The following is a 53,837-nucleotide window of genomic DNA, read 5'->3' as shown; positions in this document are numbered from 1 at the left end:
CTTGGCTGCCTGCCCCGACCCTAGGCCGCCCAGATGGATCACCGAGTTGGCGTACGTTTCGAAGACAGGCCGGCACCGCTCGATCGGTTCGCGTTCGCCGCCCACCATGACGAGCAGCGCCTTGGCCGCCGCCATGTGACCGCCTCCGGAGACGGGGGCGTCGACGAAATGAACGTCGGCGTAGTCCGCCTGCAGACGTATGCACGTGTCGGGATGGACGGTGCTGTGAATCACGACGATCCCGCCCGGCGCCATTCCGGCAAGCGCCCCCTCCTCGCCTCGAAGGATTTCGTCGACATCACCATCGCCGGTTACACAGAGACACAGCACGTCCGATGCAGCCCCGAGCGCGCGGCGATCCGTCGCGTAGGCGGCACCGGTGTCAGCGAAAGGCTCCAGGGACTGAGCTCTTCGCGCCCACAGCGTCGTGGTGAACCCGTCCTCGATGACTCTGCGAGCCATCGGTCCACCTTGGGACCCGAGACCGGCGAATCCAACGCGAAGTCGTGTCATCCTTGCGCTTCGATGCTCGCCTGTATGTAGGCCTCGATATCGCTGGCGCGCTCCAGCAGGCTGTCATTCACCTCGGGTGCGGTGACGACAAGGAATCGCCCGGCCTCGACCGCGTCGGCAGCCAGATTGCCGACGTCTTCGGCAGTCACGATCTGGTGAGCGGGCGCAACGGGCGTCACACCGACTTCACCGTATGCGGTGATGCCTTCGAGAATGTTCGTGATGACCCCAGACGGGCAAAGGCACGTGACGCCAACGCCTTTCGGCCCAAGATAGGTCGCCAGTGCCTCAGACATCCCCACGATCGCGTGCTTGGACGCGACATAGGGGAGACGATCGAAACCATAGCCCAGCAACCCCGATGCGGAAGCGGTGTTGATCACGTGACCGCTGCCCTGCGCGATCAACCCTGGCAGGAACACTCTGTTGCTGCGGGCGACGCTGAAGAGGTTGACGTCGATCGTGCGGGTCCACGCTTCGTCGGGCAGTGTCTCTGGAGCGCCGATCGCCAGCACTCCAACGTTGTTCATCACCAGATCGATTCGACCGAACCGCTCCAGCGCGGCGTCGCGAAGCTTCTCGAGTTCCGCTTCCGTGGTGACGTCGACAGGCAGCCCGATGACCCGACCCCCCAGTGATCCGATCCGCTCGACGACCTCAGTGACACGCTGTTCAGAGAGGTCGCTCACGACGACGGAGGCTCCGCGCTGCGCGAAGGCGAGCGCTGTCGCGCGGCCGATACCGCTGCCCGCGCCGGTGAGAACGGTGACCGCGCCGTTGAGATCGAGTGGCTTACTCATGCGATACCAACCGCTTTCGTGCGCAGGAACTCGAACAGACCTTCCTCCCCTCCTTCGCGGCCGTAGCCCGAGATTCCGACGCCTCCGAAGGCGAGCTCACAGCCGACCACCGGGCTCGCCCCGTTGATGTAGACGCCGCCGGCGTGCAGTGCCGTCACCAGGCGTTGTATCCGGTCGATGTCCTTGGTGTAGACGTACGAGGCCAGCCCGTATTCCGTTGAGTTCGCGATCTCGATTGCCTGCTCTTCGGATTCGAAGCGAATCAGCGAGAGCACAGGGCCGAACACTTCGACCTGGCCGAGCTCGGAAGCCGGGTCGACGTCGCCGAGCACTGTCGGTTCGACGAAGAAGCCGTCCGGAAGGTGGCTGGGAGCGCGACCGCCTGCCAACAGCTTCGCCCCGTCGGCCTGCGCTCGTTCGATCATCGCCAGGATCCTGTCCTGCGCCTGGCGGGTGACGACGGGGCTGATGACGGTCGCCGGATCGAACGGATCTCCACAGCGCATGCCGTCGACCATCGCGACGACGCGCTCCACGACGGCGTCGTAGATGTCGCTGTGAACGAGCATGCGCGACGGGATCGCACACCCCTGCCCTGCGAGTGTGCCAAGCACACTGAAGGCGTTGACGGCGACGGCCATATCCAGGTCCGCGTCGGGAAAAACGATATTGGCCGACTTGCCGCCGAGTTCGAGGACAGCGGGCTTGAGGAATTCCGCACACGTGGCGAGGATTTTGCGCGCGGTTGACGGTCCACCGGTGAAGCTGACTTTCTGGACGAGCGGGTGACGTACGAGTGCGTCTCCGGTCTCGGGGCCGCCCAGCACGAGATTGACGACGCCGTCCGGGATTCCCGCTTCTCGAACCAACCGCATCACGTGTTCGGTGGCGTACGGCGTCAGCTCGGACGGCTTCATGACGACTGTGTTTCCCGCCGCAAGAGCCGGAATCAGTTTCATCCCAACGGATACAACGGGACCGTTCCACGTAAGGATGATCCCGACGACGCCGTACGGCTCCGGCATCGAATAGGCGAGCTCGCGCTGGTTGGCCGGAAACGACGTGACACGTCCTTCGACTTTGTCGGCCCAGCCTGCGTAGTACGCCGTCCAGTGCGCCATGATGCCGACGAGCGGCTGGCTCATGCCTGCCGTCATTCCGTTGTCGAGCACCGACAGTCGTGCGATCTCGTCGGCGTCGCGCTCCATCAGCTCGCCGAGTCGCCGGAGTACTCGCGCCCGCTCCGACGGCCGCCAGGCGCGCCAGGCGGGGTACGCGGCATCGGCGGCGCGCACTGCGGCGTCGACGTCGTCAGGCCCGGCAAGCGGGACGAGGCCCTGGATCTCGCCGGTAGCCGGATAGACGTGATGGTGCACGCCTCCCGAACCGCTCGTACGTGTCTCGCCGCCGATGTGCAAGTGCACGTCGGGAACGGTCAGGTCAACGGTCATCGAGACGTCCTCCGCTTCAATCTGCAGCCGCTAAGCTATTTATCTTATTTGTAAGGCACTTGACTTCATAGGTCAAGTGTGTGCCTAATGCTCGGATGGACGTGAAGGAACTTTTCGACCTCACCGGCAAGGTCGCCGTGGTCACTGGTGGGGCAGGCGGCATTGGCGAGGTGTATGCCGAAGCGCTCTGCGACGTCGGCGCTTGCGTCGTCATCGCCGACGTCAACATCGACGCAGCACAGCACACCGCTGACACGCTCGAGGGCAAGGGATTCCAGGCCGTCGCAGTACATCTCGATGTCACCTCGGCCGACTCGGCGGCACAGATGGCATCGGCGACGACCGAGGCATTCGGCGGGATAGACATTCTCATCAACAACGCAGCAGTGATGACCAACCTGCCTCCGTACGGTTTATCGAACATGCCTGTGCCCGACTGGGACCGGGTTCTCAACGTGAACCTGCGCGGCCCGCTGCTGTGCACCCAGGCTGTCGTCGAATCGATGACGGAGCGCGGCGGCGGCCGAATCGTGAACGGTCTGTCTGCCGGCGGTTTCATGCCGGGCGGAATCTACGGCGTCTCCAAATACGCATTGCACGGATTGACGTGCAACCTCGCCGCCGAGCTTGGAGGTCGGGGCATCAATGTCAACGGAATCGCGCCAGGCCTGGTGGACAACGAGAGCGGCTATGTGAGCCTGCCGAAGGATTCGCCGTTCCGGGAGATCCTCGGCGCACAGATCCCCGGGAAGACTTCGGGGCCGCCCGCGGACTTGATCGGCACCATGCTTCTGCTGTGCTCACCGGCGGGCGAGTGGATCAACGGCCAAACCATCTCGGTCGACGGCGGCTGGATCATGCGGCTGTGAGCAAGCGCCGGCATTCGATGAAAGGAGACCGGGATGTCTGAATGGTCGACGCGCGGCGAGCGCCAAGCGATCGCCAGGGCCGAATACGAGCACATAATGCAGTCTGAAAGCCCGGATCCCTGTGGCGCTTTCATCGAGGCCGGCGTCGTCGGGTTTGTGTTCGGCGAGATGTGGCGCCGCGGGGTCCTCACTCCAAGAGACCGGCGGTGGATCACCCTCACCTGCGTCGGCGCGGCTGGTGCGATCACCCCGATCGAAACCCACGTGTACGCAGCGCTCAAGAGCGGCGACATCTCGTACTCCGAGTTCGACGAATTCGTACTGCATTTCGGCACCCAAGCGGGCTGGCCCAAGGCGTCTGCCATGCAGATGTACGGAATGGTGAGCATGTTCAAAATCGGCGATGAAACGGGTGAGCAGGCGGCGCCCCTCGACTACGAGCTCTGGGCCGAACCCACCGAGGACAGCATCCGGCGGCAACGCGGTATCGCCGCCTATCACGAAATCCACGGCGAGCCACCGCCACCCGCGTCGACACCGTTTCACGGTCGCGCCCGCCTCGACTACCTGTACGGCGAGGTCTGGAGTCGCCAGAAGTACCTCACCCGCCGCGACCGACGAATCATCAGCATCTGCAGCGCCGCCTCGACCGCTGTCGATGAAGAGGTGACCGACCACCTGCGGGCTGCCCTCACACTGGGCGACATGACGCGGGACGAACTCGAGGAACTCGTCGTTCACTTCGCGGTCTACTTGGGCTGGAATCTCGGCCGACGCCTCGATGACCTCTTGAGTGACGTCGTGAGCACGATCGATACCTAGACGAATACGTCAGTGAGTATCGCAGACCACCACAGTTGATCTCACAGCGAGCCGATGCGACCACCGAGGTCGCGTTCGAGGTCACCACGCGTCTGCAGACCCTGCCCGAACAACGTTGCGATGCGCGCTTGAACCACGTCTGAGGCGACAAAATGTCGAAAGCGCTTGGCATCAGCCCGATATGCGTCGGCAGGCGCCAGCGTCAGCTCGTTGACCACTGCTTTGGTGGCACGCACGGCATCCGCGGGGAAGGAGGCGATACGCCTGGCGAGATCTGCGACGAAATCGTCCAATTCGGCGTCAGGCAATGCGCGGTTGATCCAGCCGTAGCGCTCCGCCTCGTCCGCATCGAAATCCGCCGCGCCAAGCAGTGCCTCCATGGCTCGCCCCCGACCGAGCAGGCGTGCGAGATGCTGCACACCGCCTGCGCCCGGTGGCGCACCGAATCCCACCTCCGGCTGGCCCAACACGGCATTCTCGCGGGCGGCGAATCGCATGTCGCACGCCAGGGCGAGTTCACTACCCGCACCGCGTGCCCGCCCGCGCAGCTTCGCGATCGTAACCACCGGCACTTGACTGAGCTTGCGCCACAGCATGCCCAACGACGCGTCCTCCGGCCCTCCGGCCTTCGCCGCTTCTGCGGTGTACTCCGCGACCTTCGTCAGATCGACATGCGGGACAAAATAGTCGGGGTCAGCACTCTCCAGCACTAACACCGCGACCTCGTCGTCGGCTTCCAACGCGTCGAGAAAGCCGACCAGATCGCGGACAAGTGCAGGCCCGATCAGGTTCATCGGCGGCGCGTCGATGGCCGCCGTCATGATGCGCTGATCGTCCTGTCGGATGCGCAACGTTGAGTACTCCTGCATCATGGCACCTCCTGGGTCACAGACAACGCAACTGCCGCAACGCTTCTTCCGACGGGGTCCCGGGTGCGTAAAAGACGATCAGATGCTGCCCACCCGAGTTTGGCACACTCAACCTGTTGCGATGAAGGTGTAACTCGCCGACGACCGGGTGACGCACGTGCATGATCCCTGCGCGGTAACCCACCTCTGCACGCTCCCACAATTCCCCGAACCGGTCACTCGAAGCGGACAATTCGTCGATCAGCTCGCGCATGCGAGGATCGTCCGACGCGCTGCCGGCGACTTCCCTCAAACCGCTCACCGCGATATCCGTCGCCTCGTCCCAATCGACGAAGAAGTCTTTCGCCGCCGGGTCCACCAACCGCCATCGCGGGAAGTTCTGGCCGGGCGCATACGCGGGTGACAGTGCCCGTGCGATCGCGTTGGAGGCGAGCACGTCTTGGTACCTGTTCGCCACGATTGCAGGCATAGGCAGCTGGTCGATCAGCTGCTCCAGGTCGTCGGCTGCAGTCTAGAGGTCAGGCTGCGGGATATCACGGCCGCTGGCCAGTTGATACAGATACTCCATTGCCCTGATATCCAATTGCAGCGCGCGGGCCAGCGCATTGAGAATCTGCGGCGGGTTCTTGTCACGCTCCTGCTTCAGCCGCAGGTAGTACTCGGAGCTGACGCCGGCCACCGTCGCCAGTTCCTCGCGTCGCAAACCTCGGACACGTCGCCGAGCACCCGCCACCAGCCCGACATCTTCTGGCCGGACCTGTCCGCGCCGCGAACGAAGGTAGTCCCCGAGGGCGTTTCCTGCTGCCGCCACCCAATGAGCGTAAGCCTGTCCCTCCCAGCACCATGGTCGATGGGATTTCCCTGTTCGGACATGGTGGACCGATCGTGAATGTTATGCCGTTAGACAACGCGAAAGGAGCAGATGATGCGGCGACAAGACGTCGAATTCACCGGCGAAGGCGCAGTGACGTTGAGGGGCTGGCTGTTCGGGCCCGACGATGCGGGGCCCCATCCGGGCATCACGATGGCGCACGGCTTCGCGGGCGTCAAGGAACACGGGCTGGAGCGATTCGCACGGGTGTTCGCCGAGGCCGGCTTCGTGGTGCTGGTGCACGACCATCGCGGTTTCGGGGCCAGCGACGGCGAGCCACGCTTCGATGTCGACCCGTGGATTCAGATCGCCGATTGGCGGCGTGCTATTTCCTTCTTGGAAAGTCGCCCCGCCGTCGATCCGGACCGCATCGGCCTCTGGGGAACGAGCTACGCGGGCGGGCACGCCATCGTGCTGGGTGCTACCGATCGGCGGCTGCGCGCCGTCGTCGCTCAGGTGCCCACAATCAGCGGCTACGAGCAGAGCCTGCGACGCATCGCGCCCCATGACGTGGCGGCGCTGGAAGCGGGATTCATCGAGGACGAACGACGCCAGTTCCGCGGCGAGCCGCCCGCAACGCAAGCCGTGGTGGGCGCGGATCCCGCGATCCCGGCGGCATACCGCGCCGCCGACGCCATCGCGTTCTACAACCAGCCGGTGCCCGAAGGTGTCTGGCAGAACCTCATGACAGTGCGGTCCTCGCGCGCCGCCAGGATGTACGAACCGGGCACGTGGATCTCGCGCGTCTCCCCCACCCCGTTGCTGATGGTCGTCGGGCTACAGGACACCGTCACCGTCACCGACCTCGCGCTGGCCGCCTACGAACGTGCATTGCAACCCAAGAAACTCGTCACCATCCGTGGCGGACACTTCGACCCCTACCTAAACCAGTTCGGCCTGGCCGCCGGTGCGGCCCGCGACTGGTTCGTCGAGCACCTCGCCTCAACCGAAACCCGCTGAAAGGAAACACCATGACCGAACTCGCCTACGAAACGATGGTCCATGAGGGTCTGCCGCGTCAGCGCGAACAGCGGCTGCCCGACGGCAGCGCCATCGTGTCCTCACCGGTGACGTCAACGCTGATCTACGGCGCGCACGACGCCGTGCTGGTCGACCCGCCGTTCACTCGCGACCAGGTGTGACCCGCAGAACGACGTCCTGAGTCCCACCGGAAAGAACTGGGACAGCGTGGGTGCCAGTGTGACCGAGAACAATACCGTCCAACACTTGGTCGACATCCTTGCTGCCGCCAAGGCCACGGGCTTCGGCGTGTACATCTCTGCGCACTACTTCTATCCGACCGACAGCACCTGACTGTTCAACGGCCCACTCGAATCGGACAAGTTCCGCACCCACACCTTCGCCCGCAACGGCGCCCTCACGCTGGACGGATTCACCGGGTCCGGCGCCGACTGGCTCGACGAATTCAAAACCTTCATCGATGACAGCGAAACGATCGTCGTCAGCCCACACAAGGTGTGGAGTCCCCAATCGAACGACCCTATCCTGCAACTCCGTAAACGGGGCATCGCCAAGATAATCCTGTGTGGCATGTTGGCCAACATGTGCGTGGAGTCGCACCTGCGGGACCTGCTCGAGAACGGTTTCGAGGTGACCGTCGTTCGCGACGCCACGGCAGGCCCACGGCACCCCACCCGAGGGGACGGGTACCAGGCGGCACTTATCAACTACGCGTTCCTCGCCCACACCGTCGTCGCCACAGCCGAGGTCGTAACCGTTATGACCGCAGCAGTTGAGAGCACCGACACATGAACACACCTCGGTCTCCGCATTCGCCCGGGCGTGGAACGGCCCGCTGCACATCCTGGTCAACAATGCCGGAGTCATGGCGTTGCCCGAGCTGCAGCGCAGTGCGCTGGGGTGTGCGATGCAATTCGCAAGCAACTTCCTCGGGCATTTCGTCCTCGCCGCACAGTTGCGGAACGCTCTCGCCTCCGCCGGCGGCGCGCGCGTGGTGTCGGTCAGTTCGACCGGGCATCTGTTCTCGCCCATGGTATTTGACGATCTCCATTACCGGTTCCGCCCCTACGATCCGATGACCGCTTACGGTCAGTCGAAGACGGCGACCGTATTGCTGGCCGTCGAGGTAACTGCGCGGTGGGCCGATGACGGAATCGTCTCCAACGCACTGAATCCGGGTGCGATCGCCACCGGTCTCCAAAAGCACACCGGCGGGTTGCGCACTCCTGAGGAGTTCCAGAAAACCGTCGAACAAGGCGCGTCGACATCAGTGCTGCTGGCGGCGTCGCCGCTCATCGAGGGGTTCGGCGGACGGTACTTCGAGAACAACAACGAGGCCGACGTAGTCACCGAACGTGCCGAGAATCTCGGCCGTGCCGGCGGGGTCGCGAGCTACGCGCTCGATGGCGACAACGCGACGCGTCTGTGGCGCGAGGCATCCTCCCTGACGGCGGTCGGATAGTCGTCGACCAGAGCGGCCCAATGGCATAGGTCGCGGACCAGGCCCGGAGTCAAACCCGACGATCCTGACCTTGGTGGCAGGTGCAGGATTCGAACCTGCGTAGGCGTTAGCCGACGGATTTACAGTCCGCTCCCATTGGCCGCTCGGGCAACCTGCCATTGTGCGACTAGCAGGGTACAACGAGGACCCACCGAGGACGAAAACGGCCGGCTGCCCCTGCGCCGAGATCGACGTTTTGCAGCGGTCTACTCGCACTTTCCCTGCGAAATGTCGGTTTGGGCGTCGTGGGATAGTACATACGAGCACAACGAGAGGAGAGCCGATCCAATGGCGGATTCAAGCTTCGACGTCGTCAGCAAGGTCGATCGACAAGAGGTCGACAACGCCCTCAACCAGGCCGCCAAGGAGCTGTCCACCCGCTTCGACTTCCGCGGCACCGACACCCACATCGAATGGCAGGGCGAGGAGACCATCACCATCACCTCGTCCACCGAGGAGCGCACCAAGGCCGCCATCGACGTGTTCAAGGAGAAGCTGATCCGTCGCGACATCTCGATGAAGGCCTTCGACGTCGGCGATCCACAGGCGAGCGGCAAGACCTACAAGGTCAGCGGGACCATCAAGCAGGGCATTTCCAGCGAGGACGCCAAGAAGATCACCAAGCTGATTCGCGACGAAGGACCCAAGGGCGTCAAGACGCAAATCCAGGGCGACGAGGTCCGGGTCAGCTCCAAGAAGCGCGACGACCTTCAGGCAGTCCAGGCGTTGTTGAAGAAGGCCGACCTGGAGGTCGCGCTGCAGTTCGTCAACTACCGCTGACCAGCCGGTCGGTGACGTTCACGCTCGCGCCGTCTTTGTGGTCGGCCATGTTGCGGCACTCACCGAAGATGTGCACGTAGCCGTCTTCGCGCGCTACCGGGTTCTGGCCGATCACCGCGAACACTGTGTCGGTGTGGATGACAGTGCCGAACGGGTTCTTGCCCGGCGGCGGGCCGTCGTACCAGCCGTTGCCCTGCGCCACCATCGTCTCGGCGATCTGCTCGAAGTACTTCTTCGGCTCGATATCGTCGGGAATGCGGAAGCCCATCTCGAGCCTGCCCCGATAGGGTGGCTCGCCCTGATCGTTGCACGCCTCGAATCCGACGCCGCCACTCACGTCCTGAAGCGCGGCCACCGCCACGATGGTCTTGGCAGGGTCGACCACCTGCTTGATCGTGTCCTCGTCGGACTGCGTCTGCACCGGCGCCGGCGGCGTCGTCGAGGGTTTGTCGGCATGAGGAAACATCGAGCAGCCTCCTGAAACCACGGCGAGTATGAGGATCACCGTACTCAACTGAAATCGTTTAGAACGCATGGTCTTTGGTCACTGACTCCGATGGACGACCGGTTTCTGGATCGAGGTATGCGGGCGATCCCGGTATGTCGAAGCCTACGGGCGGCAACTCGATCCTTCCGCCGAACGGCAGGTCGATTTCGGTGGGCAGGTCGACGTGCGGCTGCCGGCGGCCGTCGGCCAGCAGCCCTTCATCACCCAGCTCGCCGCCCTCGCCGACGGCGATGTAGGTCATCGCCCGCAGCGACTCGCTGCCCATGTCGTAGTAGTGCGAATGGTCGTTCCTGTCGATGCCGTCGCGCCCGGCCACCTCCGCGTCGAACCTGATCGAGCCAAACTGATCGCCCGCGGGATCCAGCCCGAGACCCGCGTCGAGCCCTACCGGATAGCCCAGTTCACGGTTCAGATAGTCGTGCAGATACTCCGGCGCCGTTCCGATGTAGCTGACCGGGTCCGTCGACGCCGAGCCGACGTAGACATTTCCGCCGTCGAGGTGGAAGTCGGCGGCACTTCTCGCCAAATCCGTTCCTGGGCAACCGATGAGGACGGCGTCGTTGGCGTGCATACCAGACTGGGCGAAGGCGTCGGCCACCGTCGTCGACCCATAGGAATGCCCGATCACCGTGACGTGCTGTTGCGGGTCCTGATGGGTGGTCCAAAGCCCGTTGACGTCGGCCGCCAACACGCTGCCCCCGGCCCGGGCAAGATCCGGGTTGGCGACGCGCGTGTCGGAGAAGCCGTCGGGTGCGTCGTAGCCCATCCACGAGATCACCGAGTGAGTGCTGTTCGGGTCGGCCGCGTTGGCCTGGTCCCAGAGGTTCATGGCGTCGTTGTGGCCGTCGCTGAGCCAGCCACCCTCCACACTGCTGCCGGTGCCAGGCACGGTGACCGTCGTGTTGTCGGCGTAATCGGGGTTGCCGATCGCGATGGCGGCGCGGCCCTGGCCGCGATCTGCGAGCGGCTCGTAGCGCCACAGCATGACCGGCCGCTGCCGGGACGGGTCGGGGTCGTCACCGCGCTGATGGTTCATTCCCTGCTGGACCTTGATGGCGTTGTTGTAGCGCGTGACGTCGTCCGCCGACAGGCCGTAGAAACCGGGGTTCGCCAACACCTGCTCGTTCGAAACACCGTGCTGCGCAGCGGTATCCGCGATCCGGTTCAGGTCGTCGGTGAGCACCTGCTGGTTGACCATGTCGCGCGCCGCCGCGGGAACCCCGTTGAGATTTCCCACCTCTGCCGGATGTTCGGCGATCAGCCGCTCACGGTCCTTCTGGCTCAACGACTTCCACCACTGCTCGACCTCTTCGGCGGTGGCACCGGGCGGCGGCAACGGGATCGGTCGCGCCTCGGGCGGCACGTCGACGACGTCGTCGGCCCGGTCCATCGCGTCGGCCAGCTGCTGATCGACCGTATTCGCTTGCGCCAGCACCTGTTGGATCGCCTGCTGAAGCACTTGTGCGTTGTGCCAATCGTTCGGCAGGGCCGTGGCTGGAAATGTTGGACGGACCGTGCCTGCCGCCGGATCGACCACCATGCCGCAGTCGCGGGCCATGTTCAGCACCTGCGCCAGGTTGTCCTTGACGATCTGGACGTTGACGGCCGCGGCGTCGGCCGCGCGCGCCGCCGCCAGCGCTGCGTCGGCGTCCCTCATCAGCGCCTGCCGGGTCCGCTCGAGCGCCTGCTTGGCCTCCACGGAACCGGGACCCGTCCAGTCCGGAAACGTCGGCAGGTCGTTGGCGGTGTCGATCGACATCTGCGCGCGGGTGCGGGCGGCGTCACCGACCGCGCGGACCGCCCCGGGATCCCAGCGCGCTACGTCCTCGATCGTCAACGACATTGGGGCCTACAGGCTTGTGGGATCCACAGACGCGATCATGTCGCGGTTGTTGTCCTCGGTGTTGGCGTAGGCCGCCGCGGCACTCGACAACGCGTCCGCCTGTGAGGTCAGCACTCGGTACAGCTCGGCCGTCGTGGTCTGCCAGCGTTGAGTCCTTGAGTCGACCGCTCGCGCCGACCGCCCGACCAGTCCGGGCTGCGCGCCGTCGGCCGCCGCCACCGACGACCCGTGTCCGGCCCTGAGTTGGTCTGCGTACCCGCGGACGCGCTCGGCGGCACGAGCCAAGTCCTGCGGGTCGACCTTGATCAGTTCGGGCACGGGGAGCCTTTCTGCCAGCTGGCAATCGACGCTACCAGCGGCGCAAGGGGTGTTTCCGCACCAATTTGTTCGCATCAGCTAACTTCGGCGATGTGCCCGACGCAGTTCGTCAACTCCCAGTGAAACGGCGTGCGTCGGCAATACGCTTCAACCCATGGCACCTGCTCAACGCGAACCCAAAGTCGTCGTCCTCGGTGGAGGATCCTGGGGCACCACCGTCGCTTCCATCTGCGCCAGGCGCGGGCCGACATTGCAGTGGGTGCGCTCCGAGGAGACCGCCAACGACATCAACGAGAAGCATCGAAACACCAAGTACCTCGGCGACGAGGTCGAGCTGGCGCTGACGCTGCAGGCCACCACCGACTTCTCCGAGGCGGCCGAGTGCGCCGACGTCATCGTGATGGGTGTGCCGTCCCACGGCTTCCGCGGCGTGCTGACCGAACTCGCCAAGGAGCTGCGGCCGTGGGTGCCGGTGGTGTCTTTGGTGAAGGGCCTCGAACAGGGCACCAACTACCGAATGAGCCAGATCGTCGACGAGGTACTGCCGGGGCACCCTGCGGGCATCCTGGCCGGTCCGAACATCGCCCGCGAGGTCGCCGAGGGATATGCCGCCGCGGCAGTGCTTGCAATGCCGGACCAGCACCTGGCCGCCAACCTCGCAACCCTGTTCCGCACCCAACGATTCCGCACCTATACAACCGATGACGTCGTCGGTGTGGAGATGGCGGGCGCGCTGAAGAACGTCTACGCCATCGCCGTCGGCATGGGTTACTCCCTCGGTATCGGCGAGAACACCCGCGCATTGGTGATCGCTCGCGCGCTGCGCGAGATGTCGCGGCTCGGCGAAGCGATGGGCGGCCACCGCGATACGTTCGCCGGCCTCGCGGGCATGGGTGACTTGATCGTCACGTGCACAAGCCAGCGCAGCCGCAACCGCCACGTCGGCGAGCAGCTGGGCGCGGGCAAGTCGATCGACGAGATCATCTCGTCGATGAACCAGGTCGCCGAGGGCGTCAAGGCGGCAAGCGTGATCATGGAATTCGCCGAGGAGTACGGCCTGTCGATGCCGATCGCTCGCGAGGTCGACGGCGTCGTCAACCACGGCGCAACCGTCGAGGACGCCTACCGTGGGCTGGCCGCCGAGAAGCCGGGGCACGAAGTGTACGGCTCGGGGTTCTGAGCTAGTTGAAGTAGGGGTTCGTTCCTTCGGGCCGGTCGACCAACGGATTGACTTGACCGACAATGAAACTGCCCGCGGGGCTGATCACGAAGCCCGCCTGATTGCGACTGTCGACGCATGAGGTGACGGTGCCGTCGCTGCCGCAGCTCAAGGTCTGGAACGACAGCCGCGAGTTGGCCGGAAGCGGCTTGATGTCACCGGCACTGGTGAACGGGTTGGCCGCGACGTTGGAAAAGACCGGCACGCCGCCGATCGCGCCGCTGACCATGTTCGCGCCTTCGGGCCCGCCGGGCATCGGGCCGCTGCATCCGTAGCCACCGGAGCGCTGCAGCAGGCACGTCAGCCCGTCAGGCGTGGTGAAGGCGTATGCCGCGTCGCCAAGCACCGCGTAGTCCGACGGCTTCACCGGCGCGTAGCCGTTCACGTTGGGCGGCGGCGGAGGCGGGGGTGGCTCGCTCGGATCGGCCGCGGCGATGCCCGGCGCACTGGCCACGGCGGCTGCCGCAGCACCCACGAGGATCGTTCTGCTCAGCATCGGCTCAGCTTAAGTGGTGCAGAAGTGAAAAGCAGAGGCGGTGGCTAGTACTGGCCGGGGCCGCGGCCCGCCATCTCCTCGAGCCTGCGGATCCGCTCCTCGATCGGCGGGTGCGTGGAGAACAGCTTGCCCATCTTCTCGCCCGCGCGGAACGGGCTGGCGATCATCAGGTGCGCCTGGTCGGCCAGCTGCGGCTCCGGCGGCAACGGCGCCTGCTGCACGCCACCGCTGATCTTGCGAAGCGCCGACGCAAGCGACAGCGGGTCGCCGGTCAACTCGGCGCCGGACTGGTCGGCCTGGTACTCGCGCGACCGCGACACCGCCAGCCGAATAACCGTTGCGGCGATGGGCCCGAGCAGCGAAACAAGCAGGATGGCAAAGGGATTCGCGCCACCGTCGCGGTTTCCGCCGAACATGCTGGCGAAGAACGCCAGGTTGGCGATCGCGGTGATCACCGACGCCATCGCGCCGGCCACACACGAGATCAGGATGTCGCGGTTGTAGACGTGCGACAGCTCATGCCCGAGCACCGCACGCAATTCCCGCTCATCGAGGATCTGCAGTATCCCGGTCGTGCAGCACACCGCCGCATTGCGGGGGTTGCGGCCCGTCGCGAACGCGTTCGGATTTGCCGTGTCGCTGATGTACAGCCGCGGCATCGGTTGATGGGCGGTGGTGGCCAGCTCCCGCACGACCTTGTACATGAACGGCGCCTGCACCTCGGTGACCGGCTGAGCGTGCATCGCCCGCAGCGCCAGCTTGTCGCTGTTGAAGTAGACGTAGACGTTCATGCCGATCGCGAACAGCACGGCCAGGAACATGATGTTCCTGCCGAACATTGCACCGACGGCGACGATCAGCCCCGAGAACAATGCCAGCAGGACGAAAGTCTTGGCCGTGTTGGCATGTGGATGCCAGCTCATCAGCGTCCTCCTGAAACTTTCCGCTCCTCGCGTCCGCGTGAAGGTCTTCGCTTCTCCAACGCTCTGAAGGCCGTCGCAGGTTCCTCAGCCGTGCCGGTTGACCGTGTAATCCACCAGCGATGCCAATGCCTGCCTACCCGGCCCCTCCGGCAGATTGGCCAGCTCGTCGCGGGCCTGCGTGGCATACCGCACCACGGTCTCCTTGGCCTGAACTATGCCTTGCGACCTGCGCAGCAGGTTCAGCGCCTCGGCCAGCTCGGCATCGTCCTCGACCGGGCCTGCCAGCAGTTCGCGCAGCCGGTCGGCGTCGCGACCCGTTTCGCGCAGCGCGTAGAGGACCGGCAGGGTGTGCACCCCTTCGCGCAGGTCGGTGCCGGGCACTTTCCCGGACTCCTCGGGGTCGCTGTCGATGTCGATGATGTCGTCGGAGATCTGGAACACCGTGCCGACGATGCCGCCGAGCCTGCTCAGCCGCTCGATCTGCTCTTCGTCGGCGCCGGAGAAGGTGCCGCCGAACCGGCCGGACGCCGCGATCAGGCAGGCCGTCTTCTCGTAGACGACCTTCAGATAGTGCTCGACGGAGTCGACGTGGTCGGCGGCGCCGCGGGTCTCGCGCATTTGGCCGGTGACCAGCTGGGCGAACGTCTCGGCGATGATCCGCACCGCGTCGGGGCCCAGCCGGGAGACCAGCCGCGAGGCCGTCGCGAACAGGTAGTCACCGGCCAGGATTGCGATGTTGTTGCTCCACCTGGCGTTCGCGCTCGGGGCGCCGCGGCGCACCTGAGCCTCGTCCATCACGTCGTCGTGGTAGAGCGTGGCCAGGTGCACCAGCTCGATGACGGCGCCTGCGACGGTGACCTGCCAGTTGTCGGGGTCGGGACCCAGCTGCGCGGACAGCACGGTGAACAGGGGGCGGAAACGCTTGCCGCCTGCCTGGAACAGATGCTGGACGGCCTCGGCCATCAGGTCGTCGGCTTTGCCCAGCTCAGTGGCCATCAGGTCCTCGATGCGGGCCACGCCGTCGCGGACGTCCTGCGCAAAGGCGGGGTCCCCGAAGTCCACGCCCGCGACCACGCTCGCCGGTGTCCTCACCCTGCCAACATACTGGGAGGCATGAGCATCAGGGCTGACGTGGTCGTCGTCGGCGCAGGGCCGGCCGGCTCCGCTGCTGCCGCATGGGCCGCCCGCAGCGGCCGCGACGTGCTGGTGATCGACTCCGCCCAGTTCCCGCGCGACAAGGCGTGCGGTGACGGCCTGACCCCTCGGGCCGTCGCCGAGATGCAGTTGCTCGGCCTCGGGCCGTGGCTCGACGGCCGCATCACCCACCACGGGCTGCGGATGTCGGGCTTCGGCGCGGACGTCGAGATCCGCTGGCCCGGCCCTTCGTTCCCGAAGATCAGCAGCGCGGTGCCCCGCACCGAGCTCGACGACCGCATCCGAATGGTCGCTGTAGACGATGGCGCAAAGATGATGCTGGGCGTCAAAGCCGTTGAGGTGAAGCATGATTCGGCGGGCCGCGTGTCTTCCGTTCTGCTGGACTCCGGCGCCGAGGTCGGGTGCGGGCAGCTGATCGTCGCGGACGGGGCACGGTCGACGCTTGGCCGCGTGCTTGGCCGCGAGTGGCACAAGGAGACGGTATACGGGGTGGCGATTCGCGGGTACATCGCGACGCCGCGCGCCGACGAGCAGTGGATCACGTCGCACCTGGAACTGCGGTCGCCCGAGGGTGAGGTGCTGCCGGGCTACGGCTGGATCTTCCCGCTCGGCAACGGCGAGGTGAACATCGGCGTCGGCGCGCTGGCGACCGCCAAACGGCCGGCGGATGCGGCGCTGCGGCCGCTGATGGCGTACTACGCGTCACTGAGGCGTAAGGAATGGGGCTTCGAGGGCGAGCCGCGGCTGGGGCTTTCGGCGCTGCTGCCGATGGGCGGTGCGGTGTCGGGGGTGGCCGGGCCGAACTGGATGCTGATCGGGGACGCCGCGGCGTGCGTCAACCCGCTCAACGGGGAGGGCATCGACTACGGGCTGGAGACCGGCAGGCTGGCGGCCGAGATGCTCGATTCGGGTGATCTGACGTCTGCATGGCCTGCGCTGCTGCAGCAGCACTACGCCCGCGGGTTCTCGGTCGCTCGCCGGCTTGGCCTGCTGCTGACGATCCCGCGCTTCCTGCCCGCGACGGGTCCGCTCGCGATGCGGTCGGAATTTCTGATGAACATCGCGGTCCGGGTGATGGCCAACCTCGTCACCGACGAGGACGCGGACTGGGTCGCGCGGGTGTGGCGGCGCGCGGGCGGGGGCTCACGGCGCCTCGACCGCCGCCCGCCGTTCAGCTGATCTCTCGCGGTGCCCGCCTCCGAGCGAATCTCTCGCTGCTACCGAATGGTCCTCGGGATGGTCTTCGGGTTGAGCGAATTAGTCGCTCAGAGCCGGGCACAGGCGGGTACCCAAGCCTGATGCCGAACGTCCCCAGCACATACCGGGCGCCGATGCGGTCACGTCGTGACGACGTCGACTTCGGGGCGACGATCGAGCGGGCACTGCGAGTCGGGGTGTGTGGATTCGGCGAGCCCGTTCACGACGGCCGCTCCGCCCGACGGGTCGAGCGGTTCGCCGACGTCGAGCAAGGCTCGTTCGTGTGGACCCGCGACCCGGACGGGCTGTACTGGCTTGGCCGTGTATCGGGTCCCTACTTCTACGATGACACCGACGACGCGGTGGCCGTCGATCTGGTTCATGTGCGTGAATGCGATTGGCTGCCAAAGCCATTGCTTGAACCGGAGGTGCCCGCAGCCGTCGTCGCCACCTTCCGGCGCGGCGGACGCAACTTCCAGCAGACCCACGACGCGACAGCCGGCGCCGCGAGCCTTCGCATCTGGGAAGCGCTCAGCCCGCCGGGCATCCCGCGACCCTAGGGCGAGGGTTTCACCGCGGCATGCAGGGCCACGATGCCGCCGCTCAGATTGCGCCAGCGCACCGCCGACCAGCCGGCGTCGGAGATCTGGCGCGCGAGTTGCGCCTGGTCGGGCCACGCCCGAATCGACTCCGCCAGATAGACATACGCGTCGGGGTTCGACGACACCTTTCGCGCGATCCGCGGCAACGCCTGCATCAGGTACTCCTTGTAGGCGGTGGCGAACAGCGTGTTCGTCGGCGTCGAGAACTCGCACACCACCAGCCGCCCGCCCGGCCGCGTCACCCGCGCCATCTCGCGCAGCCCCGCCGCATGGTCGACGACGTTGCGCAGCCCGAAGCTGATGGTCACCGCGTCGAACACCCCGTCGGCGAACGGCAGCCGCGTCGCATCGCCCGCGACCTTGGGCACGTCGCGACCCACGCCTGCGGCGAGCATTCCGACCGAGAAATCGGCGGCCACACACCACGCACCCGACCGTGCCAGCTCGACCGTCGACACCGCGGTGCCCGCCGCCAGGTCCAGCACCGTGTCGCCTGCCCCGATGCGCAGCGCCGACCTCGTTGCGCGCCGCCAGAACCGGTCCTGCCCCAGCGACAAGACCGTGTTGGTCAGGTCGTAGCGCTGCGCGACGGCGTCGAACATCGACGCCACTTCACGTGGGTCTTTGTCCAGCGACGCCCGGCTCACGCCCGCGACGCTACCTGTCAAGCTCCGTAGAGCGGGAATGCCCAGTGCGATGGCGGGCATTGCTAAAGACATGGCTGACAAAGTTTGGTTCATCACCGGGACATCACGTGGCTTCGGCAGGGAATGGGCGATCGCGGCCCTCGAGCGCGGCGACAAGGTGGCGGCCACCGCCCGCGACACCGCGACCCTGGCCGACCTCGCCGACAAATACGGCGACGCCCTGCTTCCGATCCAGCTGGACGTGACCGACCGCGACGCGGACTTCGCCGCCGTCAAGCAGGCTCACGACCACTTCGGCCGGCTCGACATCGTCGTCAACAATGCGGGCTACGGACACTTCGGCTTCATCGAGGAACTCTCGGAGCAGGAGGCGCGTGCCCAGATCGAGACGAACGTGTTCGGTGCGCTGTGGGTCACCCAGGCCGCCCTGCCGTACCTCCGGGCACAGCGCAGCGGGCACATCATCCAGGTGTCGTCGATCGGCGGCATCACCGCGTTCCAGGACGTCGGCATCTATCACGCGTCGAAGTGGGCGCTCGAAGGATTCTCCCAGTCGCTGGCGCAGGAGGTCGAACCGTTCGGGATCCATGTCACGCTGATCGAGCCCGGCGGCTTCTCAACAGACTGGGCAGGACCGTCGGCCAAGCGCTCCAACCCCCTGCCCGACTACAAGGAGGTGCACGAGGCGGCCGACCTTGTGCGCGCGCAGCGGATGTCGAAGCCAGGTGATCCCAAGGCATCGGCGGCCGCCGTTCTCAAGATCGTCGACGCGCCCAAACCGCCGCTGCGGGTGTTCTTCGGCGAGCTGCCGCTGTCGCTGGCCAAGGCCGACTACGAAACCCGGCTGGCGACGTGGGAGCAGTGGCAGCCGGTCTCCGTCGAGGCGCAGGGCTGATCAGGCGGCCTTGACGCCGCGGGTCCCGAGTACGGCCTCGTAGTGGCCGATCAACTCGTCGCAGATCGCGGGCCAGGTGCGGCTGAGCACGCTGCGGCGGGCCGCCACCGAGTAGCGCTGCCGCTCGGTGAGCAGGTGAGCGACCGCCGTCGTCAAACGGTCTTCGAACTCGGCGACCGGCAGCAGCAACCCGGTATGCATGGGCGCCACCAGGTCTCGCGGGCCGCCCGCGTTGGGCGCGATGACCGGTAGTCCCGACGCCATCGCCTCCTGCACGGCCTGACAGAAAGTCTCGTGCTCGCCGGGGTGGACGAAGACGTCCATGCTGGCGTAGGCGGCGGCGAGTTTCTCGCCGTAGAGCGCACCGGTGAAAACGGCCGTCGGTAAGGCTGATTCGAGCTTGACGCGGTCCACACCGTCGCCAACGATGACCAGTTGCAGGTCATCGCGTCGACCAAGCACGGCGAGGCGCTCGACGTGCTTCTCCGGCGCGAGGCGGCCGACGAAGCCGACGACCGGCTTGCCGTCGGGTGACCACTGCTTGCGCAGCCGCTCGTCACGGGCTGACGGGGCGAATCCCGCGATGTCGACTCCACGCGCCCACTTGTGGACACGGGGAATACCATGCGCAGCAAGATTTTCCATCGCCGAGACCGACGGCGCAAGCGTCCGGTCGGCGCGGCTGTGCAGGTGGCGGGTCCAGGCCCAGGCGGCTCGCGCGGCGATGCCGATGCCGTAGCTCTGCGCGAAACCCGCTACGTCCGTTTGGAACACCGCGACGGTCGGCACTCCGAGATAGCGCGCGGCGTGCAGACCACCGTAGCCGAGCAGGGCAGGCGACGCGAGGTGCACGATGTCTGGGTCGAATCCCCTGAGCACCTTGACCATTCGTGGCCGCGGCACGCCCAGGGGCAGCGACGTGACCTTCGGGAACATCCGTGACGGCACCCGGTGAACTCGGACACCTTCGTGGATCCGGTCGGCAGGCGGCTCGCCGCGCAGTGTGTCAGGGGCGATCACGAGGACTTCGTGACCGTGGTTGCGGAGGTGCTCGATCACCCGCAGCACCGAGTTGGTGACACCGTTGACATGCGGGAGGAAGGACTCTGCGACGATCGCAACGCGCACACCAAGATGGTGACATCAACGGCTGTCGGCAAGGTTGCCTGCCGGGATACGACACGCGAAGTTCTCGTGCCGATCGCCGGGAACATCCTGCTCCGCTGGCGGGTATTGTGCGCACAAGGAGGGCGGTTGACATGCGAATTCCCCGCGCGGCGGTAGTCATAGCGGCGGCCGTGCTGATGGGCGCCGTCGGCTGCACCAACCAAATCACCGGCACCGCCACGCAGGATCCGACTCAGCCTCCGCTGGCACGCAGCGACGACGGATACGGCATCGTCGCGGGCTATCCCGACGCCCCGGTGCAGATCGAGCTGTACACCGAACCTCAGTGCAGCCACTGCGAAGAGCTCCAGTCGTCCTACGGCAACGACATCGAGCGCTACATCAACCTCGGCCAGCTTGCGGTGACCTACCGCCCGGTGACATTCCTGGACACCCCGAGCACGGATCACCATTCGGCGCGGGTGGCCAATGCGATGTTCCTGGCCGTCGGGGCGCCCGAGTCGACCGACGAGGCCGACATGTCGTCGGGGCCCGAGTTCCAGCGTTTCGTCGAAGACCTATGGGCCCATCAGGAGCCCGGCGGCCCCGGTCCCAGCGACGAGGCGATGGCGAGGATGGCGCAGGAATCCGGCATCCCCGATGATGTTGCGGGCAAGATCCGCGACGGCGACTCCGCCGACGACGTCGACATCGACGAGATGGCCGCATACAACTACGGGGCGCTGATCGGTATTGATCCGATAACCACCGGAACACCAACGGTTTACGACCTCAGCACGCAGGAGAAGGTCGACGTTCACGACGACGACTGGCTGGACAACTTGATGGGCTCGTCGGTCTGACCCGCGAGCCGTCGCTCGAAGAGCGATAGCCCCATCAATGCCACCCCGGCGACCAGCCAGCCGACCACCGCGATCGATCCGGCCGGAATGATCGCCAGCGCGGCGTTGCGGTGTTGCACCCGAACCAGATCGGGATTGTCCTTGTCGTATTCGACGTAAATCCGCATGCCCGTGTCCAATTCGGACGGATACAGCACGCCGAGCTCGGGCCGGTAGGTGACACGGTCGGGTGTGACGAACTCGATCGTCGAGCGCCGGGGTCCGGCGCTGAGCACCTCGGCCTCGGCCACCCCCATGTTGCCTTCGATCTGCGCGTCGTTGCGCCAGGCTCCGAGCACCAGCAGCAGCGACTGCAACGTCACCAGAGAGGCCACGATGACGATGCCGATCCGCATCCGCCGGAAGTTCCGTGCGGCGCGGGTTTCGCCGGGTTCGCCGTACAGGTGCGGATTGACGATGCGCACCAACCGCTTCACCGGTTCGATCACAACGCCGCCTTGATCGACGCGTGCAGCGCCCGCAGCGACGACCGGTCGGCCTTCACCTCCAGTACCCGCATACCGTCAAACGGTTCGTCGAGGGCGGCGACCAGATCGTCGACCTCGATCTGCCTGCTCTCCACGTGATACGCCCGGCACAGCGCGCCGACATCAACGTCGTGCGGTGTGCCGAAGATTCGCGACGACACATCGGAGAACCGCGGATCGCCCTGCTCGAGCAGCTCGAAGATGCCGCCGCCGTTGTCGTTGGAGACCACGATCGTCAAATGCCGCGGTGCCGGCTCCGTCGGCCCGATCAACAGCCCCGAGCTGTCGTGCACGAAGGTCAGGTCACCGATCAGCGCGACGGTCCGGCCCCCGGTGCGGTCGTGCGCCAGCGCGGCGCCGATCGCCGTCGACACGGTGCCGTCGATGCCGGCGACGCCGCGATTTGAGCGCACCTTGATGCCACGTGGGCGCAGGCCGACCAGCGCGACGTCGCGCACCGGGTTCGACGCGCCGAGCACCAGCTGGTCGCCCTCACGCAACGCCTTGGCCACTGCCGCGGCGACGTGCAGCCCGGTGGTCAAGGGATGGGCCTCGAGCTGGCCGCGCACCGCCTCGCTCGCCTGGGTGTTGACGGCGGCGCAGCGACGCAGCCAGGCCGGGTTCGGCGCGCCGGTGGTCACCGCGCGGGTGCCGGTGGCCTGCGAGTTTCCCGAGACGTCGGGCCAGCGCGGTCCGGTTGTCAGCGCGAACACCGGCACCGACGAGTCGGCCAGCAGGGCAGAGACAGGTCGGTGCAGCGTCGGGCGGCCCAGCATGATCACCTGCTGCGGGCGAAGCAGCGGCAGGGCCATCGGATGCAGAGGGTTGTCAGCGGGCGGGGCGGTCGGTTCGGCGACCGTCGGAAGCGCCGCCAGGTTGGGGTGCGCGCCTGCGCCGTGTCCGGCGATGACGACCGTGTCGGGGGTGAGGTCGATGTCCAGCGGTTGGTCGAACGTCACCGGGGGGGTGTAGGTCCACGGCTTTCCGCCTTGGCGGCCCTGCGGCGCGTACGACGTCGACGGATCCTGGTCGCGGTCGGGCACCAGCGGCTCGCGCAGCGGAATGTCGAACTGCACCGGCCCGGCGTTCGCGGTTCGAGCACCGGTGGCGGCCACCAACACTCGACATGTCGCCGACCGCCACTGCGCGTTGAATTCGTCCATCCGCTCCGGTGAAGCTTCGGCTAGCCCCAGGCTGATGTTTGCTCGCACCTGGGTGCCGAAGTAGCCCAGCTGTTCCATCGTCTGGTTCGCTCCGGTGCCAAGCAGTTCGTAGGGCCGGTTGGCCGAAAGCACGATGAGCGGCACCCGCGCGTAGTTGGCCTCCACCACTGCGGGTCCGAGGTTGGCCACCGCTGTGCCCGACGTCATCGCCACACAGACGGGGGCGCCTTCGGCGACCGCCAGCCCGATCGCCAGGTAGCCGGCGGTGCGCTCGTCGATGCGTACGTGCAGCCGAATCCGGCCGGCTCGGTCGGCGTCGTGCAGCGCGAAGGCCAGCGGCGCGTTACGCGAACCCGGGCACAGCACGACGTCGCGCACGCCGCCGCGAACGAGTTCGTCGACGACGACACGCGCCTGTGCCGTCGATGGGTTCACCACTACAGCCTATTCGCCGAAGAATTTCAGCGCCGCCGCGTTCACCACCTGCGGTTTCTCGATGAAGCCGAGGTGGCCGGTGTCCGGAATCTCCAGGTAGCGGCCGTTCGGCAGCGCGGCGGCGACCTCACGGCCAAGGTGCGGCGGCAGCACGATGTCGTCGCCGAACCCGATGACGAGGGCGGGCGCGGTAATACTTCGGTAAGCGGGCAGCCGGTTGTCGTGCGGGCAGACGTCGGTCTGGGCCCGCAGGCCAGGCGTCGGCCTGGTCGGCCACATGGTGAACATGTCGATCCAGTCGCGGACCGCGAGGTCGTCGTTGATCGTCTTCGGCGAGAAGCTCTCCAGCAGCCGCAGCTTCGCGTCGAAGGAGGCGGGCAACTCGACGCCTGATTCGGCCAGCTCGCGTTCGGCCGTGCGGAAGAAGTCGCGGGCGCGGTCGTGGCGGCCCCTGGTGGCCATCAGCACCGCCGAGCGGACCAGTTCGGGGCGGGCCAGCATCAGTTCCTGCGCGATGAAGGAGCCCATGGAGACCGCCACGATTCGCACGGGTGCGGCGTCTAGGTTCTCGATCAGCGCAGCGGTGTCGGCAACCATCTGCTCGACGCCGAACCCGTCGGCCTGCTCGGTGGCGCCGATCCCCCGGTTGTCGAATGTGATCGCCCGGTACCCGGCCCGCACGAAGTCGGGGACCTGATAGAGCTGCCAGGTACGGCCGGCACCGCCCCGTCCGGCGATGAATAGCACCGGTTCGCCGGCGCCGCGTTCGTCGTAGGCCAGATTCACCCAGCAGAGGCTACGCGAGCGCGGCCCTTGCGACGCTTCGCCCTTGCCCGCTCGATCGCGTGGTCCCACAGCAGTCCGGTCGCGGCCTTCAGCTGTTTGGGTTTGACGAGATCCTTGCCCATCAGCACGGTGGCCGCCGCTTTCGTCGTCGCCGATGCCTTCGACATGTGGCCGGAGTCGAACGGCGGCTGCGGGTCGTATTCCATCGACAGCTGGATGACTTTGGCCCGGCCCTCGCCGCCGATCTGGCCCGCGAGCCACAGCCCGAGGTCGATTCCTGCCGAAACACCCGCACACGTCACGATCTTGTTTTCGACCGAACCGTCCGCCGACACGATGCGCTCATCGCCGACGGCCGTTACACCCAACGCCGACAGCGCCGACAGAGCCGCCCAGTGCGAGGTCGCGCGCTTGCCCTCCAGCAGACCCGCCGCGGCCAGCATGATCGAGCCGGAGCACACCGACGCCGTCCACGTTGCGGTCTCGTGCGCGTTGCGCAGCCAGTCGAGCACCTTCTCGTCGCGGGCGTGCTCCATCGTTGAGAATCCACCGGGCACGAGAATGATGTCGGGAGAGGGAGTTTCGTCGAACGAGTGTGTTGCACCGACCACGAGCACGCCGGAGTCGGCGGCGATCGGGCCCGGCTCATGCCACACGAAGCGCACCTCCGCGTCGGGCAGCATGCGCAGGCTTTCGTATGGTCCGATGAAGTCCAGTGCGGTGAAGCCCGGGTACAGCACGATGGCGATCTGCATGGTTCCTCCTCTAGGCGAATGCCTTGCGGTACTGATCGGGCGAGACGCCCATTCGTCGAACGAAATTGCGGCGCAGGGTCTCTGCGGTGCCGAAGCCGCACCGGGCGGCGATCACGGTGACGGTGTCGTCGGTCTCCTCGAGTTGTCTGCGCGCGGCTTCGGTGCGGATGCGCTCGACGTAAGCGCCGGGCGCCTCCCCTACCTCGTCGGTGAACACCCGAGTGAAATGCCGCGGGCTCATCGCCGCTCGGCTGGCCAGATCGGAAATGCTGTGCGCGGCACCGGGTTGCGTCTCGATCGACTCCTGCACCTCTCGGATCGGTGCCCGCTTGGCGCGCGGCATCCACACCGGTGCGGCGAACTGGCTCTGCCCGCCCGGCCGCCGCAAATAGAGCACCAGATACCGGGCAACCGTCTGCGCGACCTCCGTGCCGTGGTCCTCCTCGACCAGCGAGAGCGCCAGATCGATCCCGGCGGTGACACCTGCCGCCGTCCACACCGTTGGTGAGCTCTGCACGAAGATCGGATCGGGATCGACTGCGACGGAGGGAAACTCGCGGGCCAACTCGTCGGCGAACGCCCAGTGCGTTGTCGCTCTGCAGCCGTCCAGCAGGCCTGCCTGCGCGGCGAGGAACGCGCCGGTGCACACGCTGACGACGCGCCGGGCGGTTCCAGACACCGCCTTGACCCAGTCGACGACGCCGGGGTTCTTCCGCGCCTCATCGAGACCCCAGCCGCCGGGAAGCACGACGGTGTCGATGTCGCCGTGAGGGTCGGGAAGTGGTTGGGCGACGAGCACCAACCCGGTGCCGGCGGTGACGTGGCCACCGTCGACGGACGCGATCGTCACGTCGTACCCGTCGTCGGCGCGGTTGTCCGCGGCCAGGTTCAGCGTTGCGCCGGTGAACACGTCGAACGGTCCGACCATGTCCAGCGCCTGCACGCCAGGGTAGCCGAGGATCACCACCGATCGCGTCACGACCCCAGTGTTGGCCACCATGGGCCATGTCGTCTACGCCCTGTACCCCACAAATCAGGACATGGTGTCCGCATGTCAGCGAAAGCGCTGCCCAGAGCGGAATGAGCATTAACATAGGCGCCGTGCTCGACACGCTGCGGAAGTTTTTGGGCTTCGAGATGACGATCGCCGAGTGGCTCGGGACGGCCATCGTCGGCGCGGTCCCCTACCTCGTGATCGGCGTGCTCTGGTCGGCCACGCACACGGCCCACCTCGGCGGGAGCACCGACATCGATCGAACGGTGTCGTTTCTCGGATCGATCGTGAGTTGGCCGGTGCTGTTGTTCTCCGATGTGTGCCTGGCATGAGCGATACCCGTATCTCCGTCAGGAGACAGACCGCACGCTGGGATCCCGACGCCGAGGTCTCGGTGGCCGACGCGATGGACTTCTGGTCGTTCGCCGCCGCCGCGGCCAATGTGGTCATGCAGTTGGCGTCGCCAGGTGTCGGCTACGGAGTGGTCGAGAGCAAGGTCGACTCGGGCAGCATTCTCAAGCACCCGTGGAAGCGCCTGCGCACGACGTCGCAGTACCTCGCCGTCGCTGTGTTCGGTTCCGAGCAGGACCGCGCCGCGTTCCGTGAAGCCGTCGACGGGGCACACCGCCAGGTGATCTCCAGCCCCGAAAGCCCGGTGAAGTACAACGCCTTCGACCGCGAACTCCAAATGTGGGTGGCGGCATGCCTTTTCGTCGGACTCGAGGACACCTACAGGTTACTGCGCGGCGAGATGACCCCCCAACAGCGCGAGCAGTTCTACCGTTCCTCGTGGACATTGGGAACAACCCTTCAGGTAACAGAGGACCAATGGCCGGCCACCCGATCCGAGTTCGATACCTACTGGGATGACGCATGCAAGCGGGTGGTCATCGATGCCCCAGTCCGCGAGTACCTCTCCGATCTGATCAACCTGCGGATGATCAATCCCGTTCTGGGGCTGCCGTTCCGGCCGCTGCTAAAGTTTCTCACCATCGGCTTCCTCGCTCCGGTGTTCAGGGACGCGTTGGGTGTGCGGTGGAGTCAGGGCAAGCAGCGCCGCTTCGAATGGTTGTTCCTTCTGGTGGCTTTCGCGAACCGGTTCTTGCCGGTGTTCATCCGTCAGGGCGGTAGCTACCTCGCGTTGGCCGACGTGCGCAGGCGGGTTCGCGCGCACAGCAGCCTGGTGTGAGGGTGACCGGTCTGCGTCGGCTGCTCAGCCGAAAGGTCAGCGTCGAAGCGATGCTCGAGATCGCGATGTGGCTCGCGATCCCCTATCTCGTCATCGGGATCGGGTGGACCTTCTTCAACGCCGACGACGTCACGCGAATCGAGAGTCATTTGCAGACACGCATTCCCGCCGGTTCCGAGTTGGCGGCGTTCGGCGCGACGACGGCGATGTGGCCGTTTCTGCTATTCGGTCACGAGGTCTGCGCGCCCTGACGCGAAGCAGGCCTTGATCCGGTCGATCCACCATTGTCGCCGCTGCGGTGACACGGCCAACGTCTGCAGTCGAGCCGGGTCCGGGGTGACCGTCGCGACGGGCAGATAGCCGTCGACGGGCGTGAGGGGTTCGGCGACGTCTTCGACGAACAGGCCGCCGGTGCCAAGCCCACAGGCGTGCCGCAGGTCCGGCAGTGCACCGGCGGCCAGCAGACCTCGGCCGATACCGACCGCCGAATCCAGTGCGCTGGAAACGACAACGGGGATGTCGATCTGGCGGGCGATATCGAGCATCTTGGCGACCCCGCCCAACGGCGCAACCTTCAACACGGCGATATCGGCGGCCCCCGATCGCACGACGTGCAAAGGGTCATCGGCCCTGCGGATGCTTTCGTCGGCGGCGATCGGCACGTCGACGAGACGGCGCAGTTCGGCCAGTTCGGGCACGGTCATGCAGGGTTGTTCAAGGTATTCCAGGCCGCCGTCGGCGGTCAGCGCCCGAGCCGCCTCGACGGCCTCGGCGACAGTCCAGCCGCCGTTGGCATCGACCCGAACCGTCGGCACATGATCACGCACGGCGTTGACGCGGGCCACGTCGTCGGCGAGCGTCTGACCGGGCTCGGCGACCTTCACCTTGGCGGTGCGCGCGCCGGGGAATCGGGCCAGCACGTCGGGCACATCCGCGGCGGCGACGGCGGGCACGGTCGCGTTGATTGCGATGCGGTCGCGACGAACCGGCGGGGGCGGCGTGTACGCGGCCTCGACGGCCGCGGCCAACCACGCCGCCGCCTCGGACGGTTCATACTCGAGAAACGCGCCGAACTCGCCCCAGCCCGACGGGCCGTCGATCAGCGCAACTTCGCGAACAGTGATGCCGCGGAACTTGATCCGCATCGGTAGGGCGACGACGTGTAGGCGATCAACGATGTCGGTTACTGACGGCACGGCCTCAATAATCCACCACGTCATAGTTCGGTAAGAGTTCGGCAGCAGCCCGTCGGCCCCTCGTCGGTTAGCGTATGTTTAAGTTACTTAACAATTTCAGCACGGGCATCGGCTCGTGAGAGGGCAGTGATCATGCAGGCTCGCACGTTGGTCCCGAACGCACTGGCAGTGGCCGCCACCGGCGTGTTGGGCGGCCTTGCCAGCCGACCGGCGCAGTCGGCGTGGTACGCGTCGCTGAAGAAGCCGCCGTACCAGCCGCCGCGGCAGGCGTTCCCGATCGTCTGGCCGATCCTTTACGCCGATATCGCCACCGTCTCGGCGTCGACGATCGACGAACTCGACGACCGCGGCGACACAGGCGCCCGCCGGTCCTACATCGCGGCCCTGACGGCCAACCTCGTGCTCAACGCCAGTTGGTCATGGCTTTTCTTCACCAAGCGATGGCTTGGCACCTCGGCGATCGCGGCGGGCGTACTCGCCGTCAGCAGTGCCGATCTGACCCGACGTGCGGCGGCGGTGCGCGGTCGCCGTGCCGCACCGCTTGCCCTCTACCCGCTGTGGTGCGCGTTTGCCGCCGTGCTGTCCACCCACATCTGGTTCCTGAATCGACGCTCATGAAAATCGCCAAGCTACCCATACAGATTGCGGAGTCGGCCCTATCCGTCGGCGGGATTCGAGTCGGTACGGAGGAGCCGCACTACCTCAGCACCCGTCTCACGGATGGGGTCGACATCCGCACCTACGGCCCGCGCGTCGCTGCCCAGACAACGGTTGAGGCCGACGAGGACCGCGCCCGCAGCATCGGATTCCGGCGCCTGGCCCGCTACATCTTCGGCGGCAACCACCGCGAGCAGGAGATCGCCATGACCGCACCGGTGGTCCAGCAGGCGAGCCGCAAGGGCGACGACATCGCGATGACGGCGCCCGTCGCCCAGTCGCGCACATCCGACGACCGTTGGACCATCCGGTTTTTCATGCCGTCGAAGTGGACGATGGACACGCTGCCCACCCCCGACGACGACGATGTCGCACTGGTATCCGTCCCCGGAGAGACCGTCGCGGTGCTGCGATTCAGCGGAGATCGCAGCCCGACGGCAGTCGCAGCCCGCACCGAAGAACTGCTCGATGCGTTACGCACCGCCGGGATCGAACCGATCGGCGAGCCGGTCGCTTGGTTCTACGACCCGCCCTGGACCCTGCCGTTCCGGCGCCGCAACGAGATAGCCATAGCTATCAAGCCATGAAAGCTCAGCTCTTCGCGTACACCCGGCGCCCCGCGAGATAGGTGGCGCGCACCTCCAGGTCGGCGATGTCTTCGGCGGACACGGTGCGCGGATCGGCCGACAGCACAACGAAATCCGCGTACTTGCCGACCTCCAACGAGCCGATCGCGTCGTCGCTGAACAGCTGCCATGCCGCGTCGATCGTCTGAGCCCGGATGGCCTGGTCGACGGTCAGCAGCTGCTCGGGTCCGAGCACCCGACCACTCGGCGCGGTCCTGGTGGCCGCAACGCTGATGTTGCGCAGGGGCTCCTCCGGGGTGACCGGCGGATCGTTGTGAAGCGAGATCCGCATACCGGTGGCGACCGCGGAACCGCATGGCATCCAACGTGATCCGTGTTCGACGCCGAACAGGCCGTCGACGATGATGTCACCCCAGTAGTGGATCTGGTCGACGAAGATGCTGCACGTGACGCCGAGATCGGCTGCGCGCTGCAGCTGTTCGTCGGAGATCGCGCCGACGTGCTCGAGGCGCAGCCGGTGGTCGGTGCGCGGATGTTTTCTCAGCGCCTCGGAGTAGACATCGAGGATGGTGTCGACGCCCTTGTCGCCCTGCACGTGACAGGCCATCTGCCAACCCAGGGGGAAGTAGGCCTCGACGATCTCGGTGAGCTGCTCGCGGGTGTAGTTCGCGTGCCCGCACGAGCCCGGCACCACACCGATGGCGCGGGTGGCGTCGGTGTCCAGATACGGGAAGGACAGGTCGATGTTGCCGACCCACGGCGAGCCGTCGACCCAGATCTTGATGCCGACCTGACGCACCGTGTCGTCACCGTTGTCGACGGTCTCGTCGGTGGTCATCGCCGCGGTCGACATCTCATAGGTGCGCAGCCGGACCGTCAGCTGGTCACGCAGCTGGAGGAGCATCGGACGGAACATCGGGTCGAAAGCCATCTCAGAACACGTCGTCAGGCCGGCCCGGTTCAGCCGCGCGCACTCGGCGAGCAGCATGGCGGGGTAGTCGCTGGGTTGGATCGCGCCGGCCAGCAGCGGGAACACCGCACCGGTTTCCTCAGCGGTGCCATCCAATTCGCCGGAGGCGTCGTGGCCGTAGCGGGCACCCTTGGGGTCGGGGGTGTCGCGGGTCAGCCCGGCTCGCGCGGCTGCCGCGGAGTTGAAGTACGCCTTGTGGCCGGAGTTGTGGATGATCACCAACGGGCCGTCGGGAGCGATCCCGTTGAGCCAGTCGAGCGTCGGCTCGGGAAGCCCGTCCTGCAGCAGCGGATCCCAGCCGTTGAGGTACGCGCCTTCATCGCCGCGCTTGGCGACCTCCGCCTTGATTGCCGCGACGACCTGGTCGGGGTCGGCGATCGTGACGGGCCGGATGTCGACCAGCCGGTCCGACAAGGCGATCGCCTCCATCAGCGGGTGCCCGTGGGCCTCGATCAGCCCGGGCAGCACGCAGGCGTCGCCGATGTCGATGACCTCGGTGTCGGGCCCGACGAACGCCTCGATGTCGACCTTGCTGCCGACGGCTGTTATTCGGCCGTCGGCGATGGCCAGCGCCTCCGCGGTGGGTTGTGCCTCGTCGGCGGTCAGCACTGTTCCGTGGATGACTAGCTCAGCGTTGGGCACATGCCCATTTTGCTGGACGCCGGTTGTTTGAAAGCAGAAATGGACCCAGCCCAGGCCGGGAGGAGCCTGGGCCGGGCTGGGGAGAGAGCTACGGTTGCTATCCGCCGAGTGCGGCGGCCTCATTGTCCTTCGCCGTCGCCTGGTCCTCGAGAGCTTGCGCCGCGGCCATGCCCTTGGCGACCGCATCCTTATCCGGGCTCAGCAGCGAAGCGTCCAGACGCGCTTGGTTGGCCTGCTCACGCAAGCTGACGGCTTCAGCCTTGAGCGCGGCGGCCTTCTTCGCGTTCTCGGCCTTCGCGTCTGCGGCGGCCTTTGCGTCCGCGGCGGCCTTCTCCTCGGCAGCCTTCTTGGCCGCCTCGGCCTCGGCCTGCTGCGCCTCGATCTTGGCCTGCCCGTCGCCGTTGCCGCTGACCACGGGGTTCTGAACCGGAGCCTGCTGGACCGGTGCCTGCTGAACCGGAGCTTGGCCGGGGACCGTGATGACGCGGGGTGACGGGTTGTTCACCACGACGGGGGCGCTCGGCGACGAGCTGGTGCCCAGCGAGGGGATGTTGATCTCTGACGGGATGTTGAACACCGTCGACGGTGCGCTCTGCGCGCTGGTGGTCTGCACATTCGAGTTCTTCATGCCGAGCATGAGCGCAAACGCGCCGATGCCGATGGCCAGCAGGGCCAGCGCGCCTGCGGCCATCTTCATGCCGGAACCGGAGTTCTGCGGGGCCACCGGCATCGGGGCGTACTGCGGCTGCGGGGCGTACTGCGGCTGCGGGGCGGGCGCGTAGTAGGTGTTGGGCTGGCCGTGGTAGCTGTTCTGGGGGCCGTAGTAGCTGTTCATGATCTCTCCCGTAGGTGCTGGCGCTTCCCGGTTTGGGCTGCTCTCACGGGTAGGAGCGCTGGGCCTACGGCGCTCGCACACTTTTTCCGAAACTTTTCTGAAAGTTTTTTTCCGGCCGTGTCGATTCGGCGGGGTTGTCGTTCGACGTGTCAACGAGGGCACGATGGACGTGCCCCTTCACCACAGATCGAAGGAGACATGACAATGTCGCGCTACATGCTGATCATGCGGTCCACCCCCGAGGCCGAGGCCGCCATGGAAGAGGCCAACATCGACTTCAGCGAGATCATCGAGTCGATGGGCCGGTTCAACGAGGAGCTCATCAAGGCCGGCGTGCTGCTGGCCGGCGAGGGTCTGACCGGGCCCGAGGAGGGCTTCGTCGTCGACTTCAACGCCGATCCACCTGTGGTCACCGACGGCCCGTACACCGAGGCCAAGGAGCTGTTCAACGGGTTCTGGATCCTCGACGTGTCCTCCAAGGAAGAGGCCAAGCAGTGGGCACAGAAGGTTCCGCTGGGTAAGGGCGTCAAGCTCGAGGTGCGCCGGGTGTCGGAGACCGAAGAGTTTCCGCAGGACAACCCGTGGGTCCAGAAGGAGATTCAGTGGAAGGCCGACCTGGCCGAGAAGATCGCCGCGCAGGCGCGCGCGGACGCCGACAAGCTGGCGCGCTGACTCTCCGCGAGACGGAATTCCGGCACCGGAAGTGCGAGTGGGGGCGTGCCGGGATTCCGTTTCGCGGGAAGTCGAGCGCCTACGATGTGCCCGGCCCTTGAAACCATTTCTGTAACACGTTCTAATCTGAAGTCATGACCTCGGTTGACGACCTGCTGCGCCATCCCCTGCACTCCGGCCACCTCACGGTTGATGCCCTCAAGCGCAACAAGGACAAGCCAGTGCTTTTCCTCGGCGACACCACGCTGACCGGCGGCCAGCTCGCCGACCGCATCAGCCAGTACATTCAGGCGTTCGAGGGGCTCGGCGCGGGCACTGGCGCCGCTGTCGGCCTGCTGGCGCTCAACCGCCCCGAGGTCCTGATGATCGTCGGTGCCGGCCAAACGCAGGGTTATCGACGAACCGCACTACATCCTCTCGGTTCGTTGGATGACCATGCCTACGTGCTGAACGACGCCGGGATCACATCCCTGATCATCGACCCGAACCCGATGTTCGTTGAACGGGCGCTGGGTCTGCTGGAGAAGGTGCCCGAGCTGAAGCAGATCCTCACCATCGGGCCGGTGCCGTCAGAGCTGGCCGACGTCGCGGTGGATCTCAATGCCGAGGCGGCGAAGTACTCCCCCCGCCCGTTGGTCGCCGCGGAGTTGGCGCCGGACACCGTCACCGGGCTTGCCTTCACCGGTGGTACGACCGGCAAGCCGAAGGGCGTCATGATGACCGCCCAGGCCACCACCACGATGACGACGATCCAGCTCGCCGAGTGGGAATGGCCCGAGAATCCCAAGTTCCTGATGTGCACCCCGCTGTCGCATGCCGGCGCAGCATTCTTCGTGCCAACGATCGTCAAGGGTGGCGAGATGGTCGTGCTCGCCAAGTTCGATCCGGCCGAGGTGCTCAAAACCATTGAGGAACAGAAGATCACGGCGACGATGCTTGTGCCGTCGATGATCTACGCACTGATGGATCATCCCGACTCGCATACGCGTGACCTGTCGTCTCTCGAGACTGTGTACTACGGCGCGTCGGCGATGAACCCGGTGCGGCTGAAGGAAGCGATCGCCCGGTTCGGCCCGATCTTCGCGCAGTACTACGGGCAGTCCGAGGCGCCGATGGTGATCACCTATCTGGCCAAGGGCGACCACGACGAGAAGCGACTGACCTCATGCGGGCGTCCGACGTTGTTCGCCCGCACGGCGTTGCTCGGCGAGGACGGCCAGCCGGTGGCCCAAGGCGAGGTTGGCGAGATCTGCGTGTCGGGACCCTTGCTCTCGGGCGGGTACTTGAACAAACCCGAGGCGACGGCCGAGACGTTCCGCGACGGCTGGATGCACACCGGCGATCTGGCCCGCGAGGACGAAGACGGCTTCTGGTACATCGTCGACCGTACCAAGGACATGATCGTCACCGGCGGCTTCAACGTGTTCCCGCGCGAAGTCGAAGACGTTGTCGCCGAACACCCTTCGGTCGCGCAGGTCTGCGTCATCGGCACGCCCGACGAGAAGTGGGGCGAGGCGGTGACCGCCGTCATCGTGCTGCGGCCCGATGCGCCCAGTGATGACGAGGCGATCGCGAAGGTGACCGCTGAGATCCAGTCCGCGGTCAAGGATCGCAAGGGTTCGGTGCAGTCACCCAAGCAGGTGATCGTCGTCGACTCGGTGCCGGTGACCGCGCTGGGCAAGCCGGACAAGAAGGCGGTGCGCGCGCAGTTCTGGGAGGGCGCAGGCCGCGCGGTCGGCTGATTTTGCACCGCGAGCAGACGCATATGTACCCGAAAGCCCCTCGAAAAGGGGACTTTTGCGACTGCTCGCGCTAGAGGGTGACCCACAATGGGCGTGTGCCGTCGACCGATATCCGCCAGACCGTTGATGCGGTGTGGCGAATGGAGGCCGCCAAGATCGTGGCGACGCTGACCAGGGTCGTCGGCGACATCGGGCTCGCCGAGGACCTGGCGCAGGAAGCCCTCGTGGACGCGCTGACACAATGGCCGGACACCGGCGTGCCACGCAACGCGGGAGCGTGGCTCACCACCGTTGCCAAGCGCAAGGCGATCGACAACTGGCGTCGGCAGGACAACCTCGACGCCAAGTACGCAACACTGGCCCGCGGTCTGGAAGCCCGAATCGACGAACCCGCATGGGATCCCGACCGGATCGACGACGACGTGCTGCGGCTGATCTTCATCTCGTCGCACCCCGTGTTGTCGCGAGAAGGGCAGATCGCGCTGACCCTGCGCGTGGTCGGCGGCCTGACCACCGACGAGATCGCCAGAGCCTTCCTGTCGTCGGCGCCGACGATCGCGGCCCGGATCACCAGGGCCAAGAAGACGCTTGCGGCGGCGGACGTACCGTTCGAGGTGCCCGATCGCTCGGAGTACCCGCAGCGGCTGTCGGCGGTGCTTTCGGTGATCTACCTGATCTACAACGAGGGCTATTCGGCATCGTTTGGTCAACGCTGGATTCGCGACGAGCTGTGCACCGAGGCGCTGCGCCTCGGCCGGGTACTCGCGGCGCTGGTGCCCGATGAACCCGAGGTGCACGGGCTCTTGTCGTTGATGGAGTTTCAATCGTCGCGGTTCGGGGCGCGCACCGAAGCAGACGGGACACCGATCCTGCTGCAGGAGCAGAACCGCACGAAGTGGGATCGCGCGCAGATCGGACGCGGGGTCGCCGCGCTGGAGCGGGCCGCGCATGCCGTCGAGAAGAGGGGCACCGGCTGGGGCCCGTATGCGTTGCAGGCCGCGCTGGCCGAATGCCACGCCACCGCCCCGACGGCGGCCGAAACCGACTGGAACCGGGTCGTCTCGCTATATGACGGGCTTCTACAGATCGCGCCGTCGCCGATAGTCGAGTTAAACCGGGCCGTCGCGGTCGCGATGGCTGACCCCTCCGAGGGGCCCCGGCTGGCGCTGGAGATCGTCGACGGGCTGACCGGCCTCGACGGGTCCTACCTGTTGCCAAGCGTTCGCGGGGAGCTGCTGGCCCGCGTCGGCCGCAACGACGAAGCGGCAGCGGAATTCGCAAGGGCCGCCGACCTCACCGACAACGAGCGCGAGCGGGACGTGTTGAGGAACAAGGCTATTCGGATGCAGACGGGCTAGCTCCAGGCACGCCGGTGCGGGCCGCCACCGAAGCGGGCGTCGCGGTGTCGAAAACGTCGACGACGACGTCGTCGTCCCGGTACCCGCCGATGCGGTGCAGGCCGGGCGTCGCGGCGACGACGTCGTTGGTCTCGTCGCCCGTCATCGGATAATCCGTGACGGGATGCCGCCAATGCGCGGCGACAATCGTCGCCGGGTTGGTCAGCCGCGGCAGCTCGCGGTCCAGAATCTCTCGCAGCGTTGCGGCCTCCAGGTAATAGCCGACCTCCGACAGCACGATCAGATCGAAATCCGTTGCCGGCCAGTCCTCGTCGAGCGAGTGACGCATCAGCGTCACACCCTCTTCGAGGCCGGCTTCCTTCAGCCGTCTGCCGGTGGCTTCCAGAGCGGCGGGAACGAGGTCGGTGGCCGTCACGTGATCGCATCGAGCGGCCAGCCGCTCGGTCAGCACACCCACAGAACAGCCGGGCTCGAATGCATGCTGGAATCGCGGAAGTGGCAGCAGCGCAAGGGTGATCGCGAACTTGCGTTGCTCGTACCACCTCTCCTGCAGCTGCCACGGATCGGCCGACGCGTCGTACATCCGGTCGAAGTACGCATCGGGCAGTCGTGCGCTCATCGAAGCCGTCCCGCCAGTGATCCGAGTTCGGCAAGGTCGCGTTCGGCGTGGCTCTGCCGCACATACATGGTCAGATCGGCAACGCGGCCCGCATGCTTGGCATCCTGTGCCAGCGGCCCTGGCCCGAGCGCCCGTCCGGTGCGGGTGATCGTCTCGTCAACCGCCGTCTCCACCACCGCCCTTGTCCTTCGCGCAATCAACTCCGCTCGCCCCGCACGGTTCAACGGATCCGCGTCGACCTCGGACGCCGCCGACAGCAGCATCGCCTCGGCGGCAGCGATCGCGGCGTCCACCGCACCGAGATGCGCAAGCGTGTGCGGGTCGACGGATTCGCGGGTGGCCCGCGCATACAGCGGTGCGGCGACCGCGCGTGCCCCGCCGAGCCAGCACGCACTCACCCCGATGGCGCCGTGCCAGAAGCCCGGCCGGTCGAGATACTCGCCGGGAGTGCCGACCGATACCGCAGGCGCACCGGTGAATTGCACCGATCGGGTGTCCGAGTCTGCCATCCCTGCGTTGCGCCAATCACTTGGCAGCGATCGCACATGCCGATCAGCGAGGTCTACGGCGAACAGGCCGCGACGTTCTGCGTCGACTTCCGCGGTCACCAGGGCGTGGGTGCAGATGCCCGCGCCGGAACACCACACCTTTGTGCCTTCGAGTCGCACGTCATCGCCTTCGCCATGCGCAAGCAGGACGGCATCGCGGGCCTCGGCGGCCCAAACCCCCCACAGCTGATCGGGTTTGGGGTCTGGCCCGCGTAGCTCGGCGAGGATCGCGACGGCGTCGGTGTGCGCTTCGGCCAGCCGCCCAGCGACGACGTCGGCCTCCGTCAGTTCGGCCAGCCGACGCCAACGAACCGCGGTCTCACCTGAGCCGGGAAGAGGCAGATCCAACTCCCCCGCCGCCAACCAGCGCCCGATCTGGGTGCTCATGCGCCCGCCCTCTTCTTGCGCACCGAGTCCGACAGCTCACGCAGGTGCTTTGCGAATCCACCTGGCGCACGGCCCTTCTGGCGATCCGACGTCGCCACCGACAAGCTCTTGTCGCGATGGATGCGCACACCCCGGGCCTCGAACCGGCCGACGAGCTCGACGTCTTCGCCGGAAGGCAGTGCCCGGAACCCGCCAGCCGCCCAGTACGCATCTGCGCGAAACCCCATGTTTGCGCCGTGAACGTGATTGTGGCCCAGGCCTTTCGAGTGATATGCGCGCAGGTAGCGACGAGCCACCTCGGCCGGGTAGTGTCGCCAAGCCGGCACCCGCACGACGCCAAGCACCATGTCGGCGTCGGAGGCCGTCATCTGTAGCAACCAGTCGGCGGGCACCACGCTGTCGGCGTCGGTGGTGGCAAACCAGGTGCGGGCAGGGTCGACGGCCTCGCACAGCTGGCGGGCATACTCGAAACCCGCCGCCCTTGCCGCCCCGACATTGCCCGCTTCAACGGTGACGAAGTGCACGTCCGGGCCGAACTGCCCGACCAAGCGCTCGCTGCCATCGCTGGTGGCGTCGAGCACCACCACAACGGAAGCCGGCGCGGGTAGACAAACGGTCGCGGTCGCCAGTGCACGCAGACACCGCGGCAGATGTGCGGCCTCGTTGTGGGCAGGCACGACGACGACGGCCTTGGCCAGTTCCATCCCTGGTAGATAGCCGGATTCCAGATCTTGAAACCGGCTCAGAGGAAGACGATCTCCCCCAGCGCCATCTGCCGCTCGACGACCTCCGGGGTCAGCAGCGGCGGCCCGTCGCCGCGCTCCAGTTGGCTGGCGAAACACCGCATCGCTTCCGCCTTGGCGGCGAGATCGCCCGGCGTCAGCTCGATGCGTCTGGCCCCATGCCACGGCACAGCCGGGTCATCAGGAATTGCCCAGTGCCACATCCATATCGGGTACTCGAGGAACCGCACACCGGCGCGCTTGGCGGCGTCTGCTGCGGCACGTCCTGTCGCCTCATGGTCGGGGTGCCCGTCACCGCGCCACGTCGCGGCGCACCACGTTCCGCGGTCGAAGCCGGCCAGCATCACGCCGAGCCGGGCGCTCAGCCTGCGTTCGTGACGCGCGACCTCGCCGTCGGGGATGCGTAGGAATACCGGCGTCGGCAAGCCAAGGGCCTTCGCGGCGTCGGCGAGTTCATGCCGGCGCAACTTCGCCAATTCCTTCCGATCGCCGCCGTCGTCCGGGTACGCCGCCTCACCGTCGGTCACCGCGACCACCTGCACGGTGACTCCGCGACGGCTGAGCATCGCGGCGGTGGCACCCAGGCCCAACGTCTCGTCGTCGGGATGCGCAGCGACCAGGAACAGCGTGCGGCAGTCCTCGACGTCCAGAGCCGCAAAGTCGCGCCGCCACTGCGTCCACGCCTCGACCGGGGTGCCGCCCTCGTCGATCGGCCGCGCCGCCAAGCGCGCACTATTGCTGGTCGGCTCGGTCACGGGGGTGGAGTAGCCGGTGCCGTGAATTCCACACGCGCGACCCGTGACAGGATTTCCGTCATGCAGGTACGTGCCGTCTTGTTCGACTACTCGGGCACGCTGTTCCGGCTCGAAGAGGACGACAGCTGGTTTGCGGGCATGACGGTCGAGGAGCGCGAGGTCGACGGGCACGTTCAGGCCGAGCTGATGCGCCGACTCACCGCCCCTACCGGTCGCTCGGTCGAGATGACACCACAGGCCTACGAAGCGTGGGTCAACCGCGACCTGGCACCGCACCTGCACCGTGAGGCGTACCTGCATGTGCTGCGCAGGTCGGGAATGCCCGACGAACATGCCGTCACGCTGTACGAACGGGTGATCGACCCGATGTCGTGGACGGCGTACCCCGATACCGCCGAGGTGCTCAAGAGTCTTCATCGTCAAGGCATCAAGACCGCGGTCGTCTCCAATATCGCCTTCGACGTCCGGCCCGCGTTCGAGGCGATCGGCGCGGCCGACCACGTCGACGATTTCGTGCTGTCGTTCGAGGTCGGCGCGGTCAAGCCGTCCGCCGCGATCTTCCAGACCGCGTTGACACGGCTTGGCGCAATGCCCGAATACACGGTGATGGTCGGCGACAGCGAAGAAGCCGACGGCGGCGCGCGGGCCCTCGGTTGCGGGTTCTTGCTGGTCGATCCGTTGCCGACGGCGGAGCGGCCCCACGGCCTGCGCAGCGCGCTGACCGGGTACGGCGTCGACCTGGACAAGCAGTAGCGTCGCGGTATGTCCAACAGCGAGCGCATTCGGCCGCCGTGGTGGCTGAAATACGTCAACAAAGTCATGATCGGCGCGCAGCGGCTCGGTTTCGGGTTCGGCGGCAAGGGGCCGGTGATCCTGACGGTCCGCGGACGCAAATCGGGAAAGCTGCGTTCGACGCCGATCACCCCGATGGCCGTCGACGGCAAGCGGTACGTGCTCGGGGGGCTGCCCGGCGGCGACTGGGCCGCCAACGTGCGCGCCGCGGGTGTGGTCGAGCTGCGCCAGGGCCGAAGCACCGAACGCGTTCGGATGGTGGAGCTGCCACCCGATGAGGCGCGGCCATTGCTGCGGTTGTTCCCCACCGAGGTGCCGACCGGCGTGGGTTTTCTCAAGAACGCGGGCTTGGTGACCGGCCCCAACCCCGACGAGTACGAAGCACTGGCAGGCCGCTGCCCGGTCTTTCGTTTCGATCCGGTAAACGCATGAGCGAGAACCCTTTTGACGCCGCGCTCTGGCAGCCAGTCGCCGGTTTCGACCTGACCGACATCACGTATCACCGCCACGTCATCGACGGCGCACCGCAGCCGACCGTGCGGGTCGCGTTCGACCGGCCCGAGGTGCGCAACGCGTTCCGCCCGCACACCGTCGACGAGCTGTACCGGGTTCTGGACCACGCCAGGATGTCGCCCGACGTCGGCGTCGTGCTGTTGACCGGTAACGGGCCCTCGCCGAAGGACGGCGGCTGGGCATTCTGTTCCGGTGGCGATCAACGCATCCGCGGCCGCACCGGCTACCAGTACGCGGAAGGCGAGACCGCCGACACCGTCGACGTGGCCCGTGCGGGACGGCTGCACATCCTCGAGGTGCAGCGGCTGATCCGGTTCATGCCCAAGGTCGTCATCTGCCTCGTCAACGGGTGGGCCGCAGGCGGCGGGCACAGCCTGCACGTGGTCTGCGACCTGACCCTGGCCAGCCGCGAACACGCCCGGTTCAAGCAGACCGACGCCGACGTCGGCAGCTTCGACGGCGGTTACGGCAGTGCGTATCTGGCCAAACAGGTCGGCCAGAAGTTCGCCCGCGAGATCTTCTTCCTCGGCCGCCCGTACGACGCAGAGCAGATGCATGCGATGGGCGCGGTGAACGAAGTCGTCGACCACGCGGACCTGGAGACGGTGGCGCTGGACTGGGCCACCACGATCAACGGCAAGTCGCCGCAGGCCGTGCGGATGCTCAAGTACGCGTTCAACCTGACCGACGACGGGCTTGTCGGCCAACAGCTATTCGCCGGTGAGGCAACGCGATTGGCGTACATGACCGACGAGGCCGTCGAGGGCCGCGACGCGTTCTTGGAGAAGCGCGACCCGGACTGGAGCCCGTTCCCCCGCTACTTCTAGCGATTTCGGCGCGTTCTAGCGATTTCGGCGCGTTGACCGACGCTCAGCGCACGCGAGCGCGCCGAAATCACTCGGCTTCGGCGGCGCGGCGGGCGTCGCGGCTCGTCTTGAGCAGGCTGAGCACCGTCGTGATGGTCAACGTGGCGACGATGAACAGCAGCGACGTGACGATTCCGATCTCGGGCAGATGGAATGAGCCGACATGGTCGAGGCGGGAGTGGTGCAGCGCCTCGACGATGAGCTTGACGCCGATGAAGCCAAGCACGACGGCCAATCCCTTGCTGAGGTAGACGACCCTTTCCAGTAGGCCGCCGATCAGGAAGTAGAGCTGCCGCAGACCCATCAGCGCCAGCGCGTTGGCGGTGAAGATGATGTACGCGTCGTTGGTCAGCCCGAAGATCGCCGGAATCGAGTCGAGCGCAAACACGACGTTGGCGATGCCGATCGCGGCGATGACGATCACCAGCGGGGTGAACATCGGCCGCTTGCCGACACGGGTGACGAGCTTGCGCCCCTCGTAGTCGTCGCGCAGCGGCAGGATGCGATGCAGCAACCGCAACACGGGGTTCTTGCGGAAGTCAGGCTCGTCGTCGGAATCCTCGAGCGCCAACTGGATCGCGGTATAGACCAGGAAGCCGCCGAGGATGTAGAACACCCAGCTCCAGGCCGAGATCGCCGCGGCGCCCGCGAAGATGAACACCGCGCGGAAGACCAGCGACAACACGATGCCGATGTAGAGCACCTTGTCCTCGGCCAGCTCGGGCACCCCGAACCGGGCCATGACGATCATGAACACGAACAGGTTGTCGACGCTGAGGCTGTATTCGGTGATGTAGCCGGCGACGAACTCCTGGCCGCTGGAACCCGGCGCGAAGACGAAGAGCCCGACGGCGAACACCGCCGCGAGGCCGATGTAGATGAGGACCCAACGCACGGCGTCGCGGGTGGTGACCGTCCGCTGTCGCCGGCCGATGACCGCAAGGTCGAGGACCATGATCGCGACCAGCACCGCGACGGTGATGGCCCAAACCAAGGGGGATACGGCAGAAATCACGGTCGACCTCCGGACGGCATGACGCAACGGCCCGAAGGTCTCTTCCGCCCCTGGCCGTGGCCAGAGACCGGCACCGCCGGGTAGGCCGTTGGGCCTTCCGTGATGACGACGAGTGCCGCGGAGGAATACTCCCCTTCACGAACATGCAGAACGCTAGTCCACTGTCCAGAACTTGTCGCATCGGGGGTCTTCGTCTCGCCGAACGGACTTGGCCTAGAAGCGGAACGTCGTCTGGCCGTGCGGGGACTTCGCGAACGCCAGCACTTTGACGGGCGGCACGCGAAACACATGAGCGATATGACTGTCGCCGGTTTCGTCGCTGTGGCCGAAGCCGTCCTCGGCTGGCGTGAAATCCCAGTCGCCGTCGTACTTCTCGCGGATGGCGTCGGCGAGCTTCGTCAACCTTTCAACGCCGGTCACCCGTTGCGCGTCGCCCTCGACGACCACATCGAGCCCGTCGTTCCACGTGTTGACGCCCGTGGTGACAGCCACCGATGTCGACCCGTTGAGGTTCTGCGCCTTCTGCTCTTCTTGGCCGGTGCAGAACACGAACGTGTCGTCCACCCACGCCCCGACGAGCGGGGTGACGTGCGGCCGTCCGTCCCTGCGAACGGTCGTCAGCCAGTAGAGCTCGGCGGCCGTCAGCGCATCCCTGACCTGCTGCCAGCCGACGGCTTCGAAGGCTTCGCTGAAGCGGGTATCGAGCGTTCCGTTGATCGCCATACTCATACCGACCCTGCGACGGCGCACAACTCATCGCGGTCCATAGACTCCACGGGTGAGTAAGAGCCCGCTGCGGCGGCTGGCAAACGAGCTGGTGCTGGCCAGCATGCGACCACCGATCGCCCCCCAGTTGATGTTGTACCGGCCCGGCCAAGGCGACATCGACCTCGCAGGCAAGCGCATCCTGCTCACCGGCGCATCGTCGGGTATTGGCGAGGCGGCAGCGCTGAAGTTCGCCCGCCGAGGCGCCACCGTCGTCGTCGTCGCCCGCCGCAAGGACCTGCTGGACGGTGTGGCCGACCGGATCCTCTCCGACGGCGGCGACGCGCTGGCCATCGACTGCGACCTGGCCGACCTCGACGCCGTCGATGCGCTCGGCGCCCGCGTCGAGAAGGAGATCGGCGGCGTGGACATCCTCGTCAACAACGCGGGCCGGTCGATCCGCCGCCCGCTCGCCGAGTCGCTCGAGCGCTGGCACGACGTCGAGCGGACGATGACCCTCAATTACTACTCGCCGCTGCGGCTGATCCGCGCTATCGCGCCGGGCATGCTCGAGCGCGGCGACGGTCACATCATCAACGTCGCGACGTGGGGCGTATTCAGCGAATCCTCGCCGCTGTTCGCGGTTTACAACGCGTCGAAGGCGGCGCTGTCGGCGGTGAGCAGGGTCATCGAAACCGAGTGGGCGCACAGGGGCGTGCATTCGACGACGTTGTACTACCCGCTGGTGGCCACCCCGATGATCGCGCCGACGAAGGCCTATGCCGGGCTGCCCGCACTCACGCCCGCCGAGGCCGCCGACTGGATGGTGACCGCCGCCCGCACCCGGCCGGTGCGCATCGCCCCGCGGATGGCCGTCACCGCCAAAGCACTCGACACCGTCGCACCGGGCTGGCTCAACGCGCTGATGAAGCGGCAGCGACTGCAGCCGGGGGCATGACGCGCCTGTGCCGAATCCGGCACCCGACGTGATAGACCAGAGTCATGGAGATCCTCGCGAGCCGGATGCTCCTACGGCCCGCCGACTATGATCGCTCGCTGCGGTTCTACCGCGACCAACTCGGCCTGGCGATCGCCCGCGACTACGGGGCGGGCACCGTCTTCTACGCGGGCCAGTCACTGGTCGAACTGGCCAGCCACGGCGGGCCTAACGCCTCCGGCACGCTCTGGCTGCAGGTGCGCGACGTCTACGCCGCCGAGAAGGAGCTGGCCGACCGCGGGGTTCCCATCGTGCGGGAAGCTAGGCAGGAACCGTGGGGCCTGCACGAGATGCAGGTGGCCGATCCCGACGGCGTCACGCTGATCTTCGTGCAGGTGCCGGAAACCCACCCGCTGCGGCGCGACACCAGAAACTGAACGGCCCCCGGCTCATTGAGCCGAGGGCCGCCTGATTCAGGTCAGCGAGCGGCCGCCAGCGGCCAACCCACGGAGGCCAACCGCGCAGCGACCTGGTGGATCTCCTCCGGATTTGGCTCCGTTTCGATGACCCCTTGTACCGCGGTGCGGATCTCGTCCTCGGTCACCTCGTCGGAGTCGATTCCCTTGAGGACATGCTGGGCGGCCTTGACGACCTCGTCCTCGGTCAGCGACCGCTTCAACAGCGCGAGGAGCGCGAAGTAGTCCTTCGGCGGCACACCTTCGGGATAACCCTGGTGCAGCCACCCGAGGACGTTGTCCAGAACAGTCTGATTCTCGGTCATGATGCCTTTCGGGTCACTTCTTGGGCATGAAGGGGAACGGATCGAAACCGAAATGGTGGATGATCGTCGCCCTGGTGATCCAGGCGACGGCGGTGATGATCACCCAGCCGACGAAAACGAACAGGGCAATGCCGAGATACTTCATCGCCGGGTTGGACGAGTGGGTGGTGCCATCGGCCTCTGTGGCCCCTGCTCCGTTGGAGTAGGCGACCAGCCCGCCGGCGAAGACCGCGGGCAGGCCCGCGCCGAGGACGAGTCCAATAAGCAGCACCTTGAAGATGCTTTCGAAGTAAGTCATCGATCTTCCTTTGTTTCAGGGAGCGATCGCGGTCAGACCGCGGCCGTGTCCTTGGGCTCCTTGACGGCCGCGCGAACCTCGGCGGGAACCACGGAGTTGGTGGTCGCGTCCCAATCGGCGTTGACGTTGCTGCTGTCGACCTTCTGCTGCTGGGCACGCCACCAGATGTAGAACGACAGCGCACACAGGATGACGAAGATCAGACCGTCACCGGCGAGGTCGGAGCCGGTGAGCGACTCGACTCCGTGAGAGAGCCAGTAGGACAGCGCGCCCATGAGACCTGCGGCGGGCAATGTGATCAGCCATGCGACCGCCATGCGTCCGGCGACCGCCCACCGCACCTCAGCTCCGGGCTTGCCGACACCGCTGCCCAGGATCGAGCCCGTCGCCACGTGGGTGGTCGACAGCGCCATACCGGCGGCACTGGAGCTCAGGATGATTGCAGCCGACGACGCCTCGGCTGCGAAGCCCTGCGGGGACTCGATCTCGACCAGACCCTTCCCGAGGGTGCGAATCACCCGCCAGCCGCCGATGTAGGTGCCGAGACCGATAGCAAGCGCGCAGCTGAAGATGATCCAGAACGGCAGGCCCTGCTCCTTGACGTCGCCGGTGAGGTGCCCGGTGGTGATGAGCGCGAGCGCAATGACGCCCATCGTCTTCTGGGCGTCATTGGTGCCGTGCGACAACGCGACCAGAGAGGCGGTCGCGATCTGGCCCCACCGAAAGCCCTCTTCGCGCCGCTTCTGCACCACGTTGCGGGTGATCCGGTAAACCAGCCAGGTGCCGCACGCGGCGACAAGGCACGCGATCACCGGCGCGGCCACGGCGGGGATCAGCACCTTCGTTGTGACGCCGCTCCAGTTCACGCCGGCCGTGCCGAGCGCGGCGAGACCCGCGCCGATCAGGCCGCCGAACAGGGCGTGCGATGAGCTGGACGGAATGCCGAACAGCCAGGTGAGCAGGTTCCACAGGATGCCGCCGATGAGGCCGGCGAAGATGATCGTCAGGCCCATCGACGCATCGATATTCGGGATGAGAGCGCCGGTCTTGCTGTCCTGAACCTTCAGCACCGACGTCGTCACGGTGACCGCGACCTCGACCGACAGGAACGCGCCCACCAGGTTGAGGACTCCCGCGAGCAGGACGGCTGTTTTGGGCTTCAGCGCACCTGTGGCGATCGATGTCGCCATCGCATTGCCGGTGTCGTGGAACCCATTGGTGAAGTCGAATGCCAGTGCTGTTGCTATCAGCAGCACCAGGATGATCATCTCTGTGCTCATGGCGCCAATTCTGAGGGATTCTCAACGGATTTGGCCAGCCGCTAGCCACCCTAAGAGAGCCCTCCGAGCAGGCGCTTTGCCGAATCTGGCGATCTGTTCATTCACTGTTCACGTAGTGTCTCGGGGGCGTTCGTGTGCCACGGCGGCCCGGCATCGCCAAGACTGCGGATTTACTATCGTGCTCGTGGATGAAGGGCCGTCGGCCGCCGCCCGGAGGGGAGTTCACAGTGAACAATTTTCTCGCCAAGATCGTGAACTGGATTACCTCCGGATATCCCGAGGGGGTGCCCGGCCCGGATCGGGTGCCGCTGTTCGCGTTGATGAAGCAGCGGCTCACCGACGATGAGGTCAAGGCCGTCGCAGAGGGATTACTGACCCGCGGCGAGTTCGACCACGTCGACATCGGCGTGCTGATCACCCAGTTCACCGATGAACTGCCCAAGCCGGATGACGTCGAACGGGTGCGTGCCCGCCTGGCCGCTCACGGGTGGCCGCTCGACGACGCGCGAGACGCCGAGGAGACGGAATAGCCGCCCTCCGCCCCGTCCCCGTGCCGTCTGGACCGTCGGCGCTGTCGGTGCTGACCACTGTGGAGGCGGTGTTGGCCGGCCGCGAACCGGCGATGCTTCCCGTGCCCGCCGACGACGAACATCAAACCCGTTTGCTGACAACGTCATTGAGGGCCGGCGAGGATATCGACGACGACGTCGCAGTCGTGGTGTCGACGTCGGGAACGACGGGCACGCCGAAAGGAGCGATGCTGACAGCCGCGGCACTGACCGCCAGCGCGGATGCCACGCACCGGCGGCTCGGCGGCCCTGGGCGATGGCTGCTCGCGTTGCCGGCCCATCACATCGCGGGTCTGCAGGTGCTGGTGCGCAGTGTGGTCGCGGGCCGCGCGCCCGTCGCAGTCTCTGCACGGTTCGACGCGTCCGAGCTGCCCGCGGCGGTCTCGGCGATGGGGTCGGGCCGTCGCTACGCGTCGATGGTGGCTTCGCAATTGGACAAGGCGTTGGCCGATCCGTCGGCATCCGCTGCACTCGCCGAACTGGATGCGATCTTGATCGGCGGCGGACCGATGCCCGGACGTATTGCGGAAAGGGCTGCGGCGGCCGGACTTTCGGTGTTGCGGACATACGGTATGAGCGAGACGGCTGGCGGATGCGTGTACGACGGCGTTCCTCTGGACGGAGTGCGGGTACGTATCGATCCTGACGGCCGTATCGCCCTCGGCGGCGCCACCCTCGCAAAGGGGTATCGAAATCCGCCGGATCCGGACCCGTTCGCAGAGCCAGGCTGGTATGTGACCGACGACATTGGCGCCCTTGATGATTCGGGGATCCTCCGAGTTCTCGGTCGGACCGACGACGCGATCAGCACCGGCGGCCTGACTGTCTTTCCGCACCTCGTCGAGACCGCGCTGGCGTCGCATCCGCGGGTCGCCGACTGCGCGGTTTTCGGCGTCCCCGACGACAGTTTGGGTCAGCGGGTGGTTGCCGCCGTGGTGGCGGTCGACGGTTACCCGGCTCCGACACTGTCCGAATTGCGGACCCACGTGAAGACGACGCTGGCTCCGACCGCCGCACCGCGCCAGGTGCACATCGTCGATGAGCTGCCGCGACGCGGTATCGGCAAGGTGGACCGGAGGCGACTCGCCGCCCTCTTCGCCGATTGAGCTAACATCCGCAGATGATTCGCATATTCGCGGTGGCTGCGTGTCTGGTCGCCTGTTTCGGCTTCTCCGCGGCCGCGTCGGCGGATCCAGCAGAGCCCGACACCACGATCTACGCGATCGGCAAGTGCTACGACCCTAGCCAGCCTCCGGTGCAACGACCGGCATCCTTCGCATACAACTGCGACAAGACCGGCGTCATGCAGGACATGACGTGGAGCGCGTGGGGCTCCGACGGTGCGCGCGGTACCGGCACCGACAGCTCGGTCGAGTGCCAGCCGAACTGCGCGCAGGGCGCCACCCTGGTGAACCCCATTGTCGTGCACGCGTGGAACCCGGTGACATCGCCGACTGCCGCGTGCCCACAGGGCGTCAAGTTCTACTCCGACCTGACGATCGCCTATCCCAAGGGTGCGCCGCCGTGGATCAACCCGGGCACAACATGGTCTCCCGGAACCGATTTCGTGACCGTGGACGGCATGCCCGCGGTGCACTACTCGGAGCTGAACCCGACCTGCGAGCCTCTCTGACGGGCGAGAGGTTCATCGCTCCACTTTGACGGTGACTGGGCTTACGTTCCAGATCTCGTCGCAGTACTCCGCGATCGCCCGGTCCGAGGAGAACTTGCCGCTGCGTGCGGTGTTCAGAATCGACATCCGCGACCACGCGTCTCTGTCTTGCCAGGCCGCACTCACCCGATCCTGACACTCGACGTAAGACGCATAGTCCGCCAGCACCAGGAACGGGTCGTCGTAGCGCAGGTTGTCGACCAGCGGGCGGAACACCTCGGTGTCGCCGTGCGAGAAGTGTCCTCCGGCAATGAGATCGAGCACCGAGGCGAGTTCGGCGTTGGCTGCGATGTGATCCGCCGGGCGATACCCGTCGCGCTTGATCTGCTGCACCTGGTCTTCGGTCAAACCGAACAGGAAGAAGTTCTCCGCTCCCGCCTCTTCGCGGATCTCGACGTTCGCGCCGTCCAACGTGCCGATGGTCAGCGCGCCGTTCATCATGAACTTCATGTTGCCCGTACCGGAGGCCTCCTTGCCCGCGGTCGAGATCTGCTCCGACAGATTGGCCGCCGGATAGATCAGGTGCGCGTTCTGCACGTTGAAGTTCGGCACGAACGCGACCTTCATGAACCGGTTGACGTCGGGATCGAAGTTGATCATGTCGCCAACGGCGTTGATCAGCTTGATGATCCGCTTGGCCAGGAAGTAACCGGGCGCCGCCTTACCGCCGAAGATGAACGCGCGCGGGGCGAGTTCGAGGCGCGGATTCTGCTTCAACCGCAAATACTGCGTGACGATGTTGAGCACGTTCAGGTGCTGGCGCTTGTACTCGTGGATCCGCTTGACCTGAATGTCGAACATCCAGGTCGGGTCGAGTTCGACACCCGTTGATGCTCTCACGAAATCGGCCAACCGAGCTTTGTTGGCACGCTTGACGTCTCGCCACTGCTGACGGAACGCCGGGTCTTCGATGAACGACTCCAGGCCGCGTAACCGATCGAGGTGGGTCAGCCAACCGTCCCCGATTGTGCGGTCGAGCAGCCCGCGCAGGCCGGGGTTGGACAGCGCGAGGAAGCGACGCGGCGTCACCCCGTTGGTCTTGTTGGAGAACCGCTCCGGCCACATCTCGAAGAAGTCCTTGAGGACGCTGTCCTTGAGCAGTTCTGAGTGCAACGCGGCGACGCCATTGATCGCGTGGCTGCCGACGGTGGCTAGATACGCCATCTTGACGCTCTTGCCGCCCTCTTCGCCGATGATCGACATCCGCCGAACCCGGTCCTCATCGCCGGGAAACTTCGCCCTGACCTCATCGAGGAACCGGCTGTTGATCTCATAGATGATCTCGAGATGGCGGGGCAGGCACGCGCCGAACATGCCGAGTGGCCACTTCTCCAACGCCTCGGGCAGCAGTGTGTGGTTGGTGTAGCCGAAGGTCGCCACCGTGATCGCCCAGGCGTCGTTCCAGTCGAGCCGTCGTTCGTCGACGAGCAGCCGCATGAGCTCAGCGACGCCGATCGAGGGATGGGTGTCGTTGAGCTGCAATGCGAATCGCTCAGGCAGGTCGTGCACCGAGGCGTCGGCAAGGTCGTCCATGATGTGCAACACGTGCTGCAGCGAGCACGATACGAAGAAGTACTGCTGCAGCAGCCGAAGGTGCTTGCCCGCCTCTAGTTCGTCGTTTGGATAGAGCACCTTGGTCACCGTCTCGGAGGTGACCTCTTCCTCGACGGCCTTGTAGTAGTCGCCGGTGTTGAACGCGTCCAGCGCAAACGACTGAACGGCCCGCGCGCTCCACAGCGTCAGGACGTTGCACGTGTTCACGCCGTAGCCCTGTATCGGTGTGTCGTAGGCGACGCCCTCGATGACGCGGCCCGGGATCCATCGGACGCGTTGATTGCCCGCGTCGTCGCTGTAGAACTCCGTGTGCCCGCCCCAATTGACCGGGTAATGCACGTCGGGTTTGGCGATTTCCCACGGGTTACCGTTGGCCAGCCAGTTGTCGGTCTTTTCGACCTGCCAGCCGTCGTGAATCTCTTGGTCGAAGATGCCGAATTCATAGCGGATCCCGTAACCGATGGTCGGTCGCTCTAGCGTGGCCAGCGAGTCCAGATAGCAGGCCGCGAGGCGGCCTAGGCCGCCGTTGCCCAGGCCCGGTTCCTCCTCGCATGCCAGCACTTCGTCGTAGCCGACGCCGAGCCCCTCGAGTGCGGCGCGGGCCGCGTCCTCTATCCCGAGGTTGAGCACGTTGCTGCCCAGCTGAGGCCCCATCAAGAACTCAGCCGACAGATAGCAGGTGACCTTCCTGCCAAGGTCGAGGGACGTCTGCGTCGAGGCCACTCGGTTGTCCTGCATGCGGTCGCGAACGGCCAGCGCGGTCGCCCGATAGAAATGCTCCGGGCGCAGCGCAGCGGCGGGCCGGCCCACCGAGTAGCGCAGGTGGTCGACGATTCCGCGTCGCAACGCCTCGGCGGACAGGCCGGTACGGCTGCGTTCGTTCGTATCGGTTGGGGTGGCGGCGGGTGGACGGAGAAGGTCTGTCATCGGCGCAGCGTGCCATTTAATGACGTCGTGCAAATGAACTCCAGGCGAGCATGATGTAACGCGCCGTGAAGTCACCAGCATCGACGGCCTGCGGGAGATCGTCGGGCACCCCAACGACTATGTCGCGAGCAAGGTCGGCAAGCGGCTCTCCGCCGCGCATCAGGACTGGTTGGCGCACTCACCGCTGGGTTTCGTTGCGACGACCGACGCGCAGGGCCGCGTCGACGTGTCCCCGAAAGGTGATCCGCCCGGCTTCGTGCACATCATCGACGACACCACGATCGCCATTCCGGAGCGGCCGGGCAACAAGCGAGTCGACGGCTACCTCAACGTGCTGCAGCGCCCGCACGTGGGCACGCTGTTCCTGATTCCGGGCCGTGGCGACACCCTGCGAATCAACGGATCGGCGCGCATCCTCGCCGGCGCCGACTACTTCGACGAGATGGCCGTGCAGGCCAAGCGGCCCATCCTGGCTTTGGAGATCGACGTCGAAGAGGTGTTCTTCCACTGCGCCAAGGCATTTCTGCGGTCCGACGCATGGAACCCGGATAGCTGGGACCCGACCGCGGTGCCCAGCGTTGCGCAGCTCGCCAAGGCGATCAAGCAGGATATGAGCCTCGACGAACTGGAGAAGTACTACAGCGAGGAAAACTACCGCAAGCTGCTCTACTAGTCCCCCTCGCACCGCTCACGCGATTGAATGTTCAGATCTGGTTGATGCCGCCGTCGACCGGGATGTCGGCACCGGTGGTGAAACTGCTCAGATCCGACGCGAGGAACAGCGCGGCGTTCGCCACCTCTTCCGGCGTCCCGTAGCGCCCCATCGGAACGATGCTGCGCTGGTAGTTCTCGAACTGCTCTTCTGCGTTCGGCCCTGGAAACAGCATGCTCGCCAACACGGCGATACCTGGCGTATCGGTGGCGCCGGGGCTGACGGAGTTGACGCGAATCTTGCGATCCCGCAACTCACTTGCCCACGTCCTGGCGAACGAACGGATCGCCGCCTTGATCCCCCCGTAGACACTGATGCCGTCAGCCGCCCGGGCCGCCGTGGTCGACGCGTTGAGGATGATCGAGCCGCCGTCGTTCAGCAGAGGAAGGGCCTTCTGCACCGTGAACACGACGCCCTTGAAGTCGACGCCGAGTTGGTCGTCCAGTTGTTCCTCGGTGATCTCGCCGAGGGGTGCGGCCTCGAGGATCGCGGCGTTGGCGAACACCACGTCGACCCGGCGCCCGCTCGCTGCGACGGCGGCATAGAGCCGGTCGACGTCCTCGGGATCGCTGACATCGCCCTGCACTCCGGTGGCGTTGTCACCGAGTTCCTTTACCGCTGTTTCGAGTTCGGCCTGCCTGCGTCCGGTGATGAAGACGTGTGCGCCCTCGTCGATGAATCGTTTGGCGGTCGCAAATCCGATGCCGGTGCTGCCGCCGGTGATGACTGCCGTCCTGCCTTCGAGGAGAAGTGCCATTGTCGTGCCTCTTCCAGTTCTGGACCATTTGGTCAATAACAGGAGACACGAGAGTCCGCGGATATATTCCGCAGCACTAGCCGATCGGGATGAGGGACACCATCTCGTCGGCTGCGGCCTTCAGCTGCGCGGGTTTCGCCCCACCCTTGTGCAGGGCCTCCTGGCCGCGCATGAAGGCGAGAAGCACGCTCGCCAGAGCCTGAGGGTTCTGCTCGACGTCGACGGTCCCGTCGCGCTGCGCTTGTTCGATGCAGGCCACCAGTTCGTCGCGCCATGTCGCGTAGGCACGCTGCACCTTCTTCTCGACGGCGTCGTCGGTGGCGCCCAGCTCCGCGGCACTCTTGGCCATCAAGCAGCCGCGCCTGCCCTTGTCTGCGACAAGCGCTTTGGCCTGCCCCCGGATGTGACCGGCCAGCCGGTCGTAGGCGCTCAATTTCGGAGTGCGCAGGCTGGCACGGACTTCATCGAGTGACGACGAGATGTAGTCGTCGAGCGCCCGCAGGTAGAGGTTGTGCTTGTCGCCGAACGCACCGTAGAGGCTGCCCTTGCCCAGACCGGTGGCGGCCGTCAGATCGTCGACCGACGTTGCGGCATAGCCCCGCTCCCAGAACTCATCGCGGGCAGCCGCGACGACCTCGTCTTCATCGAATGTCCGGGGACGCGCCATGTCAGTACAGTACGTCCGTTCTGTAACGAATATTCCGAATCACTTGACGAGCACTGCCCGCGTGTAGAGCAGCTGGAACCCCTGCCTCTGCACGTTCTGCTGAGACTTCGATCCCGGTGCCGTGGTGACGACCGCGACGTCGCAGCCTGCCGCGGCGGCATCAGCAAGTCGGGTCGAAAGCAGGGCGGTCTGCACACCCTGCCTGCGATGCTCCGGCGCCGTCGCCGCCCCGATCAACTGCGCGACCCCGTCGGTGATCCGCAATCCGCCACCGCCCGCGACGACTCCGCCCCTCAGCGCGAGATAGGTCCGCGCGCCTGCCGCAACGAGATCGCGTTCGGCCCGCTCGACGGTCTCGCGGGGAAAGTCTTCGTGAGTGGCGACTCCTTGAGTGTCCGGGTGGGCGAACCCGTCGACCACCACCTCGAGCCAATCGTCGAGTTGGTCTTCTCCGCACTCACGGATTTCAATCCCTTCGAAAACCCGCGGCCTCGCGGCGGCGTCCAGCGACCTGCCGAGCACGTTCTCAAACGCGACAAGCCGGTAACCACGTCCGGTCAGCATCTGACCGATCTCGGGGTTCGCCAGGTTGGTCAGCTCCACCTGGGTGGGGGCTCCGCGGGCCGCGTATGCCCCTTCGATCTCGCCCATGAGGTCGTCGGCCGGCACCCCGCCGAAGCCGAGGCCGACGACCTTGTTGAACGGTGCGCCCTCCTCGCCGAAGCAGGCGAACCCACTTGCCACTGGTGTGACGAATGCGAGGTCGGGGTTTCGCCGAAGTGCGGCATCCGAGCCTGCGGCGATCAGCTGCGCTTCCGCAGTCTCGATGCGCGCGGCCAGTTCGGTGCCGCAGAAGAGAACGTCAGTCACGACGCCATCAGACATCACGCGGTCGCTCATCTGCCGCGAGGGTGCGCGGTTGTACGACGAAGCGCGGCGTGTCGGGTGCAAACACGCTCGCTCGCGGTGCGGGGCTCGCGGTGCGGGGCGGCGGGGCGGCGG

General features: G+C 66.2%; 64 protein-coding genes and 1 tRNA gene (1 of these 65 running past the window's edge). 29 read left to right on the top strand and 36 right to left on the bottom strand.

The genetic code is table 11. The features are described from left to right. The 3 genes in view from D6M19_RS23280 to D6M19_RS23270 are tightly spaced (each overlapping or abutting the next) and all read right to left on the bottom strand, a layout consistent with a single transcriptional unit that may run on beyond the window. Nucleotides 1-513 carry the 5' portion of an NAD(P)-dependent oxidoreductase gene (locus D6M19_RS23280; RefSeq protein ID WP_123027632.1) on the bottom strand. 321 nt of this gene lie to the left of the window's left edge, so the window shows 513 of its 834 coding nt (coding positions 1-513); its start codon is at nt 511-513; the stop codon falls past the left edge of the window. Continuing rightward, nucleotides 510-1,313 carry an SDR family oxidoreductase gene (locus D6M19_RS23275; RefSeq protein ID WP_123027631.1) on the bottom strand — a complete coding sequence of 268 codons (804 nt, stop codon included), beginning with the start codon at nt 1,311-1,313 and terminating at the stop codon, nt 510-512. The genes D6M19_RS23280 and D6M19_RS23275 overlap by 4 nt, the downstream gene beginning before the upstream one ends. Next, nucleotides 1,310-2,764 carry an aldehyde dehydrogenase family protein gene (locus tag D6M19_RS23270; protein WP_123027630.1) on the bottom strand — a complete coding sequence of 485 codons (1,455 nt, stop codon included), beginning with the start codon at nt 2,762-2,764 and terminating at the stop codon, nt 1,310-1,312. Before D6M19_RS23270 ends, D6M19_RS23275 begins: the two co-directional genes overlap by 4 nt. Nucleotides 2,765-2,859: 95 nt before the next feature. On the opposite strand from D6M19_RS23270, the gene D6M19_RS23265 reads away from it, so the two are divergent. Continuing rightward, nucleotides 2,860-3,633 carry an SDR family oxidoreductase gene (locus D6M19_RS23265; protein ID WP_123027629.1) on the top strand — a complete coding sequence of 258 codons (774 nt, stop codon included), beginning with the start codon at nt 2,860-2,862 and terminating at the stop codon, nt 3,631-3,633. A gap of 33 nt (nt 3,634-3,666) precedes the next feature. Further along, nucleotides 3,667-4,455 carry a carboxymuconolactone decarboxylase family protein gene (locus tag D6M19_RS23260; protein ID WP_123027628.1) on the top strand — a complete coding sequence of 263 codons (789 nt, stop codon included), beginning with the start codon at nt 3,667-3,669 and terminating at the stop codon, nt 4,453-4,455. Between the two features lie 41 nt (nt 4,456-4,496). On the opposite strand, the gene D6M19_RS23255 is transcribed toward D6M19_RS23260, so the two are convergent. From D6M19_RS23255 to D6M19_RS34905, 3 genes are read right to left on the bottom strand one after another with little or no spacing between them, the layout of a single operon-like run. Further along, complete coding sequence (locus D6M19_RS23255; protein ID WP_164478647.1) at nt 4,497-5,324, bottom strand: enoyl-CoA hydratase/isomerase family protein; 828 nt, start codon at nt 5,322-5,324, stop codon at nt 4,497-4,499. 16 nt (nt 5,325-5,340) lie between these two features. After that, nucleotides 5,341-5,820, bottom strand: a complete 480-nt coding sequence (locus tag D6M19_RS34910) for an MmyB family transcriptional regulator (RefSeq protein WP_327389821.1) — start codon at nt 5,818-5,820, stop codon at nt 5,341-5,343. Between the two features lie 15 nt (nt 5,821-5,835). Further along, nucleotides 5,836-6,135, bottom strand: a complete 300-nt coding sequence (locus tag D6M19_RS34905; protein ID WP_234835005.1) for a helix-turn-helix domain-containing protein — start codon at nt 6,133-6,135, stop codon at nt 5,836-5,838. 114 nt (nt 6,136-6,249) lie between these two features. Between D6M19_RS34905 and D6M19_RS23245 the strand changes: the two genes are divergently transcribed. The 4 genes from D6M19_RS23245 (at nt 6,250) to D6M19_RS23230 (ending at nt 8,638) form a co-directional block, all read left to right on the top strand. Further along, entirely contained in the window at nt 6,250-7,155 is a 906-nt protein-coding gene (locus D6M19_RS23245; protein ID WP_206428610.1) for an alpha/beta hydrolase, read from the top strand. An 11-nt stretch (nt 7,156-7,166) separates the two neighbouring features. Beyond that, nucleotides 7,167-7,337: a hypothetical protein gene (locus tag D6M19_RS23240; RefSeq protein ID WP_206428609.1), complete on the top strand. Its 171-nt coding sequence runs from the start codon at nt 7,167-7,169 to the stop codon at nt 7,335-7,337. 172 nt (nt 7,338-7,509) lie between these two features. After that, on the top strand, nt 7,510-7,968 hold the full coding sequence (locus D6M19_RS35180) for an isochorismatase family protein (protein WP_327389819.1): 459 nt from the start codon (nt 7,510-7,512) through the stop codon (nt 7,966-7,968). Beyond that, nucleotides 7,949-8,638 (top strand): SDR family NAD(P)-dependent oxidoreductase, encoded by a 690-nt coding sequence (locus tag D6M19_RS23230; RefSeq protein ID WP_123027625.1) that lies wholly within the window; start codon nt 7,949-7,951, stop codon nt 8,636-8,638. The genes D6M19_RS35180 and D6M19_RS23230 overlap by 20 nt, the downstream gene beginning before the upstream one ends. A gap of 71 nt (nt 8,639-8,709) precedes the next feature. Here D6M19_RS23230 and D6M19_RS23225 read toward each other — a convergent pair. Continuing rightward, nucleotides 8,710-8,795 (bottom strand) — tRNA-Tyr (locus tag D6M19_RS23225). 170 nt (nt 8,796-8,965) lie between these two features. On the opposite strand from D6M19_RS23225, the gene D6M19_RS23220 reads away from it, so the two are divergent. Next, on the top strand, nt 8,966-9,457 hold the full coding sequence (locus D6M19_RS23220) for a YajQ family cyclic di-GMP-binding protein (RefSeq protein ID WP_123027624.1): 492 nt from the start codon (nt 8,966-8,968) through the stop codon (nt 9,455-9,457). Here the strand turns inward: D6M19_RS23220 and D6M19_RS23215 are convergent. Genes D6M19_RS23215 through D6M19_RS23205 form a run of 3 tightly spaced genes read right to left on the bottom strand, consistent with a single transcriptional unit; the run spans nt 9,444 to nt 12,126 of the window. Beyond that, the gene (locus tag D6M19_RS23215; RefSeq protein ID WP_164478646.1) at nt 9,444-9,923 is read right to left on the bottom strand and encodes a lipoprotein LppJ family protein; all 480 of its coding nucleotides are present in this window, start codon (nt 9,921-9,923) and stop codon (nt 9,444-9,446) included. The two genes, D6M19_RS23220 and D6M19_RS23215, sit on opposite strands and share 14 nt — an antisense overlap. Before the next feature lie 58 nt (nt 9,924-9,981). After that, complete coding sequence (locus tag D6M19_RS23210; RefSeq protein WP_123027622.1) at nt 9,982-11,808, bottom strand: alpha/beta hydrolase; 1,827 nt, start codon at nt 11,806-11,808, stop codon at nt 9,982-9,984. A gap of 6 nt (nt 11,809-11,814) precedes the next feature. After that, nucleotides 11,815-12,126, bottom strand: a complete 312-nt coding sequence (locus tag D6M19_RS23205; RefSeq protein ID WP_164478645.1) for a WXG100 family type VII secretion target — start codon at nt 12,124-12,126, stop codon at nt 11,815-11,817. A 154-nt stretch (nt 12,127-12,280) separates the two neighbouring features. Between D6M19_RS23205 and D6M19_RS23200 the strand changes: the two genes are divergently transcribed. After that, nucleotides 12,281-13,306 (top strand): NAD(P)H-dependent glycerol-3-phosphate dehydrogenase, encoded by a 1,026-nt coding sequence (locus D6M19_RS23200; RefSeq protein ID WP_123027620.1) that lies wholly within the window; start codon nt 12,281-12,283, stop codon nt 13,304-13,306. A gap of 1 nt (nt 13,307) precedes the next feature. Here the strand turns inward: D6M19_RS23200 and D6M19_RS23195 are convergent, their stop codons facing one another. From D6M19_RS23195 to grcC1, 3 genes are all read right to left on the bottom strand, one after another. Then, nucleotides 13,308-13,841 (bottom strand): hypothetical protein, encoded by a 534-nt coding sequence (locus D6M19_RS23195; protein WP_123027619.1) that lies wholly within the window; start codon nt 13,839-13,841, stop codon nt 13,308-13,310. Between the two features lie 44 nt (nt 13,842-13,885). Beyond that, nucleotides 13,886-14,764 (bottom strand): zinc metalloprotease HtpX, encoded by an 879-nt coding sequence (htpX, locus tag D6M19_RS23190; RefSeq protein ID WP_123027618.1) that lies wholly within the window; start codon nt 14,762-14,764, stop codon nt 13,886-13,888. A gap of 84 nt (nt 14,765-14,848) precedes the next feature. Beyond that, entirely contained in the window at nt 14,849-15,856 is a 1,008-nt protein-coding gene (gene grcC1, locus D6M19_RS23185; protein ID WP_206428608.1) for a nonaprenyl/(2E,6E)-farnesyl/geranylgeranyl diphosphat synthase, read from the bottom strand. Nucleotides 15,857-15,877: 21 nt separating this feature from the next. Between grcC1 and menJ the strand changes: the two genes are divergently transcribed. Both menJ and D6M19_RS23175 read left to right on the top strand, forming a co-directional pair. Further along, nucleotides 15,878-17,098 carry a menaquinone reductase MenJ gene (gene menJ, locus D6M19_RS23180; protein ID WP_123027616.1) on the top strand — a complete coding sequence of 407 codons (1,221 nt, stop codon included), beginning with the start codon at nt 15,878-15,880 and terminating at the stop codon, nt 17,096-17,098. Nucleotides 17,099-17,217: 119 nt separating this feature from the next. Beyond that, nucleotides 17,218-17,676 carry a GAF domain-containing protein gene (locus tag D6M19_RS23175; protein WP_123027615.1) on the top strand — a complete coding sequence of 153 codons (459 nt, stop codon included), beginning with the start codon at nt 17,218-17,220 and terminating at the stop codon, nt 17,674-17,676. Here the strand turns inward: D6M19_RS23175 and D6M19_RS23170 are convergent. Then, nucleotides 17,673-18,365, bottom strand: coding sequence for a demethylmenaquinone methyltransferase (locus D6M19_RS23170; RefSeq protein WP_123027677.1), 693 nt, complete (start codon nt 18,363-18,365; stop codon nt 17,673-17,675). The two genes, D6M19_RS23175 and D6M19_RS23170, sit on opposite strands and share 4 nt — an antisense overlap. 70 nt (nt 18,366-18,435) lie before the next feature. On the opposite strand from D6M19_RS23170, the gene D6M19_RS23165 reads away from it, so the two are divergent. After that, nucleotides 18,436-19,260: an SDR family oxidoreductase gene (locus D6M19_RS23165; protein WP_123027614.1), complete on the top strand. Its 825-nt coding sequence runs from the start codon at nt 18,436-18,438 to the stop codon at nt 19,258-19,260. On the opposite strand, the gene D6M19_RS23160 is transcribed toward D6M19_RS23165, so the two are convergent. Next, nucleotides 19,261-20,388, bottom strand: coding sequence for a glycosyltransferase family 4 protein (locus D6M19_RS23160; RefSeq protein WP_123027613.1), 1,128 nt, complete (start codon nt 20,386-20,388; stop codon nt 19,261-19,263). Between the two features lie 131 nt (nt 20,389-20,519). Between D6M19_RS23160 and D6M19_RS23155 the strand changes: the two genes are divergently transcribed. After that, complete coding sequence (locus D6M19_RS23155) at nt 20,520-21,230, top strand: DsbA family protein (protein ID WP_123027612.1); 711 nt, start codon at nt 20,520-20,522, stop codon at nt 21,228-21,230. Here the strand turns inward: D6M19_RS23155 and D6M19_RS23150 are convergent. The 5 genes from D6M19_RS23150 to D6M19_RS23130 are packed head-to-tail and all read right to left on the bottom strand — an operon-like array spanning nt 21,185 to nt 25,875. Next, nucleotides 21,185-21,718, bottom strand: coding sequence for a DUF3592 domain-containing protein (locus D6M19_RS23150; RefSeq protein WP_123027611.1), 534 nt, complete (start codon nt 21,716-21,718; stop codon nt 21,185-21,187). The two genes, D6M19_RS23155 and D6M19_RS23150, sit on opposite strands and share 46 nt — an antisense overlap. Beyond that, nucleotides 21,715-23,355 carry a 2-succinyl-5-enolpyruvyl-6-hydroxy-3-cyclohexene-1-carboxylic-acid synthase gene (menD, locus tag D6M19_RS23145; protein WP_123027676.1) on the bottom strand — a complete coding sequence of 547 codons (1,641 nt, stop codon included), beginning with the start codon at nt 23,353-23,355 and terminating at the stop codon, nt 21,715-21,717. Before menD ends, D6M19_RS23150 begins: the two co-directional genes overlap by 4 nt. A 9-nt stretch (nt 23,356-23,364) precedes the next feature. Further along, the gene (locus D6M19_RS23140) at nt 23,365-24,141 is read right to left on the bottom strand and encodes an alpha/beta fold hydrolase (RefSeq protein ID WP_123027610.1); all 777 of its coding nucleotides are present in this window, start codon (nt 24,139-24,141) and stop codon (nt 23,365-23,367) included. Beyond that, complete coding sequence (locus tag D6M19_RS23135; protein ID WP_123027609.1) at nt 24,138-24,896, bottom strand: DJ-1/PfpI family protein; 759 nt, start codon at nt 24,894-24,896, stop codon at nt 24,138-24,140. Before D6M19_RS23135 ends, D6M19_RS23140 begins: the two co-directional genes overlap by 4 nt. Before the next feature lie 10 nt (nt 24,897-24,906). Beyond that, entirely contained in the window at nt 24,907-25,875 is a 969-nt protein-coding gene (locus D6M19_RS23130) for a GlxA family transcriptional regulator (RefSeq protein ID WP_234835003.1), read from the bottom strand. Nucleotides 25,876-25,997: 122 nt separating this feature from the next. On the opposite strand from D6M19_RS23130, the gene D6M19_RS23125 reads away from it, so the two are divergent. Genes D6M19_RS23125 through D6M19_RS23115 form a run of 3 tightly spaced genes read left to right on the top strand, consistent with a single transcriptional unit; the run spans nt 25,998 to nt 27,330 of the window. Then, the gene (locus D6M19_RS23125; RefSeq protein ID WP_123027607.1) at nt 25,998-26,222 is read left to right on the top strand and encodes a hypothetical protein; all 225 of its coding nucleotides are present in this window, start codon (nt 25,998-26,000) and stop codon (nt 26,220-26,222) included. Continuing rightward, nucleotides 26,219-27,079 (top strand): oxygenase MpaB family protein, encoded by an 861-nt coding sequence (locus D6M19_RS23120; RefSeq protein ID WP_123027675.1) that lies wholly within the window; start codon nt 26,219-26,221, stop codon nt 27,077-27,079. The genes D6M19_RS23125 and D6M19_RS23120 overlap by 4 nt, the downstream gene beginning before the upstream one ends. A 2-nt stretch (nt 27,080-27,081) precedes the next feature. Continuing rightward, nucleotides 27,082-27,330, top strand: a complete 249-nt coding sequence (locus D6M19_RS23115) for a hypothetical protein (RefSeq protein ID WP_123027606.1) — start codon at nt 27,082-27,084, stop codon at nt 27,328-27,330. On the opposite strand, the gene D6M19_RS23110 is transcribed toward D6M19_RS23115, so the two are convergent. Beyond that, nucleotides 27,301-28,275, bottom strand: a complete 975-nt coding sequence (locus tag D6M19_RS23110) for an o-succinylbenzoate synthase (protein WP_407665395.1) — start codon at nt 28,273-28,275, stop codon at nt 27,301-27,303. The two genes, D6M19_RS23115 and D6M19_RS23110, sit on opposite strands and share 30 nt — an antisense overlap. 132 nt (nt 28,276-28,407) lie before the next feature. On the opposite strand from D6M19_RS23110, the gene D6M19_RS23105 reads away from it, so the two are divergent. Further along, the gene (locus D6M19_RS23105; protein ID WP_123027673.1) at nt 28,408-28,893 is read left to right on the top strand and encodes a TspO/MBR family protein; all 486 of its coding nucleotides are present in this window, start codon (nt 28,408-28,410) and stop codon (nt 28,891-28,893) included. Then, the gene (locus D6M19_RS23100; RefSeq protein WP_123027605.1) at nt 28,890-29,519 is read left to right on the top strand and encodes an SOUL family heme-binding protein; all 630 of its coding nucleotides are present in this window, start codon (nt 28,890-28,892) and stop codon (nt 29,517-29,519) included. Before D6M19_RS23105 ends, D6M19_RS23100 begins: the two co-directional genes overlap by 4 nt. Before the next feature lie 4 nt (nt 29,520-29,523). On the opposite strand, the gene D6M19_RS23095 is transcribed toward D6M19_RS23100, so the two are convergent. Both D6M19_RS23095 and D6M19_RS23090 read right to left on the bottom strand, forming a co-directional pair. Beyond that, on the bottom strand, nt 29,524-31,131 hold the full coding sequence (locus tag D6M19_RS23095) for an amidohydrolase (RefSeq protein ID WP_123027604.1): 1,608 nt from the start codon (nt 31,129-31,131) through the stop codon (nt 29,524-29,526). Between the two features lie 97 nt (nt 31,132-31,228). After that, nucleotides 31,229-31,966 (bottom strand): hypothetical protein, encoded by a 738-nt coding sequence (locus tag D6M19_RS23090; protein ID WP_123027603.1) that lies wholly within the window; start codon nt 31,964-31,966, stop codon nt 31,229-31,231. Nucleotides 31,967-32,170: 204 nt separating this feature from the next. On the opposite strand from D6M19_RS23090, the gene D6M19_RS23085 reads away from it, so the two are divergent. The 3 genes from D6M19_RS23085 (at nt 32,171) to D6M19_RS23075 (ending at nt 35,738) form a co-directional block, all read left to right on the top strand. Continuing rightward, complete coding sequence (locus D6M19_RS23085; protein ID WP_123027602.1) at nt 32,171-32,638, top strand: YciI family protein; 468 nt, start codon at nt 32,171-32,173, stop codon at nt 32,636-32,638. A gap of 134 nt (nt 32,639-32,772) precedes the next feature. After that, entirely contained in the window at nt 32,773-34,380 is a 1,608-nt protein-coding gene (fadD8, locus tag D6M19_RS23080; RefSeq protein WP_123027601.1) for a fatty-acid--CoA ligase FadD8, read from the top strand. 140 nt (nt 34,381-34,520) lie between these two features. Further along, entirely contained in the window at nt 34,521-35,738 is a 1,218-nt protein-coding gene (locus tag D6M19_RS23075) for an RNA polymerase sigma factor (RefSeq protein ID WP_123027600.1), read from the top strand. On the opposite strand, the gene D6M19_RS23070 is transcribed toward D6M19_RS23075, so the two are convergent. From D6M19_RS23070 to D6M19_RS23055, 4 genes are read right to left on the bottom strand one after another with little or no spacing between them, the layout of a single operon-like run. Next, on the bottom strand, nt 35,716-36,357 hold the full coding sequence (locus D6M19_RS23070; RefSeq protein ID WP_123027599.1) for an SAM-dependent methyltransferase: 642 nt from the start codon (nt 36,355-36,357) through the stop codon (nt 35,716-35,718). The genes D6M19_RS23075 and D6M19_RS23070 overlap by 23 nt on opposite strands. Continuing rightward, nucleotides 36,354-37,292, bottom strand: coding sequence for an acyl-CoA dehydrogenase family protein (locus D6M19_RS23065; RefSeq protein WP_123027598.1), 939 nt, complete (start codon nt 37,290-37,292; stop codon nt 36,354-36,356). Before D6M19_RS23065 ends, D6M19_RS23070 begins: the two co-directional genes overlap by 4 nt. Beyond that, nucleotides 37,289-37,996: a glycosyltransferase family 2 protein gene (locus D6M19_RS23060; protein WP_123027597.1), complete on the bottom strand. Its 708-nt coding sequence runs from the start codon at nt 37,994-37,996 to the stop codon at nt 37,289-37,291. The genes D6M19_RS23065 and D6M19_RS23060 overlap by 4 nt, the downstream gene beginning before the upstream one ends. Before the next feature lie 38 nt (nt 37,997-38,034). Continuing rightward, complete coding sequence (locus tag D6M19_RS23055; protein ID WP_123027596.1) at nt 38,035-38,790, bottom strand: PIG-L deacetylase family protein; 756 nt, start codon at nt 38,788-38,790, stop codon at nt 38,035-38,037. A gap of 60 nt (nt 38,791-38,850) precedes the next feature. Between D6M19_RS23055 and D6M19_RS23050 the strand changes: the two genes are divergently transcribed. From D6M19_RS23050 to D6M19_RS23040, 3 genes are read left to right on the top strand one after another with little or no spacing between them, the layout of a single operon-like run. Beyond that, the gene (locus D6M19_RS23050) at nt 38,851-39,543 is read left to right on the top strand and encodes an HAD family hydrolase (RefSeq protein WP_123027672.1); all 693 of its coding nucleotides are present in this window, start codon (nt 38,851-38,853) and stop codon (nt 39,541-39,543) included. A 9-nt stretch (nt 39,544-39,552) separates the two neighbouring features. Beyond that, entirely contained in the window at nt 39,553-40,014 is a 462-nt protein-coding gene (locus tag D6M19_RS23045) for a nitroreductase family deazaflavin-dependent oxidoreductase (RefSeq protein ID WP_123027595.1), read from the top strand. Beyond that, nucleotides 40,011-40,922: a 1,4-dihydroxy-2-naphthoyl-CoA synthase gene (locus D6M19_RS23040; protein WP_123027594.1), complete on the top strand. Its 912-nt coding sequence runs from the start codon at nt 40,011-40,013 to the stop codon at nt 40,920-40,922. The genes D6M19_RS23045 and D6M19_RS23040 overlap by 4 nt, the downstream gene beginning before the upstream one ends. A gap of 67 nt (nt 40,923-40,989) precedes the next feature. On the opposite strand, the gene D6M19_RS23035 is transcribed toward D6M19_RS23040, so the two are convergent. Both D6M19_RS23035 and D6M19_RS23030 read right to left on the bottom strand, forming a co-directional pair. Further along, nucleotides 40,990-41,955 carry a TerC/Alx family metal homeostasis membrane protein gene (locus D6M19_RS23035; protein WP_268812330.1) on the bottom strand — a complete coding sequence of 322 codons (966 nt, stop codon included), beginning with the start codon at nt 41,953-41,955 and terminating at the stop codon, nt 40,990-40,992. 234 nt (nt 41,956-42,189) lie between these two features. Beyond that, nucleotides 42,190-42,699, bottom strand: a complete 510-nt coding sequence (locus tag D6M19_RS23030; RefSeq protein ID WP_123027593.1) for a pyridoxamine 5'-phosphate oxidase family protein — start codon at nt 42,697-42,699, stop codon at nt 42,190-42,192. Nucleotides 42,700-42,754: 55 nt separating this feature from the next. Here D6M19_RS23030 and D6M19_RS23025 point away from each other — a divergent pair, with 55 nt between their 5' ends. Continuing rightward, nucleotides 42,755-43,639, top strand: a complete 885-nt coding sequence (locus D6M19_RS23025) for an SDR family oxidoreductase (RefSeq protein WP_123027592.1) — start codon at nt 42,755-42,757, stop codon at nt 43,637-43,639. Between the two features lie 44 nt (nt 43,640-43,683). After that, complete coding sequence (locus D6M19_RS23020; protein ID WP_123027591.1) at nt 43,684-44,055, top strand: VOC family protein; 372 nt, start codon at nt 43,684-43,686, stop codon at nt 44,053-44,055. 41 nt (nt 44,056-44,096) lie between these two features. Here D6M19_RS23020 and D6M19_RS23015 read toward each other — a convergent pair whose 3' ends face one another. From D6M19_RS23015 to D6M19_RS23005, 3 genes are read right to left on the bottom strand one after another with little or no spacing between them, the layout of a single operon-like run. Further along, nucleotides 44,097-44,399, bottom strand: coding sequence for a DUF3349 domain-containing protein (locus tag D6M19_RS23015; protein ID WP_164478641.1), 303 nt, complete (start codon nt 44,397-44,399; stop codon nt 44,097-44,099). Nucleotides 44,400-44,412: 13 nt separating this feature from the next. After that, on the bottom strand, nt 44,413-44,697 hold the full coding sequence (locus D6M19_RS23010; RefSeq protein ID WP_123027589.1) for a hypothetical protein: 285 nt from the start codon (nt 44,695-44,697) through the stop codon (nt 44,413-44,415). A 32-nt stretch (nt 44,698-44,729) separates the two neighbouring features. After that, nucleotides 44,730-45,977, bottom strand: coding sequence for an inorganic phosphate transporter (locus tag D6M19_RS23005; protein ID WP_123027588.1), 1,248 nt, complete (start codon nt 45,975-45,977; stop codon nt 44,730-44,732). Nucleotides 45,978-46,204: 227 nt separating this feature from the next. On the opposite strand from D6M19_RS23005, the gene D6M19_RS23000 reads away from it, so the two are divergent. Genes D6M19_RS23000 through D6M19_RS22990 form a run of 3 tightly spaced genes read left to right on the top strand, consistent with a single transcriptional unit; the run spans nt 46,205 to nt 48,179 of the window. Further along, nucleotides 46,205-46,507: a DUF3349 domain-containing protein gene (locus D6M19_RS23000; protein WP_123027670.1), complete on the top strand. Its 303-nt coding sequence runs from the start codon at nt 46,205-46,207 to the stop codon at nt 46,505-46,507. Then, nucleotides 46,504-47,652, top strand: coding sequence for an o-succinylbenzoate--CoA ligase (menE, locus tag D6M19_RS22995; protein ID WP_123027669.1), 1,149 nt, complete (start codon nt 46,504-46,506; stop codon nt 47,650-47,652). The genes D6M19_RS23000 and menE overlap by 4 nt, the downstream gene beginning before the upstream one ends. Nucleotides 47,653-47,666: 14 nt before the next feature. Further along, nucleotides 47,667-48,179, top strand: a complete 513-nt coding sequence (locus D6M19_RS22990; RefSeq protein ID WP_123027587.1) for a hypothetical protein — start codon at nt 47,667-47,669, stop codon at nt 48,177-48,179. Nucleotides 48,180-48,191: 12 nt separating this feature from the next. On the opposite strand, the gene D6M19_RS22985 is transcribed toward D6M19_RS22990, so the two are convergent. Continuing rightward, entirely contained in the window at nt 48,192-50,699 is a 2,508-nt protein-coding gene (locus D6M19_RS22985) for a glycogen/starch/alpha-glucan phosphorylase (RefSeq protein ID WP_123027586.1), read from the bottom strand. 79 nt (nt 50,700-50,778) lie between these two features. On the opposite strand from D6M19_RS22985, the gene D6M19_RS22980 reads away from it, so the two are divergent. Further along, nucleotides 50,779-51,372, top strand: coding sequence for a pyridoxamine 5'-phosphate oxidase family protein (locus D6M19_RS22980; RefSeq protein ID WP_123027585.1), 594 nt, complete (start codon nt 50,779-50,781; stop codon nt 51,370-51,372). 31 nt (nt 51,373-51,403) lie between these two features. Here D6M19_RS22980 and D6M19_RS22975 read toward each other — a convergent pair whose 3' ends face one another. The 3 genes from D6M19_RS22975 to D6M19_RS22965 form a co-directional block, all read right to left on the bottom strand. Next, nucleotides 51,404-52,168 (bottom strand): SDR family NAD(P)-dependent oxidoreductase, encoded by a 765-nt coding sequence (locus D6M19_RS22975; protein ID WP_123027584.1) that lies wholly within the window; start codon nt 52,166-52,168, stop codon nt 51,404-51,406. 76 nt (nt 52,169-52,244) lie between these two features. Continuing rightward, nucleotides 52,245-52,835 (bottom strand): TetR/AcrR family transcriptional regulator, encoded by a 591-nt coding sequence (locus D6M19_RS22970; RefSeq protein WP_123027583.1) that lies wholly within the window; start codon nt 52,833-52,835, stop codon nt 52,245-52,247. 39 nt (nt 52,836-52,874) lie between these two features. Continuing rightward, nucleotides 52,875-53,720, bottom strand: a complete 846-nt coding sequence (locus D6M19_RS22965; RefSeq protein WP_123027668.1) for a GNAT family N-acetyltransferase — start codon at nt 53,718-53,720, stop codon at nt 52,875-52,877. Nucleotides 53,721-53,837: the final 117 nt, after the last annotated feature.

Origin of the sequence: Mycolicibacterium stellerae, from assembly GCF_003719305.1 — a bacterium.
Lineage (GTDB): Bacteria > Actinomycetota > Actinomycetes > Mycobacteriales > Mycobacteriaceae > Mycobacterium > Mycobacterium stellerae.
This window is presented reverse-complemented; position numbering and strand designations above follow the sequence as displayed.

What these genes read in the sequence shown, in the direction of transcription:
- D6M19_RS23275 (WP_123027631.1), bottom strand. Translation starts at nt 1,313, where the DNA reads ATGAGTAAGCCACTCGATCTCAACGGCGCGGTCACCGTTCTCACCGGC.
- D6M19_RS23270 (WP_123027630.1), bottom strand. Translation starts at nt 2,764, where the DNA reads ATGACCGTTGACCTGACCGTTCCCGACGTGCACTTGCACATCGGCGGC.
- D6M19_RS23265 (WP_123027629.1), top strand. Translation starts at nt 2,860, where the DNA reads ATGGACGTGAAGGAACTTTTCGACCTCACCGGCAAGGTCGCCGTGGTC.
- D6M19_RS23260 (WP_123027628.1), top strand. Translation starts at nt 3,667, where the DNA reads ATGTCTGAATGGTCGACGCGCGGCGAGCGCCAAGCGATCGCCAGGGCC.
- D6M19_RS23255 (WP_164478647.1), bottom strand. Translation starts at nt 5,324, where the DNA reads ATGCAGGAGTACTCAACGTTGCGCATCCGACAGGACGATCAGCGCATC.
- D6M19_RS23245 (WP_206428610.1), top strand. Translation starts at nt 6,250, where the DNA reads ATGCGGCGACAAGACGTCGAATTCACCGGCGAAGGCGCAGTGACGTTG.
- D6M19_RS23240 (WP_206428609.1), top strand. Translation starts at nt 7,167, where the DNA reads ATGACCGAACTCGCCTACGAAACGATGGTCCATGAGGGTCTGCCGCGT.
- D6M19_RS23220 (WP_123027624.1), top strand. Translation starts at nt 8,966, where the DNA reads ATGGCGGATTCAAGCTTCGACGTCGTCAGCAAGGTCGATCGACAAGAG.
- D6M19_RS23215 (WP_164478646.1), bottom strand. Translation starts at nt 9,923, where the DNA reads ATGTTTCCTCATGCCGACAAACCCTCGACGACGCCGCCGGCGCCGGTG.
- D6M19_RS23210 (WP_123027622.1), bottom strand. Translation starts at nt 11,808, where the DNA reads ATGTCGTTGACGATCGAGGACGTAGCGCGCTGGGATCCCGGGGCGGTC.
- D6M19_RS23200 (WP_123027620.1), top strand. Translation starts at nt 12,281, where the DNA reads ATGGCACCTGCTCAACGCGAACCCAAAGTCGTCGTCCTCGGTGGAGGA.
- D6M19_RS23195 (WP_123027619.1), bottom strand. Translation starts at nt 13,841, where the DNA reads ATGCTGAGCAGAACGATCCTCGTGGGTGCTGCGGCAGCCGCCGTGGCC.
- htpX (WP_123027618.1), bottom strand. Translation starts at nt 14,764, where the DNA reads ATGAGCTGGCATCCACATGCCAACACGGCCAAGACTTTCGTCCTGCTG.
- menJ (WP_123027616.1), top strand. Translation starts at nt 15,878, where the DNA reads ATGAGCATCAGGGCTGACGTGGTCGTCGTCGGCGCAGGGCCGGCCGGC.
- D6M19_RS23175 (WP_123027615.1), top strand. Translation starts at nt 17,218, where the DNA reads ATGCCGAACGTCCCCAGCACATACCGGGCGCCGATGCGGTCACGTCGT.
- D6M19_RS23165 (WP_123027614.1), top strand. Translation starts at nt 18,436, where the DNA reads ATGGCTGACAAAGTTTGGTTCATCACCGGGACATCACGTGGCTTCGGC.
- D6M19_RS23155 (WP_123027612.1), top strand. Translation starts at nt 20,520, where the DNA reads ATGCGAATTCCCCGCGCGGCGGTAGTCATAGCGGCGGCCGTGCTGATG.
- D6M19_RS23135 (WP_123027609.1), bottom strand. Translation starts at nt 24,896, where the DNA reads ATGCAGATCGCCATCGTGCTGTACCCGGGCTTCACCGCACTGGACTTC.
- D6M19_RS23120 (WP_123027675.1), top strand. Translation starts at nt 26,219, where the DNA reads ATGAGCGATACCCGTATCTCCGTCAGGAGACAGACCGCACGCTGGGAT.
- D6M19_RS23105 (WP_123027673.1), top strand. Translation starts at nt 28,408, where the DNA reads ATGCAGGCTCGCACGTTGGTCCCGAACGCACTGGCAGTGGCCGCCACC.
- D6M19_RS23100 (WP_123027605.1), top strand. Translation starts at nt 28,890, where the DNA reads ATGAAAATCGCCAAGCTACCCATACAGATTGCGGAGTCGGCCCTATCC.
- D6M19_RS23090 (WP_123027603.1), bottom strand. Translation starts at nt 31,966, where the DNA reads ATGAACAGCTACTACGGCCCCCAGAACAGCTACCACGGCCAGCCCAAC.
- D6M19_RS23085 (WP_123027602.1), top strand. Translation starts at nt 32,171, where the DNA reads ATGTCGCGCTACATGCTGATCATGCGGTCCACCCCCGAGGCCGAGGCC.
- fadD8 (WP_123027601.1), top strand. Translation starts at nt 32,773, where the DNA reads ATGACCTCGGTTGACGACCTGCTGCGCCATCCCCTGCACTCCGGCCAC.
- D6M19_RS23075 (WP_123027600.1), top strand. Translation starts at nt 34,521, where the DNA reads ATGGAGGCCGCCAAGATCGTGGCGACGCTGACCAGGGTCGTCGGCGAC.
- D6M19_RS23070 (WP_123027599.1), bottom strand. Translation starts at nt 36,357, where the DNA reads ATGAGCGCACGACTGCCCGATGCGTACTTCGACCGGATGTACGACGCG.
- D6M19_RS23065 (WP_123027598.1), bottom strand. Translation starts at nt 37,292, where the DNA reads ATGAGCACCCAGATCGGGCGCTGGTTGGCGGCGGGGGAGTTGGATCTG.
- D6M19_RS23060 (WP_123027597.1), bottom strand. Translation starts at nt 37,996, where the DNA reads ATGGAACTGGCCAAGGCCGTCGTCGTCGTGCCTGCCCACAACGAGGCC.
- D6M19_RS23050 (WP_123027672.1), top strand. Translation starts at nt 38,851, where the DNA reads ATGCAGGTACGTGCCGTCTTGTTCGACTACTCGGGCACGCTGTTCCGG.
- D6M19_RS23045 (WP_123027595.1), top strand. Translation starts at nt 39,553, where the DNA reads ATGTCCAACAGCGAGCGCATTCGGCCGCCGTGGTGGCTGAAATACGTC.
- D6M19_RS23040 (WP_123027594.1), top strand. Translation starts at nt 40,011, where the DNA reads ATGAGCGAGAACCCTTTTGACGCCGCGCTCTGGCAGCCAGTCGCCGGT.
- D6M19_RS23030 (WP_123027593.1), bottom strand. Translation starts at nt 42,699, where the DNA reads ATGGCGATCAACGGAACGCTCGATACCCGCTTCAGCGAAGCCTTCGAA.
- D6M19_RS23020 (WP_123027591.1), top strand. Translation starts at nt 43,684, where the DNA reads ATGGAGATCCTCGCGAGCCGGATGCTCCTACGGCCCGCCGACTATGAT.
- D6M19_RS23015 (WP_164478641.1), bottom strand. Translation starts at nt 44,399, where the DNA reads ATGACCGAGAATCAGACTGTTCTGGACAACGTCCTCGGGTGGCTGCAC.
- D6M19_RS23010 (WP_123027589.1), bottom strand. Translation starts at nt 44,697, where the DNA reads ATGACTTACTTCGAAAGCATCTTCAAGGTGCTGCTTATTGGACTCGTC.
- D6M19_RS23005 (WP_123027588.1), bottom strand. Translation starts at nt 45,977, where the DNA reads ATGAGCACAGAGATGATCATCCTGGTGCTGCTGATAGCAACAGCACTG.
- D6M19_RS22990 (WP_123027587.1), top strand. Translation starts at nt 47,667, where the DNA reads ATGATTCGCATATTCGCGGTGGCTGCGTGTCTGGTCGCCTGTTTCGGC.
- D6M19_RS22985 (WP_123027586.1), bottom strand. Translation starts at nt 50,699, where the DNA reads ATGACAGACCTTCTCCGTCCACCCGCCGCCACCCCAACCGATACGAAC.
- D6M19_RS22975 (WP_123027584.1), bottom strand. Translation starts at nt 52,168, where the DNA reads ATGGCACTTCTCCTCGAAGGCAGGACGGCAGTCATCACCGGCGGCAGC.
- D6M19_RS22970 (WP_123027583.1), bottom strand. Translation starts at nt 52,835, where the DNA reads ATGGCGCGTCCCCGGACATTCGATGAAGACGAGGTCGTCGCGGCTGCC.
- D6M19_RS22965 (WP_123027668.1), bottom strand. Translation starts at nt 53,720, where the DNA reads ATGTCTGATGGCGTCGTGACTGACGTTCTCTTCTGCGGCACCGAACTG.